We start from the raw sequence: 54143 nt of genomic DNA, 5'->3' as shown, positions 1-54143 counted from the left end.
CGGCAGATCCCCAACAGAGGCTTGCCGTGCTGCATCGCCTCCAGAACGACAGCTATCTGCGTGCTGTCCGCGCGCGACTCATGGTGACCGGAACCCGGATAGTCGGGGTTGTCACCGTACAGTCGCGGATCCACATCCTCGCCACCCATCAGCACGACCATGTCTGCCTCACGAGCAGCAGTCAGACTCTCGATCACGGGGCGTTCCGCGGTGGCGACGACCTGAGCGCTCCAGCCGAGCGATTCGATCGTCGCCACGGCGACGGAGTTCAGCATGTCGAGCTCACGCTGATATCGCGGATTGCTCGGCCGCCGCGTTCGAAGGTGCAGAACGGCGACGCGGCGAGCTGGGAAGGACACCCACCCATCTTGGGCGGTCAGTTTTGCGCAGCGGCGTCGGCGGTGTTTCCGATGTGTTTCCGGGGCGATCCCGCGATGCGACCGGCTCGGCGCAGCGCGTTCGATGTCGCCTCCTGTTCGTCGGCGGATCTTCCGGCGACCCATCGCGTTTCAGTGCCATCGCGGAATTCGACCAGTGTGAGCGCTCCGACGGTGCCGTCTGCGTCGACGCTCGTCCGGTGAATGCTCACGATGTCGAGCGCGGACGTCGGCGGCTCTGCGGTGATCGATGGCATCGGCATCAGATAGGCGTCGTCGAAGATCTCGCGCAGCGTCTCCGCGGACACTTCGTCGCCGTGCGCATCCGCGTGCTGCTGGACGCGGCGAGCGAGGTCGATCTCCAGCCGACGCGGCAACCGCATGCCGAACTCGGTCTCGAGCAGGTACGCGATCCCGCCCTTCCCCGACTGCGAGTTGACGCGGATCACTGCGTCATAGCTCCGCCCGATGTCTGCCGGGTCGATCGGCAGATAAGGCACGCGCCAGGCGATCTCTCGCGCCGAACGGCCCTCGCTCATCGCCCGCTCGCCGTGCTCGGCGAACCCTTTTCGAATCGCATCCTGATGCGTTCCGCTGAATGCCGTGTGCACGAGATCTCCGACGTACGGATGCCGCGGATGCAGTTCGAGTCGGTTGCAGTCCTCGACGATCCTCCTGATCTCGTCGATGTCCGAGAAATCGATCATCGGGTCGATTCCCTGCGCATGCATGTTCAAGGCCAGGGTGACGATGTCGACGTTACCGGTGCGTTCGCCGTTGCCGAACAGGCATCCCTCCACACGCTGTGCTCCGGCCAGCACGGCGAGCTCCGCACAGGCGATCCCGGTGCCGCGGTCGTTGTGCGGGTGCACGGACAGGATCACGCTGTCGCGACGGGACAGATGCCGGTGCATGTACTCGATCTGATCGGCGTACACGTTCGGTGTGGCGATCTCGACGGTGGCCGGCAGGTTGAGGATGACGGGACGGTCAGGTGACGCGTCCCACAACGTGGTCACGGCATCGCAGATCTCGAGCGCGAAGTCGGGCTCAGTGAGGTTGAAGACCTCGGGAGAGAACTCGAAGCGCACGTTGGGAAGACCGTCTGCGCATCGCTGCACATCGTCCGCACCGCGCAGGATCAGGTCTTTCAGCTGATCGCGGTCGCGGCCGAGGACGACGTCGCGCCAGATCGGCGCTGTGGCGGTGTACATGTGGATGACGACCGGATTGCGGATGCCACGGATCGACTCCACGGTCCGCTCGATGAGGTCGCGTCGCGCCGGGGTGAACACGACGATGGTCACATCGCTCGGTGCGAGATCGGTGTCGGCGAGCTGCCTGACGAAGTCGTGGTCGGTCTGGGAGGACGAGGGATACCCCACCTCGATCTCCTTGTAGCCCATTGTGACCATCAACTCGAAGAAGCGGCGCTTCCGCACCGGATCCATCGGCTCCGCCAGGGCCTGGTTCCCGTCGCGGAGATCGACGGGTACCCAGAGCGGGGCTTCAGTGAGTCGTCTCATGGGCCAGGTGCGATCGACGAGGGGGACGTCGACACGGGCGTGCACGTCGGCGTAGCGATGCGACGGCATCTGCGAGTGCTGTTGACGATTCCAGGGCGCGGAGGTCGCGGGGACGCCGCCTGCTGGAGCGCTGATGGTGGGGAACGGTGAGATCGACATGGTGGGTCCGTACTTCTTCTGAGGGGTGACCGGCGCGCCATCGACTCCACGACGGGGGACCGGTCAGGTCACCTCCCGCCGTGGCAGAGAAGAAGCTGAAGTGCGAGCACAGCGCAACGCTAACATAACTCCTCAGACAAGTAGAGCGGTTAGGGTGGAGGGATGCCTCAGCTGCAACGGACACCGCTCGCCGATCAGGCCGCCGACTTCCTCCTCGAACGCATCCGCGCCGGCGAGTGGTCACTCGGACAGAAGCTTCCCGGCGAGACGACGCTTGCGCCGCAACTCGGTGTCGGGCGATCCACCGTCCGCGAGGCGATCCGCGTGCTCGCCGGCCGCGGGGTGCTCACGACGAGGCAGGGCGCCGGCGTGTTCCTCGCCGCACTGGACGTGCCGGAGGACTGGGACGCCGTGCTTCGCCGTGCCGACATCATCTCGGTGATCGAGGCACGCATCGCGATCGAGTCCGAGGCCGCCGGTCTCGCATCCCAGCGGCGCACCGCATCCGATCTGCGCGCTATCCGTCGCGCCCTCCAGGAGCGAGCGGATCACGCGCCGGGTCTGGAAGCGCGCGTGGATGCCGACACTGCATTTCACCGCAGCATCATCGTGGCAGCACATAATCCGGTCCTGCTGGAGCTCTTCGACGGGTTCACGCCGAGGCTGCGGCAGGCGATGATCGAGATGCTGCGCATCCGCGCGGATCATGGCGGCGCTGACGACCATGACCGGCATGTGCGGATGGCGGACGCCGTCGCCGAGCGCGACGCGAGTGCTGCCGCGGCCGAGAGCCGAGGCCACCTGTCGGAGCTGAAGGCGGCTCTGGCGTGAACGACGCGGTGCTGCGCCTCGACAGCGTCGTCTTCCGGCGCAACGGCAGGGGGATCCTGCACGGCGTGGATCTCACCGTCCGCCGCGGGGAGCACTGGGCGCTGCTCGGACCGAACGGCGCGGGCAAGAGCACGATCCTCGGATTCTGCGGCGCGCAGACGCATCCCACGTCAGGCGTCGTCGAGGTGCTCGGGCATCGGCTGGGGCGTGTGGATATGCAGGAGCTGCGCCGTCACATCGGGCACGTGAATCCTCGGCATCCGATCCGCTCGGACCTCACGATCGAAGAGGTCGTGCTCACGGGGTTCACCGGCACCGTCGAACCGATGATGCGCTGGGAGCCGACCGTCGACCAGCGAGTGCGCACCGCTGAACTCGTCGCACTCGTCGGTCTGGAAGGTCGCACAGATGCGCACTGGCCGACCATGTCGCAGGGGGAGCGTGGTCGCGCGCTCATCGCCAGGGGGCTCGCGGCCTCGCCCTCGCTGCTCCTGCTCGACGAGCCGACCACCGGGCTGGATGTGGCGGCGCGCGAACAGTTGCTGGAAACGATCGATGATCTCTCCCGCACCGAGTCGGGTCTCGCCTCGATCCTCGTCACGCACCACCTCGAGGAGCTGCCGGAGAGCACCACGCACGCACTGGTCATCTCCGATGGGCGCGTACTCGTCTCGGGGCGCATCGGCGACGTCGTCACCTCCGAGACGATCAGCGAGGCGTTTCGGCATCCGATCGAAGTCGCGCACGACGAGGGCCGTTGGAGCGCGCGAACCCGTCGCCGTGCGTCCGTCTGATCAGTTCTCGCCGCGCCCCAGCTTCGACGGCCACCAGACCTTGCGGCCGATGTCGTACGCCAACGCCGGTACGAGCAGCGAACGTACGATGAACGTGTCGAGCAGCACTCCGAAGGCGACGATGAATGCCAGCTGCACCAGGAAGAGGATCGGGATCACCGACAGGGCCGCGAACGTCGCAGCGAGCACGAGACCCGCCGACGTGATCACACCGCCGGTGATGGCGAGTCCGCGAAGGACGCCCTGTCGCGTGCCATGTGCGATCGACTCCTCGCGCACGCGCGTCATCAGGAAGATGTTGTAGTCGATGCCGAGCGCGACCAGGAATACGAAGCCGTACAGCGGCACCACTGGATCCGCACCGGGGAAGTCGAAGATCCCGTTGAAGACGAGTGCCGAGACCCCCATCGCGGTGCCGAACGAGAGCACCGTGGTGAGGATCAGCAGCACGGGCGCGAGGATCGAGCGCAGCAGGAGCATCAGGATCAGCATGATGACGAAGAGGATCACCGGGATGATCAGATTGCGGTCGTGGATGGATGCGTCATTCGTGTCGACAGCCGTGGCTGTCACTCCGCCCACCAGGGCATCGAGATCCGCGAGCTCTGTGCGCAGATCTCGTACCGTCTCCGCGGCGGCATCCGAATCAGCCGCGTCCGTGAGAGTGCCCTGCAGCATGACGTCGCCGTCGACCACTGTCGGCTCCGGAACCGGGGTTCCGGGCGGCCCGAACGCAGTGATGCCGTCCGCCGTGACACCGGCGGTGCCGCTCGGGGAGCCGGAAGCGTTCACCGCGACAGAGTCGATCCCGTCGTTCGCGAGAAGCACGTCAGCGGTGTCCTGCAGTGCGGCTTCATCGACGACGACGTAGACCGGGCTGCCGGATCCACCGGGGAAATGCTCGCCGAGGGCCACCTGTCCGTCGCGGGCCTCCGATGTCCCGATGACGAGATCGGACTGCGGGATACCGGAGGCCTTCAGCTGAGTGAAGCCCGCTGCGCCGGCGAGCAGCACCAGAGTCGTGAGGATCCAGATGATGCGCGGGTGGCGCTTGATGAGTTTCGCGAGCCGTGCCCAGAGGCCCTTGGTCGGCATGCCGTTCTCGGCGGCCACGACCTGAGGCTCGAACTTCGGGCGGGTCGGCCAGAACACGGCGCGGCCGAACGTGAACAGCAGCGCGGGAAGCAAGGTGAGGGCAGACAGCATGGCGAACAGAATGCCGATGGCGGCGACCGGGCCCAAAGTGCTGTTGGATTTCAGATCGCTGAGCAGGAGGCAGAGCAGCCCGGCGATCACGGTGCCGCCGGAGGCCAGGATCGGTTCGAAAGATCCCTTCCACGCCTGCATCGTGGCAGCGCCCTTGTCTTTGGTCACACGCAGCTCCTCGCGGAAGCGCGCCACGAACAGCAGCGAATAGTCCGTCGCGGCGCCGATGACGAGGATGAAGAGAATGCCCTGGGTCTGCCCGCTGAGCAGCAGGATCTCCCACTTCGCCATCCACCACACGACCAGGAGGGCCACGCACAGGGCGAACAGGCTGGTGGACAGCACGACGATCGGCAGCAGCAGCGAGCGATACACCAGGATCAGGATGAGGAACACCGCGAGCAGGGCGACGCCGAGCAGGAGGCCGTCGATCCCTGCGAACCCGGCCACGAGGTCGGCGGAGAAACCCGCAGGACCGGTGACATACACCGCGACTCCGTCCGGGACTGCCTCTCTGAGCTCATCGCCCAGGGCCGTCACCGTGTCGCCGAGGTCGGCATCGCTGAGGATCGGCACGAACGCTTGAACGGCCTTGCCGTCGTCGGACGGGATCGCGGGGGAGATCTCGTCCGAAACGCCCTCGATGCTCGGAGCGTTCTCCAGTGCATCCGCGATGCCGGCCAGCTGATCCTCGTCGAGGTCATCGTCACCGACGAACACGATGATCGCCGGGATCGCATCCGAATCGTTGAAGTCGCCCAGCAGCGCCTGCACCTTCGTGGCGTCGGCGGACTCAGGCAGGTAGGTGGTCTGATCGTTCGATGAGACCTCGCTGACCTTGCCGAACAGTGGTCCGCCGAGACCGGCGCCGATCAACCAGGCGAGGATCAGCACCACGGGGATGAGCACGCGCGCCCATGAGCGGCGGCGCACGCGAACACGTTCGGTCTTCTCGATCTCGTTGGCCATCTCGTCCTCAATTTAGCTAGCCTGGCGAGAAGAAACCCTAGCATGAATAAATTCGAGGAGATAGCATCGTCCTCATGCCCGCACCAGACGAAGCCGAACCAGCACCGTTCGCCTTCGGCTCGGCGATATACGACGTCGACGTCAGCGACCCCACCGGCGAACTCGTCGACCGTGCGGGAATGTCGCAGGCCGACATCAGCGACATCAGCGAACTCATGCGGGCGCTCGGTGGACTTCGAGATGCGGAGCAGAAGCTCTCCGAGGCGTCACTTCGCTACATGAAGCTCAACCAGACCGACATGCGCGCCCTGCACTTCCTCATCGCGTGCGAGAACAGCGGTGTCACGGCGACGCCGGGCGCGATCTCGGCGCATCTCGGCATCTCCACGGCTTCCACGACGAAGCTGCTCGATCGGTTAGAACGCGGCGGTCACATCAGGCGCTCGCCGCACCCGTCCGACCGCCGCGCGCTGGCGATCGCGATCACTCCGACGACACGCCGTTCAGCCATCGAGACGGTCGGCCGGCAGCACGCGCGCCGATTCATCGCGGCCGCCCGGCTGTCGACAGAAGAGCGGAACATCGTCAGGCGGTTCCTCGACGACATGACAACGGAGATCGCCCTCGGCGATGAACCGTGGGCGACCTCCGCAGAAGAGTGATCAGCGCCGCGCGCTGCGTGCGATGAGCGACGAGTCAGTGCGCAGCGCGATACGCGTCCACGATGGTCCCAGGAACGCGACCGCGTTCGGAGACCGTGTAGCCGTTGGCGTTGGCCCACTCGCGGATCGCGGCGGTCTCAGGTGAGCCTGCCGACCGCTTGCGCGAGGTTCCGCCTCGAGAAGACGAAGCAGAAGACGAGCGCCGGGCGACGGAGATGTACGGCTCCAGTGCTTCACGGAATGCGTCAGCATTCTCCGAAGTCAGATCGATCTCATATGCCGTGCTGTTGAGAGAGAAATGGACGGTTTCGCCCTCTCCGATTCCCAGCACCGTTCCATCGATGTCGTCTACCAGCTGATGCACAATACGTCGGGCCATTTCGTCAGCTTACGCAGGAAAGAAAGCAGCGACAACGATTCAGACGCTATTCATGACCGGGGTCGATGAGTTTCAGGCCGACGATGCAGCCGACAAGGCCGAGCAGTAGCAGAATTCGCAACCAGGAGATATCGGTGTCGCCGGTGATCATCGCGTACACGACGGTCAGCGAGGCACCTATTCCGACCCATACCGCATATGCGGTACCGGTGGATATGTCCTTCATCGCCCATGCGAGGCCGAACATCGACAGGGCGAGTCCGACGAAGAATATGACACTCGGCCAGAGCTTCGACAATCCGTCGGACTTACCCAATGCGGTCGCCCAGACGGCTTCGAGAACTCCGGAGATGATAAGGATGATCCACGACATGATGTGCTCCTTCGGAGCCAGTCTTGTCGCATTCCGGGTACTGGTCCACCTCGTCCGGGGCCGCAGAAAGCGGCCTCAGTCAGGATATCCGTTGAACCTGGGCAATGTCAGGGCAGCAACCCTGCTCGCCGTGCCCGCGCGACGGCGGCATGCCTGGTGGAGGCATCGAGCTTCGACATCGCCGTGCCGAGATAGGCCTTGACAGTTCCTTCGCGAAGTCTGAGTTGCGATGCGATCTCGGCGTTCGTCGCTCCGAGTGCCGCGCACGCCAGGACGTCCGTCTCGCGGGGAGAGAGATGCACAGTCGGAACGGGAGCGGTCGTGACGGGCGGCTCGTCACCGGCGACGGTGAGCAGCCGACGCTCGAGCAGGGAAAGCCGTTCCCTCATTCCGGCGTCCGTGATGTCAGCGGAGATGCTGCGCAGATCTGCGAAGCTCTCGCGCAATTCCTCGAGCCGTGAGGGGGAGAACGTCTGGGGACGTGGAGAGAACGAACGCATGCGTCGTTCCACTTCGTCGCGGATGCGCAGTTCGGATGCCACGGATTCGGCGACGGTCATCGCGGGTGCAGTGCTCACCCCGCCGACGGGCGTCTCCTCCCACGCACCGGCGTAGAGCACTCCACGGGAGCGCCCTCCTACGACGATCGGGATGGCCAGGAGGGTGCGTAGCCCCTCCCCGAGAATGAAACCGTCGTAGTCGTGAGTGATCTGCTGCGAGGCGCCGTAGTCGCTGGTCATGCGGGGACGCAGTTCAGTCATCGCGCGGCCGCCCAGACCACGCTCCGGGCGCACGCGGAGTCCCTCAAGACTGTGCGTGCGGCTGCCGATGATGCTGGTCACCGAGACGACGCCGTCTTCGATGAGGCCGCCGAATGCGACGGGGAAGCGGGTGCGACGAGACAGCTCGCGCACCGCATGAGCGACGAGATCTGCTTCTGCATCCAATGGGATCGTGCTGCTCACCAAAGTACCTACTTTCGGGGGTGACGACGCCGCTCCCCGTTTCGTAGCGTCGACCCTACCACCCGCACGGCACTACTGTGCGGGCTCCCGACATGTGGCAAGGAGGCCCCATGACCGACCGAATCGACTCTGAACCGGCAGGTGGAATCGACTACATCGCCGTCGAGGAATCACCGCGGTTCCAGAAGCTGAAGAAGACCCAGCGTTCATTCATATTCCCGATGGCCGCGTTCTTCCTCATCTGGTATTTCGCGTATGTGCTGCTGGCGGCATTCGCGACCGATTTCATGGCCCAGCGCGTATGGGGCGATATCACCGTCGGATTGCTGTTGGGATTGGGGCAGTTCGTCTCGACGTTCGTGATCACGATGGCCTATGTCTCGTTCGCGAACCGGAAACTGGATCCGAAAGCGCAGGAGATTCGTGAAGAGCTCGAGAGGACAGAGGCGCAGGCATGAACGCACTCCCCATGACGGCGACACCCGACGCCGACAACAACCCCATTCTCAACATCGCGATCTTCGCGGCATTCGTCGCCGTGACCCTCTTCATCGTCATCCGCGCCAGCCGGAACAACAAGACGGCAGCCGACTACTACGCAGCAGGCAGATCATTCACCGGGCCGCAGAACGGGTTCGCGATCGCCGGCGATTATCTGTCAGCGGCATCCTTTCTCGGCATCTGCGGTGCGATCGCCGTGAACGGATATGACGGTTTTCTCTACTCGATCGGATTCCTGGTCGCCTGGCTCGTCGCGCTGCTCCTCGTCGCAGAGCTCATGCGCAACACCGGCAAATTCACCATGGCGGATGTGCTCTCGTTCCGTCTGAAGCAGCGCCCCATCCGCCTCGCCGCAGCGCTCACGACACTGGCCGTGTGCTTCTTCTATCTGCTCGCGCAGATGGCGGGCGCCGGCGGGCTGGTCTCGCTGCTGCTCGGCATCGATGGACGCCTCGGGCAGTCGATCGTCATCGGCGTGGTCGGTGTGCTGATGATCGTCTACGTGCTCATCGGCGGGATGAAGGGCACCACTTGGGTGCAGATCGTCAAGGCCGTCCTGCTCATCGCCGGCGCCATCGTCATGACCATCTGGGTGCTCGCGCTGAACGGCTTCAACCTGAACACGCTGCTCGAGGCCGCAGTCGCGAAGTCCCCGCAGGGTGAGGCGATACTCGCACCCGGGCTGCAGTACGGCGCGAATCCGCTCGACTTCCTCTCGCTCGGCATGGCCCTGGTGCTCGGCACCGCCGGTCTGCCCCACGTGCTGATGCGGTTCTACACGGTGCCGACGGCGAAGGAGGCGCGACGTTCGGTGGTGTGGGCCATCTGGCTCATCGGCGGGTTCTACCTGTTGACGCTGGTGCTCGGTTACGGCGCAGGAGCCCTGGTCGGGCCAGAGGTCATCACGGCGGCGCCAGGCGGCGTGAACTCGGCCGCTCCTCTGCTCGCGCAGTATCTGGGCGGACCGCTGCTGCTGGGCTTCATCTCGGCCGTCGCCTTTGCGACGATCCTTGCGGTGGTCGCCGGGCTGACCATCACAGCGGCAGCGTCGTTCGCGCACGACATCTATGCGAACGTCATCCAGAAGGGGCGGAAGAAGACCGATGGCACCCCGGTCGACGCCGACCCCAACGCGGAGGTCAGAGTCGCCAGACGAACGGTGATCGTCATCGGCATTCTCGCGATCCTCGGAGGCATCGGCGCGCAGGGGCAGAACATCGCCTTCCTCGTCGCGCTCGCCTTCGCCGTCGCGGCATCGGCGAACCTGCCTACGATCCTGTATTCGCTCTTCTGGCGCCGCTTCAACACCCGCGGGGCCGTGTGGAGCATGTACGGCGGTCTCGCATCGGCGATCATCCTGATCGTCCTGTCGCCGGTGTTCTCCGGTTCGGAGACCGCGATGATCCCTGGCATCGATATCGCCATCTGGCCTCTGAACAACCCCGGAATCGTGTCGATCCCGCTCGGCTTCATCCTGGGGTGGCTCGGCACCATCACGAGCCGTACGGCCGAGTCGCCGCAGCTCGCGGCCGAGATGGACGTGCGCTCGCTCACCGGCTTCGGCGCGGAGAAGGCGACGGAGCACTAGCAGCGGTCATCCACCATCAGCAGGAACCCCCGGGGGCCCACTCCCCGGGGGTTCCTGTCGTCTATCGCTCCAGATCGAGCAGATAGCGCTTGTGCTCCGGATGAGCGCCGTACTGACCGGGACTGCCGTCCGAGCGCACGACGCGGTGCACCGGCACGATGATCGAGAACGGCGTCAGCCGGCACGCCGTGCCGACGGCTCGTGCCGCACCGGGGCTGCCAGCGACCACGGCGACCTCACCGTAGCTCATGGTCTGGCCCCACTCGATGGAAGTGATCGCCTGCAGGGCAGTGCGGTGGAAACCGTCGATCAGACGCCAGTCGAGCCGCACGTGATCGGCGAACCGCACCGCGTCGCCGGCGAAGTAGTCGTCGAGCAGATGCGCGAGCTCATCCGCGGCGCCAGGGTCGGGAACCGGCACCGCGTGAAGGCGGGAGGAGATGTCTTCAAGGAGCCACGGGACAGTGGGATCGACGGATTCGGACAGATCGAAGCGCACGATCCCCTCGTCGGAGAAGACCACGAGCGCATCGCCGAACGGGGTGGGGGCGAAGTCGTAGCGGAACGTCATGACCCATCCTGACGTGCGCGGCCGACGCGCGTGCATTCGGCGCCGCGGGTGGGGGAGAAGCATCGGTGAGAGGCCGAATGTGCAGGAAAAGTGGGCCAATCCGGTGAAACCCGCCCGGGATACAGGGAGTGCGCGGGGTCGGAGCCTAGTCTGTCCTGTGTGTGGCGACGTGAAGAGAAGGCTGCGGATGCCGCGGCAGCGGAAGCCGCGATGACTCTCGGCGACCAGCAGGGCGACCAGACGGCCATCGCGGTCGCACACATCGCCGACGCCGAACGCACCAGACTTCGCGCCGAAGCCGCGGACCTCGGCGGACCATCGCCGCTGGTCACCTATCGCGACACGGTCGAGGGCGGGATCGACATCTCCCGCGCGCACCCGGGGAGCCTGCCGCAATTCATCACCGGCAGATCCACTCTGCTCTCCAACCTGTTCCGTGACGAAGTGGGATTGCGCACCGCTCGCCTGGCCGCAGAGCGCATCACCGCGAAGCACACCGAATTGCGCACCGTGCGGGGCATCGAGGCGGTGCACCTCGCCGTCGGGCTTGCCGGATGGCGCATCGGAGGAGCGGACTTCGCAGCTCCTGTTCTGCTGCGCCCGCTCGCCATCCGCCGGCATCACACCGACTTCGAGTTGAAGCTGCAGGGCGCCTTCATCGTCAACCCCGAGCTCGTGCGCGTCACCCGCGAGCACTTCGGCATCACTATCGATGCCGATGCCCTTGCCTCCCTCGCCTACGACGGCGGCATCTTCAAACCGCAGCCGGTCATCGACAGTCTTCGCGCGGCGACCCAATCCATCGACACCTTCACCGTGCTGCCACGACTGGTCGTCTCGACTTTCGCGGACGTCGGTGCGGCGATGGCTCGCGACAGCAGGTCGCTCGATCACACACTTCTCAATGCGCTCGCAGGCCACGTAGCCGACCGTGAGCAGGTCACCGCGGCTCGGGCGGAACCGCACGTCACGAGTGCGGATGATCGCGCACCAGCCTCGGACACACTGCTGCTCGACGCCGATGCCGAACAGGAGTCTGTGCTCGCTCGCATCTCCGCCGGGCACTCGCTGGTGGTCGCCACGCTTCCAGGAACCGGCGGAACGCAGACGGTGATCAACGCGCTCGGTGAGCTGGTGCGGGCCGGGAAGCGCGTTCTCATCGTCTCCGCCCGACGCTCGACGCTCGACGGCGTGCGTCACAGACTGGCAGGGATCGCCCTGGACAGCCTGGCTGTCTCGCCGGCAGGAATCCGCCGCGATCTCGTCCGTGCGATCGGACGCAATGAGAAGGCGACCTCGCCCAAGGTCAGTGACGTCGACGACGCGCTGGTGCGCCTGCGCACCGTGCTGCGCGACTACCGCAAGGCCCTGACGACCCCGGTGGCAGGGCTCGACGTGTCGGTGCTGGATGCCACCCGCCACCTCGCCAGGCTCGCATCGCTCCCCACGCCGCCATCGACCACGGCACGACTGAGCACCGAGACGCTCCGCCGTCTCGCCGGAGACCGTACCGCCGCCGCTGCCGCGCTGGTGCAGGCGGCTCGGCTCGGAGAGTTCCGCTTCGGTCCGAATGACTCGCCCTGGTACGGAGTGACCTTCAGCAGTACCGAGGCCGCGCGCTCGGCGCATGAGCTCGCCGGCAGACTGCACGCCTCCAGCGTTCCTGCGTTGCTGGAACGGGGTTACGAGCTCATATCCCAGACCCGCATGCGCCCGTTCGCGACGATCGATGAGCTGGGCGAATACCTGCGGCTGATCGAGGGCATCCGCGACTCGCTCGACCGCTTCAGCCCGACCGTCTTCGAGCGCCCGCTGGGTGAGCTCATCCAGGCACACGGCTCACGTCGTGACACGCCAGGCATGTCCGGCGCGAATCGACGTCGTCTGCGCCGCCTCGCCAAGGAGTACGTGCGCCCCGGCGTGCACATCACAGAGATGCACGAGGCGCTGCTGCGAATCCAGCAGCAGCGTACGCAGTGGCAGCGGTTCGTCGACGCGGGTGTGGCCCCGGAGATCCCGCTCGGTCTCTCCGATGTCTATGGATCGTGGCAGCGCGTGAGCGCCGAGCTGGCAGAGCTCGACGTCGCACTCGGGCGGCGTGAGCCGCTGGCCTCGCTGCCCGTCGAGCGACTGGTGCGCACCCTCGCAGGCCTCGCCGCGCGCTCCGACGTGTTCGACAATCTCGTCGAGCGGGCGACGATCCGTGACACGCTGGCGACGCTCGGCCTCGAACCGCTGCTCGCAGAGCTCTCGGTGCGTCACGTCGCCGAGGACCAGGTTGCGGAGGAGCTGGAGTTCGCCTGGTGGCAGTCTCTTCTCGAGCGGGCGCTGCAGGACGACCGCGCCCTGCTCGGCGCGAACACCGCGGTCGTCGATCGGCTGGAGCGCGACTTCCGTCTCGTGGACGAGGCGCACGCATCGATGGCCGGTCCGCTCCTGGCCTGGCAGCTGGCGAATCAGTGGCGCATCGCCATCGTCGATGAGCCCACGGAATCACAGCATCTGCGGCGCGCTCTCACCCAGGGCGTGCCGTCGACCGCCGAGATCATCGGCGCCGCACCGACCCTCATGAACGTGCTCGCCCCGGCATGGATCTCGTCGCCGTACCAGGTGCCTGAGATCCCCGACTCTGTCGAGTTCGACGCCGTGCTGCTGGTGGATGCCGCGGCCATCAACCTCGCCGAGGCTGCGCCGGCGATCCGGAGGGCCCGCCAGGTGGTCGCCTTCGGCGACCCGGTCACGCAGCGCCCCACCCCGTTCGAGGTCGCTGTCGATGCCGACCGGGAATGGGAGGCGGAGGTGCCGTTCGACGACGTCTCGGTGTTCGAGCGCCTCGCTGAACTGCTTCCTGTCATGACGCTCACCCGCAGCTATCGTGCCGGGGGAGAAGACCTCGCGGAACTCATCAACGATGCGTTCTACGGCGGCGAGATCATCTCGCTGCCATGGGCCGGTTCCTATCTCGGGCGCGGCAGTCTCACTGTCGACTACGTCGAGGGCGGGGTCGGCGCACCCGATCCGATCTCGGGTGCGGTCGAAAGCCCTGACGCCGAGGTCGCTCGCGTGGTGACGCTCGTCGTCGAGCATGCGGTGCACCGCCCCTCTGAATCGCTCATGGTCATCACCGCGAGCGCTCGCCACTCCGAGCGTGTGAGGGCTGCCGTGACCAGCGCGTTCGCGGGCAGATCGGATGTCGCCGACTTCGTCGGCCGCGACACGGCTGAGCCGTTCGCTGTTCTCACCCTCGAGGAATCGGTGGCCGAGAGTCGCGACCGCGTCATCTTCTCGCTGGGCTACGGTCTGACGAAGCACGGCCGCGTGCTCAGCGACTTCGGTGACCTGTCCACGCCGGACGGGGAGCGGCTGTTGACGGTCGGGATGACCAGGGCGCGCCGTTCGATGGTGCTGGTCTCGTCGATACGTCCCTCGTCGTTCGACGACGGACGGCTGGAGCACGGCGCATCCACTCTCATGTCGATCCTCGGCGGACTCGCCACCCGCAGCCGCGATTCGCGCCTTGAGGACCTCGCCGACCCGCTCACGCTCGCTCTCGCGCGCGAACTGCGCCGACTCGGCGCATCGGTCGACGTCGACTACCGCGGTCTTCTGCCGCTTGTCGCGCAGCATGGCGGCAAGGCGGTCGTCATCGAGTCCGATCCGGAGTCGCGCGGAGAGTCGCTGCGGGAGACGCTCCGCCTGCGCCCGCACGTGCTGCGCCGCCTGGGATGGCACTACGTGCGCGTGCACGCATTCGACCTCTACAGCGACCCGGTGACAGCGGCATCGCGCATCGCGGCGGTGCTCGGCATCGCTGCGGATGCCGTGAAGTCCGACACCGACACGCAGCCGATCGACCTTCCCGGCGATGTCTGACCAGACATCACCGGAGCCCGAACGACAGCGGATCGTGCGGGTGCCGGGTAGTCGTCGCGCCCGTCTCACCCCGGCCCCTGGCACCGACCCGTCACCGGAGGTGGCGACGAACCCTGCGCGCGAGAAGAAGATCGGCCGTGACGCCGGCCCGAACGATGCTCGCATGCAGGAAGACGTGCCCCCGCACTATTGAAAGGCCCCCACCTCCGCGTGGAGATGAGGGCCTCGAACTGGGAAATCGCGTCAGTTCAGTGCGTCCTTGCGGAGCAGATCGCGGATCTCGATGAGCAGTTCCTGCTCGCTCGGCAGAGTGTCCTCCTCGACGGCGGGGTTGCGTGCCGCCTGGCGCTCCTTGTACGTGTTCATCGGCACGACGAACACGAAGTACACGACGAGCGCGACCGCCAGGAAGCTGATCAGCGCGGTGATCAGGTTGCCCAGAGGAAAGGTGACCGACTGGCCGTAGATGCCGGTGAGCGTCGGTCCGATGTTGCCCGATGCGTCCGGCTGATAGAACAGCGCGACGAGAGGCGTGATGATGCTGTCCACGACAGCGGTCACGATCGCTGTGAACGCACCGCCGATGACGACGGCCACAGCAAGGTCGATGACATTGCCCTTGGTGATGAATTCTTTGAATCCCTGGAACACGGGAACCCCCATTTGTCGAAGCAGACCTCAGGTCGAGGCTGGAGTCGCTGCGGGCGCCGGGGCGGAACTCGTCGACGTCTCCGACTTCGATGATGACGAAGAGTTCGGCTTTTCGCCGCCGCCACTCCGCGAATCGGTGCGATAGAAGCCCGAGCCGTTGAACGTCACGCCGATCGATCCATACTGCTTCCGCAACGCTCCGCCGCACTCCGGGCAGATGGCGAGGGCGTCCTCGGAAAAGCTCTGGACGGCGTCGAACTGGTGGCCGCACGACGTGCAGGCATAGGCATAGGTGGGCATATCGTCTCGGATGGATCAGTGCCGCGCTGGCGACAGGGTGAGGGTGCGAGTGGGGGTCACGACGCCGGTGACCGGCTGGTCGTGCACTTCTCGCGGAAGGGAATCGAGTACTTCGGAATCATAGATCACCGCATACACCGGAGGGCATTTCTCCATGGAACCGATGGTCTTGTCGAAATAGCCACGACCCCACCCGAGGCGCATGCCGGTCAGGTCGACGGCGGCCGCGGGGATGATCATGAGGTCGACGTCGTTCACCGCGATGGGGCCGAGCACTTCGCCGGTCGGCTCCGGAAGCCCGAACAGTCCCTCGGCGACGTCGCCTTCTTCGTCAGCGACCGCCCAGTCCAGCAGCCCGTCGGCTCGCGTGACGGGCAACAGCACGCGGATGCCCCGCTGAACGGCTGCGGTGACGAATGCCCGGGTGCCGGGCTCTGTCGTGGCGGAGAGGAAGCATGAGATCGATGCGGCCGAGTGCGCATCGACGAGAGCATCGAGCTGATCGTGGATGCCGGAGGCTGCAGCCGCGCGCTGAGCGTCGGAGAGCAGCTGTCGACGCTCACGCAGCTCCGCACGCAAGGCGCGCTTCTCCTGCTCGATGTCGGTGGACATGCCTCGAGTCTACGGGTCTATGCCGTGAGGGCCCCCGCTAAGCTGGCCAGATGGGACACCAGAAAATGAAGGCAGTCATTCCGGCAGCCGGCCTCGGCACGCGCTTCCTTCCTGCGACCAAGGCGATGCCGAAGGAGATGCTTCCGGTGGTGGACAAGCCGGCTATCCAGTACGTGGTCGAAGAAGCCGCCGCCGCCGGTATCGATGACATCCTCGTGATCATCGGCCGCAACAAGAACATGATCTCCAATCACTTCGACTCCGTGCCGGAACTCGAAGTGAAGCTCACGGAGAAGGGCGATATGGCCCGCCTCGAGCGCGTCATGAAGTCCAGCGATCTGGCTGACATCCATTACCTTCGCCAGGGTGAGCCCAAGGGCCTGGGGCACGCCGTGCTGCGGGCCAAGGCGCACGTCGGCGACAGCTCGTTCGCGGTGCTTCTCGGCGACGATCTCATCGACGAGCGCGATGAGCTGCTGACCACCATGATCGAGATCAACGAGCGCACCGGGGCGACCGTCGTCGCATTGATGGAGGTCGAGCCCTCAAGCATCCACCTCTACGGTGCTGCCGCCGTCGAGGCGACCGACGATGCCGACATCGTGCGCGTCACTGACCTCGTGGAGAAGCCCGCTCCCGAGGACGCACCCTCCAACCTCGCGATCATCGGCCGTTACATCCTGCCGGCCGCGGTCTTCCCGATCCTGGAGCGCACGGAGCCGGGCAAGGGCGGCGAGATCCAGCTCACCGACGCGTTGCAGGAACTCGCGGCAGACGCAGAGGGCCCTGGCGTGATCGGCGTGATCTTCCGAGGACGGCGCTACGACACAGGCGATCGCGTCGACTACATCAAGGCGATCGTGCAGCTCGCGACCGACCGAGATGACCTCGGCGCAGAGCTGCGGCCGTGGCTGAAGGAATTCAGCGAGCGCCTCTAGGCGTTCCGGAGCGCGAGGTGCGTATGGACTTGCTGCAGGGGCACCGTCACGGTCCGGTCGAGCTTCGGCTCATCCGAACTCGTGATGCCCGCGTGCTGCAGCACGAGCTGCTGAGCAACCGTGCATGGCTGCAGCGCTGGGAGGCGACGATCCCGAACGGATCGGCGTCGTTCGACATGCGCGTCAGCATCCGTCGCCTGCTGCAGCAGTACCGTGACGGCGGGGGATACCCGTTCGTGATGGAACACGAGGGTGAGATCGCCGGGCAGCTGAATGTCTGGGGTGTGGCGCGCGGATCTCTCTGCTCGGCCACCATCGGCTATTGGGTCAGTGAGCGATTCGCCGGTAAGGGCATCACGCCGACGGCCGTGGCGCTCGCGACGGACGCGTCGTTCAGAGAATTCGGACTGCACCGGATGGAGATCTGCATCCGGCCGGAGAATGAGGCGAGCCTGCGCGTCGTCCAGAAGCTCGGCTTCCGATACGAGGGGCTGCGGCGTCGCTACATCCACATCGATGGCGACTGGCGTGATCATTACGCCTTCGCGCTCACTCGTGAGGACGCCCCGGAGGGCGTGCTCGCGCGTTGGGTGAGCGGGCGCGCGCCGCAGGAAGCCGCGATGGTTCCGCCCTCGGACCGTCTCTCGATCTGAGATTCTCTTCGCGCCGTGGCGACACGCGCCCGGGACTGAGGGGCAGGCGGCGCCCGGTCGCATACCGTTGACCCTATGGATGGGCCGGTGCTGAGTGGGGGCGTTATCGTCCTCGTCGCCGTGCTGCTCTGGATGCTGTATCTGCTGCCGTCGTGGCGCGGACGCTACCAGTACAACGCCTCCGAGCGGAACGCAGTGCGGCTGAACCAGGCCCTGCGCGTGCTCGCGGAGACGAGTGAGACGCCGGCAGAGGTGCATCTCGAGCTCAACGCACGCACCGCGCACGCGCAGCAGAAGCTCGCGAAGCGACTGCAGTCGGAGAAGGAAGCGGTCGAACTGGTGCGGCTCCGTGAGGAGTTGGCCGCGACACGCGCCGACCCCGTGGTGCGACAGGCGCGTGCCCGCCGGCGCGTGCGGGTGGTCGGCACCGTGCTGTTGTCGGCCGGCCTCGCCGTGGCGGGGCTGGGTGTGTGGCAGCTGCTGATCGGTGGCACACAACTGCTGATCTGGGTCGGCGGTGCCCTCGCGTTCGTGGCTGCTGCGACCCTGCAGAAGATGGCATCGGTGGCTCGCCGTGCCGCGAACCGGCCTGCGCCCGTCGTCATCGAGGACGCACCGGTGCGGGTCTCTCCTCCGTTGCATGATCAAGGTCGGGCGTCTTGGACGCCGCGGCGGTTGCCCGAGCCGCTGGTGGCTGTCGCCGGGTCAGCCGCCCAGATCGCGAGGGCGGAGATCGAGGCGCAGCAGGAGCTGCGTCGCGCCGCTCGAGTGGCCGCACTTCGGGAGCGCGCGGAGCAGATGGCGGCGCCGGCACCGGTGCCGTTGCCCGCTGCCAAGGAAGCCTCCTCTCCATATGCCCGGATGGGGTTCGTGGATGACGCAGAGATCGAACAGCACGTGCGACAGCTTCTCGAGCGCCGTGCTGCTGGCTGAGCACCGCCTCGGCGCGGCGCACCTTTCGAGCGTGATAATCTAGCTGAGGTTCACGGGCCTATGGCGCAGTTGGTAGCGCGCCTCGTTCGCATCGAGGAGGTCAGGGGTTCGAATCCCCTTAGGTCCACACTGTGTTGAGACAGTGAAGAACAGGCTCCGCTTCGGCGGGGCCTGTTCTGTTTCCGCGGGGCCTGTCGTGTTTCGTGCGGCCCGGCATCGAGGCGGAAGCCCACTGCATACCGCGACCGCGAAGCGCGTGCAGTCGGTGCGCCCAGGCCTCATATCGTTTCCGTATCCGAATCCGGATACGCTGCGGCAACACGCTGATCATTTGACTTGATCCCATGCGATCACCCGCCTCGGAACTCATCGTCCATGACGATGCGATCCGTGAGAACACCAAGCGATTTCACGCATTGACCGGGGGACGGCTCATGGCCGTCCTCAAGGCTGACGCATTCGGGCACGGGGACGTCGCTCGCTCGGTGCTCGAGTCCGGGGCGGGCTCGATCGGCGTGACCTGCATCGACGAGGCGCTCGCGCTGCGTGCAGTGGGCATCGATTCCCCGATCCTGAGCTGGCTCAACACCCTGGACGCGGACTTCGAGACGGCACTGCGCGAGCGCATCGAACTGGCCGTACCGAGTCTCGAACTGCTGTACGCCGTCGCCAGGGCGGCACGGCACGCGGGAACAACGGCACGGGTGCATCTGCACATCGACGTAGGTATCGGCCGGGACGGCTGCGCGGCACGCGACTGGCCGGCGCTGTGCACGCTCGCGCGAGAGTACGAGGCGGCCGGCATCATCCGTGTGGTCGGGGTGATGGGGCACATGTCGTGCGCGGATGACCCGGGCAATCCGCAGAACGCGCGCGAACGCCTGGTCTTCGAGAATGCGGTGCGCACTGCCAGACGCCGCGCTCTGAACCCGCACATGCTCCATCTCGCCGCGACCGCGGCGACGCTGACAGGTGAGGGAAGCGGGTTCGGTATCCATCGGATCGGCGCGGGTCTCTTCGGGGTCGATCCGTCCCGCACGACCGACTTCCTGCAGCCCGCGCTGACCCTGACCTCGACGGTCGTGTCCTCCCGCGAGGTGGCGGCGGGCACCGGTGTGGGCTACGGGCATGACTTCACCACACCGGCCCGCACCCATCTGGTGCTCCTGCCTATCGGGTACGGCGATGGTCTTCCCCGCGCCGCGTCCGGGCGGGCGCAGGTGTTCGCACGAGGCAGGCGGCGCTCGTTGGTGGGCAGGATCTCGATGGACATGGTCGTCGTCGACACCGGCGACGAACTGCTGCAGCCCGGCGAGACGGTGACGATCTTCGGCCCCGGACGGGACGGCGAGCCCACCGTCGCGGAGTGGGCCGAATGGTCGCACACGATCGAACACGAGATGCTCACCCGCGTCGGCACCCGCGCCCATCGCATTCACCGCACCCTCGACGCGACACAGCGCGAATCGCACCAGCTGCAAGGAGACACCTCATGTCACAGTCCACGCCCATTCGGATCGCCGTCGTCGGTGGTGGCTCGAATGACGAGCACGCCGTCTCCCGCGCATCCGCTGCCTCCGTCGTTCGCGCGATCCGCGAGCTGAACCACACGGCTGTCCCGCTGAGCATCGGCGAAGACGGATCCTGGCAGGACGAGCACGGCACCGTTCTGCCCGCGTATCGCGCCGTCGAGACGCTCACCGGCTGTGACATCGCGTTTCCCGTGCTGCACGGAGTCGGTGGTGAGGACGGTGCGATCGCGGGCCTGCTCGAACTGTGCGGCGTCCCCTACGCGGGCTCTCCAGTGCGCGCCGGGGCGCTCGGGATGGATAAGCACGCCACGAAACTGATCGCCGAATCGCTCGGCATCGCGACGGCGAAGGCGCGGGTCGCCAGGCCAGGAATCGATGCCGCTGTGATGGGCCTGCAACCTCCGTTCGTCGTCAAGCCCGCAGCCGGCGGTTCCAGCAACGGCGTCTTCGTCGTCGCCGATCCGAACGGCGTCGCCCAGGCGGTGAGCCGGGCACGGGTGTTCGGCGACACCGTGCTGATCGAGGAGTACGTGGCCGGGAGGGAAGTGGACATCGCGGTCTTCCGCGATCGTCACGGCGTACTGCGCTTCGGGGCCGCACTCGAGATCGGCGTCACCCCTGGCAGCGTGTTCGGCGCAGCGGAGAAGTACGACGGCAGTGCGAAGTTCACTGTGCCCGCGCCGATCAGCGACGCCGACGAGACGGCGATCCGTCACGCGGCCGTGCTGATGTACGAGGGGCTCGGGTGCGCCGGTGTGGCACGCTTCGATTTCTTCCTCACCGACCGAGGCCCTGTGCTCAACGAGGTGAACACCGCACCCGGGATGACCGAACGGTCCCAGGTGCCTTTGATGTATGCGGCGACCGGCCTCGACTACGCCGGATTCATCGCCGAGCTCCTTCACGCCGTCGGGCATCGGCCGCAGCAGGGTGCGGTACTCGCGCCGATCGGGCAGCCTGAGTGATCGGCCCTGCGGCGGGCCCTGGTGCCCGACTGGCCTGGGCGGACACAGCTAAAGGCCTGCTGATCATCCTCGTCGTCTTCTGGCATGTCGTATTGAAGACCTACCTGCAGATCGACTGGCGCATCGGTGTCCCCATCCCCGGGGTCTGGGGCGTGATCGCCGACGTCACCTACCCGGTGCGGATGCCGCTCTTCTTCCTCATCTCCGGCTGCTTCGCCGCGAGTGCGGTCGAGCGGTCCTGGGCCGCGTGCTTCCGGGGGCGCGTCGTGCGCTACCTGTATCTGTACGTGCTGTGGACACTCATCCATACGGCGGCGCTCTGGGCGTTTCCCGATTTCCCCACCCTTGTCCCACGCAGCGTGGCCGAGTTCATAGAAGCCGTGACGATCAGCCCGCCGAATGTCTGGTACCTCTACGCGCTCGCCCTGTACTTCATCGTGGCCAAGGGGCTGCGGCGACTGCCGTCATGGCTTCTGCTCACCGGTGCTGCGGCGCTGTCCGTCGCGGTCGCAGCGGGTCTCATCGACATCGTGAGCAACCGAGGCTCACTGATCGCCAACCTGCTCTTCTTCCTGATCGGCACCCGCTTCTCGACACAGATCCGCCGATTCGCCTCTCGCGTCCGTCCGCGCTTCGCGGCGGCGTCCCTCATGGTCTACCTGGCAGCCTTCGCAGTCGTACGGGTCGTGGGACTGGAGACGGTACCCGGCGTCTGGCTCGCCGTCTCGCTGCTCGGCGTCGCCGCAGGGGTCGCGATCGCACCCCTGCTGGCTGAGGTCGCGCAGCTCGGGCGGGGCCTGGCCTGGCTTGGCAGGCGGACGCTTCCGATCTACGTCATCCACATGCCCGTCCTCGCTCTTGCGGATGCCGTGCTGGTGGGTTGGATCTCGGATGCCAGGATGGCCGTGCAACTGATCGCTGCCGTCCTGCTTCCCGTCGTGCTCACCACGGTCGTCATCGCCGTCAGCGCGGCGATCGGCGACTTCATCTCCCGTGATCGGCTGTCCTGGCTGCTCGACCTGCCCGCTCGCCGGCTGACGCGGCCACCTGCCAGGGCGGGTGACGTGCACCGCCCTGCGCATCGTCTCCCGTGGCGCACCCCGGCGATGATCCTCATCCTCGCGGCGATCGGCATCTCGGCAACCAGTGCCGCAGCGGTGCCGCCCCACACCTCCGAGATCACGACCCAGCCCGCTTCGCGCGCCGGGGAGGTCAGCATCGGGGCCGTGGGCGACATCCTGCTCTACGACGTCGGACACGCAGTCCCGGCCGACCACGGCGCCAGCCACTTCGAGAGCGTGCGCCCATGGTTCACACAGGACATCGTCACCGGAAATCTGGAGCAGGCGATCTCCCCGGACACGGGATACGACAAATGCGGACAGAGTTCAGATTGCTTCGCCTTCCGCAGCGACCCCGTCGCAGCCGAAGGTCTGGTCGGGTTCGACATCCTGAACCTTGCGAACAACCACAGTCGCGACTTCGGGCAGGCGGGGTACGAGAAGACGCGAGCCGCACTCGACGCCGTCGGCATCCGCACCGTGGGCGACCGCGATGAGATCGAATACACTCAGGTGGGCGACGTCACCGTTGCGATGATCGGGTTCGCGCCGTATGCGGACTTCAACCGGGTCACCGACTTGCGCCACGTGCGCTCGATCGTGCGCACCGCCACCGAACATGCGGACATCGTGGTCGTGCAGGCGCACATGGGCGCCGAAGGCGCTGCCGCGGATGTCGTGACGCCCGGCACCGAATACATGTACGGCGAAAACCGCGGCGATCCGGTCGCGTTCGCCCACGCAGCCATCGACACGGGCGCGGACCTTGTCATCGGTCATGGACCGCACGTGCTGCGCGGCATGGAGTGGTACCGCGGCCGACTCATCGCCTACAGTCTTGGCAATTTCGGCGGCGGCGGAGTCTTCGGAGTCGACGCCTCGACGCGTTACGGCGCCTACTTGTCCGTGCGGCTCCGCGCCGACGGGACGATGATCGACGGACAACTCCACTCCGTCCGGTTCGGCTACGACGACGGCGTGCCCATGCCCGACCCCGACACTCGGGCGGCCGAACTCATGAACGAGCGAGGTCGCCGTGACTTCGCCGAGAATGCCGTGACCGTCGGCCCGGGCAACACGATCACAGTGCCGTAGTGAGATCCACCAGGCTGCGTCAACTTGCGCGTCCCGCCTCCTGGATGATCTGCGCGACGACATCGGCGTCGTAATGGAAGACGACGTCGTCGGGCGTCAGACGTTCGAGGAACGGTACGACGCGCACGCTGTCGTGCTCGACGGTCACGACGGCGCCTCCGAAGCCGTCGATCGCGGACTCCTCAGCCGGATCTGCGAATGCGCGTGAGATGTTCGTCACGCCGGGTGCCACGGTCACGGGCACGCCGGCGACGATCTCGGTGATCGGGAGGTGATAGTGGCCGCTGAGGATGACACGCACGTCCGTGCCCCGGACGACGTCGAGGAGCGCTCGCCCGTCGTGCTCGTCCAGCGCAAGCGCCTGCAGCAGCTCGGTCTGCGCGCGCAGCGGCGGGTGGTGCACGACCACCACTGTGCCGTGAACGGCGGGTGCGGCGACGGCCTCCTTCAGGAAGGCGAGCTGCTCGGGTTCCAGGCTGCCGTACCCGGCGCCCGGAACCGAGCTGTCAAGGACCACGATTCGCCAGCCGTCGTGGTCGACGACCGATGCCACCGGGCGGTCGAGGTCGATTCCGGGCAACTGCCGCTCATCGGCATCCGGTTGTCCGTCGCCCAGCACCGCGCGGAAGGCGTCGCGCCGATCGTGATTGCCCATCGCGAAGACGGCGCGAGCTCCTCGGGCGAGGGCCCACGGTGTGACAGCATCCCGAATCTGAATGTATGACTCCTCCGAACCGTCCTGGCTGATGTCGCCGGAGACGACGACCAGATCGAACGTGAGGTGCCCGACGTGGGAGAGAGCACGCCGAAGGTGCTCGCCGGTGTCGACCACGCCGTAGTGGCGGCCGCCGTCACCGGAGAAGTGCGTATCGCTGAGGTGCAGGATGCGGAGTGCGCTCATGCTCACACTCTTGCAGGCCCGCCCGCTCAACCCAAGAGCACTAACCCAGCAGCAGCGTCGCGGCCAGCAGCACCGGAACGCAACCTACCGTCGTGATGAACACCGTGTCTCGCGAGATCGATTCGCCGATGTCGTAGCGCTGCGAGTAGTTGAAGACGTTCTGCGCGGTGGGCAGAGCCGCGAGCACCACGACGATCAGTACCTCGTGTGCGGACAGACCGAAGACGAACTGGGCGACGACCCAGGCGATGACCGGCATGACGATCAGCTTCAACGAGCTGGCCAGAAGCACATCGCGGCGGTGGTGGGAGGAGCTGAGAACTCGCTGCCCGTGCAGGGAGATCCCGTAGCTGATCAGCAGCACCGGGACGCAGGCGTTCGCCAGCAGGACGGCCGGCTCCATCACTATCGCGGGCAGATCGATGCCGAGCACCGACACGAGCGTGCCGAGAGCGGAGCCCAGGATGATCGGGTTGGTAGCCGTGCGCACGAAGGTGCGCCACGCCGACGTCTTCCCGCTCGTGACGGCGTCGAGGATCGTCAATGAGATCGGTGTGAACACGAGGAGTTGCAGCAGGATCACCGGTGCCGGATACGCGGCACTGCCGAGCAGGTACAGCGACAGCGGGATGCCGATGTTGTTCGAGTTGACCTGCCCGGCGGAAAGCGCGCCGATCACGGTCTCGCCGACGTTGCGCTTCCAGATCAGTCTGGCTATCAGCGTGTACGCCGCGATCACGACCACCGCGGCGATGGCAGACACCGGCAGCAATGACGAGAACAGCACCCTGGCATCGGCCTGGGCGAGCACCGTGAACAGCAGGAACGGCGAGAGCACGAAGAATGTCAGGCGTCCGAGGACGTAGCGGGCGTGCTCGCCGAGCAGGTCGATGCGACCGACGATGTACCCGACGGCGATGGCGAGTCCCACGACGACGAATCCGGTGAGAGTATCGAGCACCCTTCGAGCGTAACGCTCGCCGGATCAGCCGACGGAACACGCGGCAATTTTTTCGCCTCTCACCGGGTGATTTGACTTCGGGTGGGTACCGGCTATGGTCGGAGGTCACGCACGCCAGCCAACCGGAGGGGAAGCGAGTCAGATGTCAGGCAAAGCACCATCAGCAAAGGGAAGCAAGAAGGTCGCTCAGACCTCACTGAAGGAGAAGCGCGCGGCCAAGCGTGCGAAGCAGGAGCCCGAATCGTTCATCAAGCCTCGCAAGGGTGCGAACGGCTGACCAGCGCGATCGGGTTCCCTCGGGCCGGTCACTGCAGGCATCGACATTCGTCGATTTCCTGCGTGGCCGGCCCCTCTTGTCAGAGTCTTGTCAGAGCGGGGCGAACGAGGAGGCGGCGAGGATCTAGCCGGGCCAGGAGCGCATCGCCGCGTCTGCTGCGGCTACGAGCTGGACGTGATCTGCACCGTAGCGAGCCTGAGCGGACAGACCGCTGAGGACGACTGTGATGTAGTCCGCGAGCGCGTTGATATCGACTTCCGCGTCGAGGTCGCCGTCGGTGCGTCCTTGCTCGAGGCGCTCGGTCAGCGCTCGGCGAGATTGTTCCCTGTGGCGCCCGAGCAGAGGTTCCGACAGGATCAGGCATCCTCTCGGCTGGCCGGTCTTCGTGTACTCCAAGGCGGCATCGTGCAGAAGCCGGGCGATCGCCGCTCGTGCGGTCGGCTCGAGCAGCGCTCGTGTCGCGAACGAGGCCGGATGGCTCTGGTACAGATCTGCGGCCTCGTCGAACAGCTGCCGCTTGTCACCGAACGCTGCATACAGACTCGGCGGCGCGATGCCCATCGTGGTCGTGAGATCGCTGATCGAGGTGCCCTGGTAGCCGTTGCGCCAGAACAGCTGCATCGCGGACGCGAGTGCGGTGTCACGGTCGAACGTACGTGGGCGGCCCATAGTTGAACTGTAGCGGTCGATACATTAATGCGCTATGTTTCATTTTGTAGTGATCAATACACAAAAGGAGATGTGCAATGGGTGGACTCGACGGTAAGACGGCCCTGGTGACAGGTGGGTCCCGGGGGATCGGGCGTGCGATCAGCGAACGACTGGCCGCGGATGGTGCGCTGGTCGCCGTGCATGGAAGGGATGCGGACTCCGGGCGCGACGTCGTCGCTGCGATCACGTCAGCGGGCGGGCGCGCGTTCACCGTGGGAGCGGACCTCAGCGCCCCGAGCGGCACGGACGTCCTGTTCGCTCAGCTCGACGCCGAACTTCGCGAGCGAACCGGATCGACAGGCTTGGACATTCTCGTCGCGAACGCCGGCGTCGCCGGAGCCGGGTCGCTGGCGTCCACGAGTGCCGAGTGGTTCGACGAGCTCTTCGCGGTGAACACGCGATCCGTCTTCTTCCTGCTGCAGCAGGCGCAGAACAGACTGGCGGACGGCGGTCGCGTCGTGACCATGTCCACAGGGCTGACCAAGCGCGCCGATCCGGATCTCCTGGCGTACTCGATGTCGAAGGCAGCGCTGGACACCATGATCCTCGGTGCCGCGAAGGATCTGGGCTCGCGGGGCATCACCGTGAACGCGGTGGCCCCCGGAGTGATCGACACCGACATGAACGCGGGGTGGCTGCGCACGAGCACCGACGCGCGGGATGCGGTCTCGGCCATGTCTCCTTTCAATCGCATCGGCACGCCACCCGACGTCGCCGATGTCGTGGCCTTCCTGGTCTCGAACGACGCGCGCTGGGTCACTGGTCAGTATCTGGATGCGACAGGCGGCGCGTTGCTCTGACGCGGAAGTCAGGTTCCGGTTCGGCCTTGAAGTCGCCTGGCGAGTTCGCGCGCGGTGTCGTCGACCACCGCGGCGAGCTCGTCGACGTCGCGTCGGGCCGTCTGATCCTCCGGCCACGTGACGGCCACGGCGGCAACCGGCCAGCCGGAGCGGTCGATGACAGCGACGCCGACGGAGGAGAGACCGGCGCTCACCTGGCCGTCTTCGGTGGCAAAACCGGTGGCGCGGATGCTGCGCAGCAGTTCACGCAGTTCGCTCGGACGAGTGGGGCCGAGTCCCGTTCGCGAGGGGAAGGCGGAGGCATCCGGATAAAGCGCTCGCACCTGCTCGCGGGGGAGGGCGGCGAGCATCGCACGACCCGTCGCTGTGAGGTGCGCCGGCAGCCGCACACCGACCTCCGTCACCAGCGCCGGACGTCGCGGGGCGCGTTCCTCGACGATGTAGAGCACATCGCTTCCGCTCATCACGGCGAGGTGCGCGCTCTCACCGATCCGATCGGCGAGTGACGCGATGAGCGGTCGCCCGAGCCGGGCGAGGGGCTGCTGGCGTGCGTAGCCACCGGCCAGTTCGAAGGCCGACGTGCCCAGACCCCAGCGCTGCTCTTCGCGAAGATGGAGCACGAACCCGTACGCTGCGAGCGTCGTGAGCAGGTGATATACGGTGGATCGGGGCAGGCCGAGGTCCCGTGCGATCGCGGATGCCGCTACGGGAGCGGTGCGCGCGGCGAGATGACGCAGAATGCGCAGCGTGTGCTCGGCGGCCGGCACCTGCGGATGCTCGCTGTCTGGGATCACAGACAAAGGATGTCACCAACCCCTGTCCGGCGCCAGCGCGTCGGTGTGGAATCAGAGCATGACTGATTCCGTTCTCGTCGGCGCTGCGCCGCTGTCACCTGCAGATGTCGTCGCCGTCGCCCGTCACGGGGAGCGCGTCGCACTCGATCCCGCAGCGCTGGAACGTGTGACGCAGACCAGGGGAGTCGTCGACGCGCTCGCCGCGGATCCGCACCCGCATTACGGCGTCTCGACCGGATTCGGCGCACTCGCCACCACGTTCATCGTCCCCGAGCGCCGTCATCAGCTGCAGGCGAGCCTCATCCGATCGCATGCGGCAGGCACTGGCGCCGAGGTCGAGACCGAGGTCGTGCGGGCGTTGCAGCTGCTGAGATTGCAGACTCTTGCATCCGGCCGCACTGGCGTGCGCCGTCTCGTCGTGGAGACGTACGCCGCAATGCTGAACGCCGGCATCACGCCGGTGGTGCGCGAATACGGCTCGCTGGGCTGCTCGGGAGACCTCGCCCCGCTCGCGCATATCGCGCTCGCTGCACTCGGAGAAGGGGATGTGCGCGATGCATCCGGAGCCCTCGTGCGAGCATCCGAAGCACTCGCCGCCGCGGGCATCGAACCGCTCGTGCTGGTCGAGAAGGAGGGCCTCGCTCTCATCAACGGCACCGACGGGATGCTGGGCATGCTCGTGCTCGCGCTGCATGATCTCGAGATGCTGCTCGCCACCGCAGACCTCGCCGCGGCGATGTCCATCGAGAGCCAGTTCGGCACGGACGCCGTGTTCGCCGCCGATCTCATGGCGCTGCGTCCGCAGAGCGGTCAGGCGCTCTCGGCCGCGAACCTTCGGGCGTTCCTCGCCGACTCCCCGATCGTGTCCAGCCACGCGGGCCCCGAGGACGGTCGTGTGCAGGACGCCTACTCGCTGCGTTGTTCACCGCAAGTGCACGGCACCGCTCGCGACACGATGGAACACGCCGCGACCATCGCATCGCGCGAACTCGCCAGCGTCATCGACAACCCGGTCATCACCGTCGACGGGCGCATCGAGTCGAACGGCAACTTCCATGGCGCGCCCGTCGCCGCCGTGCTGGACTTCCTCGCGATCAGCGTCGCCGATGTCGCAAGCATTTCCGAGCGCCGCACCGACCGCGCCCTCGACCCGGCGCGCAGCCGCGGCCTGCCGCCGTTCCTCGCCCACGAGGTGGGCGTCGATTCCGGACTGATGATCGCGCAGTACGCCGCGGCGGGGATCGTCTCCGAGCTCAAGCGCCTCGCCGTGCCGGCATCCGTCGACTCCATCCCGTCATCGGCGATGCAGGAGGACCACGTGTCGATGGGCTGGTCAGCCGCCCGCAAGCTGCGCCGCGCGATCGACGGTCTCACTCGTGTGCTCGCCATCGAAGTGCTCACCGGCGCTCGCGCTCTCGACCTGCGGGCGCCACTGCAGGCCGGGCCGGCCACCGCGGCGGTGCGCGACCTCGTGCGAACCGTCGCCGAAGGACCAGGGCCCGATCGCTTCCTCTCGCCGGAGATGGAAGCCGTCACCGAACTCGTCCGATCGGGCGCCGTCGCCCGGACTGCGAAGGAGAACGCACATGTCTGAGTCCCGCATCGTCCGCGCCGCCCGCGGCCCCGAGCGCACCGCGAAGAGCTGGGGTGCAGAGGCCGCCAAGCGGATGCTGATGAACAACCTCGACCCAGAGGTCGCGGAGCACCCGGAAGATCTCGTCGTGTACGGCGGCACCGGGAAGGCTGCGCGCTCGTGGGAGGCCTATGAAGCGATCGTGCGCACGCTCGACGAGCTCGAGCCGGACGAGACGCTGCTGGTGCAATCGGGGAAGCCGGTCGGCGTGTTCCGCACCCACGCGTGGGCACCGCGCGTGCTGATCGCGAACTCGAACCTCGTGGGTGACTGGGCGACCTGGCCGGAGTTCCGGCGGCTGGAAGCGCTGGGCCTGACCATGTACGGGCAGATGACCGCCGGGTCATGGATCTATATCGGCACGCAGGGCATCCTTCAGGGAACGTACGAGACCTTCGCCGCCGTGGCACGCTCACTCGGACGCGAATCTCTCACCGGCACGCTCACCCTCACCGGTGGCGCCGGGGGCATGGGCGGGGCACAACCATTGGCCGTCACCATGAACGACGGCGTCGTGCTCATCGTCGACGTCGATGAGACGCGCCTGGCACGCCGTGTGGAGCACGGATACCTTGACGAATACACCTCCGACCTCGATGTCGCGGTGACACGGGTTGTCGCAGCGAAGGAGGCCGGCGAGGCGCTTTCTGTCGGAGTCGTCGGCAACGCGGCCGAGGTCTTCCCCGAGCTGCTGCGCCGCGGAGTACCGATCGACATCGTGACCGACCAGACCAGCGCGCACGACCCACTGGCATATCTGCCGGCCGGCATGTCGGTGGCGGAGTGGAAGAGCGCGGCGGAGCGGGATCCGGAGGAGTTCACTCGTCGCTCACGCGAGTCGATGGCTCAGCACGTGGCTGCGATGGTGGGATTCCAGGATGCCGGCGCCGCCGTCTTCGACTATGGGAACTCGATTCGCCGGGAGGCCGAGCTCGGCGGCTTCGAGCGCGCCTTCGAGTTCCCCGGCTTCGTCCCGGCATACATCCGGCCGCAGTTCGAAGAGGGACGCGGTCCGTTCCGCTGGGTGGCGCTCTCAGGCGACCCGGAGGACATCTTCAAGACCGACCGTGCGATCGCAGAGCTTTTCCCCGAAGACGCCGCCCTCCACCGCTGGTTGCAGCGGGCGGGAGAGAAGGTGCACTTCGAGGGGCTGCCGGCTCGTATCTGCTGGCTCGGTTACAAGGAGAGGCACCTTGCAGGACTGAAGTTCAATGAGATGGTCGCGTCGGGCGAGCTGAAAGCGCCGATCGTGATCGGCCGTGACCACCTCGACTCGGGCTCCGTCGCCTCGCCGTATCGCGAGACCGAGGCCATGAAGGACGGTTCGGATGCCATCGCCGACTGGCCGATGCTGAACGCGCTGCTCAACACGGCATCCGGTGCGTCCTGGGTGTCGTTGCACCACGGCGGAGGCGTCGGCATCGGGCGCAGCATCCATGCCGGCCAGGTGTGCGTCGCCGACGGCACCGCGCTCGCCGCCGAGAAGCTCGAGCGCGTGCTCACCAACGACCCTGGCACCGGCGTCATGCGCCACGTCGATGCCGGCTACGAGCATGCACGTGACGTCGCCCGTGAACGCGGGCTGAAGATCCCGATGCTATGAGCACCCTCATCACGAACATCGGAGAACTGACGACCTGCACCGACGTCGGAACGCTGCACGACGCCGCAGTGATGATCGAGAACGAGCGGATCTCGTGGATGGGGGCGGCTGAGGACGCTCTTTCGGCGGGCGGGGCCGAGGTGGTCGATGCGGCCGGTCGCGCCGTCATCCCCGGTTTCGTGGACAGCCACAGCCACCTCGTGTTCGCCGGCGATCGAGCCGCAGAGTTCGAAGCCCGCATGGCGGGGCAGAAGTATGCTGCAGGCGGCATCCGATCCACGGTCGCGGCGACGCGCGCGGCGCCAGACGAGGAGTTGCGCTCTCGCCTGCACGGATTCGTCGATGAGATGCACGCGCAGGGCACGACGACGGTGGAGATCAAGAGCGGCTACGGGCTCACCGTCGCCGATGAGCAGCGTCTCGTGCGCCTCGCCGCAGAGGTCACCCCAGAGGTCACATTCCTCGGCGCGCATGTGGTCCCGGCGGAGTACGCGGACCGCTCTGACGAGTACGTCGATCTGGTGACGGGGCCGATGCTGGATGCCTGCGCACCGTACGCGCGATGGATCGATGTCTTCTGCGAAACGGGCGCCTTCACTGTCGATCAGTCCCGCAGGGTGCTGGAAGCCGGAATCGCGCGTGGGCTGTCCCCGCGGGTGCACGCCAGCCAACTCGGCCCTGGGGGCGGCGTGAGGCTCGCGGTCGAACTCGGCGCTGCATCCGTCGATCACGGCACCTACCTGACCGATGACGACGTCGCGGCGCTCGCAGGCTCACACACCGTGCTCACGCTGCTGCCCGGCGTAGAGTTCTCCACCCGCCAGCCCTATCCCGATGCACGGCGGCTGATCGACGCCGGCATCACTGTCGCGCTCGCGTGCGACACCAACCCCGGCTCGAGCTTCACCTCGTCCATGCCGTTCTGCATCGCGATCGCCGTGCGCGACATGGGCATGACTCCGACCGAGGCGCTGTGGGCGGCGACCGCCGGAGGAGCGCGTGCGCTGCGCCGCGACGACATCGGTGTGATCGCGCCAGGCGCACGCGCCGACCTCGTACTGCTCGAGGCGCCGACCCAAGTGCACCTCGCCTATCGACCAGGGGTGCCGCTCATCACTCGGGTATGGAAGGACGGCGAGGTCAGGTCCGGCGGGTGAAGAGGATGCCGTGCTGCGTCGCCGCGGCCGCCAGGAGTTGCAGCACGTGGTGCACCTCATCGGCACTTCGGCCGTGCAAGCCCACGTGCACAGTCGCGGCGCCTCCGAGCATCGGTTCGAAAAGGACCATTCGGCGGGGTTTGGTGGTCGCGCGGGCCTTGACGGAAGGGTAGTCGCGCAGCGAGATCGTCAGCGCCTTCATGGAACGATCCACACCGGCTTCGTCGAGCATCCGTCCCGAGGCGTTCGCAGCCGCAGCCGCGAGTCCGCCCGTGTAGGTGACCGGCGCATTCCAGGTGTAGGCGATCTCTGAGATCTCGTTCCAGAGCACCGGTAGGCCGCCCTGAACCAGCACGCCCTCGTCCGCGACGACGATCTCGATCAGATCCTCGCCCGTCATCGAACTCGCAGCCCGTGCGTTCGCTGAGACGATGATCCATGCGACGGCGCCGATCGCACCGAGAACCAGCAGGATGATGCCCGCCATCGGCTGCCCCAGCACGAGCAGGAGAGCACCGAGAGCCAGGCCGACCACACAGACCGCCACGAGTATGACGCCCTTCATCCCGAGCGCTTTCTGCGCTGTGGGGTCGGTCGCGAGTCGCAGGCGCTCGGTCCAATGGGCAGGGTCGAACGCCGGCGGCAGTGTCATGGAGACATACTATGGTCGACCGCCGAAGCGTGCGCCCGTGAGACGGCTCAGCGTCGCGCGGAGAGCCCAGAGAGCAGTTCCATGACGCACAGGGCCGCGAGGCGTACCGTGCGAGCATCGTCGGCGTCCGACGTCGAATCGACCTCGGCGAGATCGGCGCTGACGACGCTGGCGTCGGATGCCACGCCACGGGTGAGTGCGCGAAGCTCCCACGCCTGCAGGCCGCCAGGGATGCTGGCCGGGCATCCTGGTGCGACCGAGCGATCGCAGACATCGACGTCGATGTCGAGGTGGATGCGAGCCCCCGACCCGGCGCCTGCGACTTCGAGAGCCTCGGCCACCACGTCGTCGATGCCGCGGCGGCGGAGTTCGTCGAGCGTGATCACCCGGATGCCCCAGTCGGCCGCGCGCTGCGCGTAGGCGGCGGAGTTCGCGAAGTCGGCGATACCGATCTGCGCGATCCGGGTGGGATCGATCCGCGAGGTTCTCAATTCCGAGGCCGCAGGGACGTCTTCGATGAGGCGACGCACCGGGGTGCCATTGGACACGCCGTCGCGGAGATCGAAGTGCGCATCGAAAGTGATGAGCCCGGTGGCCTCGGCGCCGAGCGCGACGGGATATGTCAGGGAGTTGTCGCCACCGAGGGCGATGATCAGGTCGCTGCCGTCGGCGATCTCGCGGACGCGCGCGATCACGTCGGCTTCGCCGGAATCGCCATCCGGATCCGCGACGTCTCCGGCATCAGCGATGCTGAGCACTTCGTTCAGATCCGTGATCGGCGGGCCCATGAGCGCGGTGCTGTACCGCTGGAGTGCGTCTCGAACCGCAGCTGGCGTCGCGTGGGCACCGGTGGGGGAGAGCGATGTCCGCCACGTGGGGACGCCGAGGAGCACAGCATCCGCCGAACTCTCGAACGCGGGCCAGGCTCCGGCGCGTGGCCATAGGGGATCGTGGGACAGTGCCATGTCAGACTCCGGGAATCACGGCGTGAGCGATGCTGAAGATCACGAGCCCTGCGAGTGCGCCGACCACGGTGCCGTTTAGTCGGATGTACTGCAGATCGCGGCCGACCATGAGCTCGATCTTCTCGGTGGTCTCCGCCGGATCCCAGCGCTCGACCGTGTCGGTGATGATCGACGCGATGTCGTGGCGGTAGCGGTCGACGAGGAACACTGCGGCCTCAGACACCCAGGTGTCCACGCGGTTCTGCAGAGCGGCATCCGTCGTCAGCCGCTCGCCGACCTCCTGCACGGCGCGCGCGGCGCGCACGCGCAGCCCGCTCTCCGGATCTGCCAGGGATCTCAGCAGACCCGCCTTCGCGGTGTTCCACGCCTCAGCGGCCAGCGCACCGACCCGGGGGCTGTCGAAGAGTGAGGCTTTCGCATTCTCGAGCTTCGCGCGCGTCGCCGGGTCGTTCTGCAGGTTGTCGGCGAGGCGAGCGAGATATCCGTCGATCGCGAGACGGGCCGGATGCCGCGGATCCGCCTGCACCGCATGCACGAACTTGACCGCCTCGTGGTAGACGGTGTCGTCGACGAATCGGTGTGCCAGGCGCGGCACCCATGACGGGAGGCGCCGGGAGACCAGACCGGTGAAGGACTCGGCGTTCGCGTCCAGCCACGTCGCGATGCTGTCGGCGGCGAGATCGACCGCGCCGTGGTGAGCGTCGGCATCGACGATCTTCTCCAGCCAGACGCCCGCGGGAGGCCCCCACTCCGGTTGCACGAGATGCTCACGGGCGAGATCTGTGATGAGATCACGCACGTCGTCGTCGCTGAGAGCGTTCAGCACGGCGGTCGCGATCGTCGCGCCCTCCGCGGAGACCCGTTCGGCGTGCGGCATCTGCTGCAGCCACTCGCCGGCGCGCTGGGCGATCGCGGTCGCCTGGAGCTTGGTGCGCACGACGTCAGCGGCGAGGAAGTTCGTCTCCACGAACTCGCCGAGCGTGCGTCCGATCTCGTCCTTGCGGTTGGGGATGATCGCAGTGTGCGGGATCGGAAGGCCGAGCGGGTGGCGGAACAGTGCGGTGACCGCGAACCAGTCGGCGAGCGCGCCGACCATGCCGCCCTCGGCGGCCGCACGGACATAGGAGAGCCAGGGCTGCCGGCTCTCCAGCCAGAACGCGATGACGAACAGTACCGCCATGAAAACCAATGCGCCGATCGCGATCGCCTTCATGCGTCGCAGGGCGCGCAGGCGCTCCTGATCAGCGGGCGAGAGGAGGGCCATCGGGGTGCGCGGCATGTGTGTCATCCTCGCATGGTCATCGCTGCGCTCTCACGCCAGAGCGCAGCGGCCAGTCGATCGTCTGTGCTCTGCGGGTTGACTCGCCGAGCGATGGATCGTTTCTCGTAGTAGCTACCGGACTTCCACGCCGAGCCGGGGAGCGATTCGGCCAGCCAGACGAGTTGATCGGCGCCGGCATCGGAACTGCGGAGAAATCTCTTCGCCACGGGGTTCGTGTAGAGGAACTTCATCGCGGAGTTGGTCGAGCCGGCCGCGAAGCCCGTGGCGATGACGCCGGGGTGGAAAGCGGCGGTGCTCACACCGCGGGCGTGGAATCGGGTATGCAGCTCACGGGTGAAGAGGATGTTCGCGAGCTTGGCGTCACCGTATGCCTTGAGAGGGCTGTACGCCCGCTCGTTGTTGAGGTCGGCCATGTCGATGTGGCCGAACAGCCGAGCGGCCACACTCGCCGTCTGTATGACGGTCGCGCCGCTGGCGATCAGGGTGTCCTGCAGGAGATTCGTGAGAAGGAACGGAGCAAGATGATTGACCTGAAATGTCTGCTCGAACCCATCCACGGTTTCGACTCGTGCGCCGAGCATTCCACCGGCATTGTTGGCGAGGACGTCGATTCTCGGATGCTTCGCGGTGAGCGCCGCGGCGAGGTCCCTGACGTCGTCCAGACGTGCGAAGTCGGACAGGAAGTATTCCGCTCCGACCTCATGGGCGACGGCACGGGTCTTGTCCGGGGAGCGCCCGACGAGGACGACCTGGTGGCCGTCGGCGTGCAGCCGGCGCGCACCGGCAGCACCGATCCCGTCACTTCCGCCAGTGATGACGATGACCTTCTTGTCGCTCATATCGTCCTCCTGAACGTTCAGCGTCCAAAGCATCTAGTCTCGTTATGTGATCGAAGACATCAAGAAGCGTGCTCTGCACCGCACCAGCATCCTTGAAGGTCAGCTGCGCGGGGTCGCCAGGATGATCGACAACGAGGAATACTGCATGGACATCATCACGCAGTCCCGCGCGATCCAGAAATCCCTGGAGTCCCTCAACCGCCTGCTGCTCGAGAACCACCTGCGCACGCACGTGACGCACATGTTCGAGCAAGGCGGCGACGAACGCGAGCAGGCTGTCGGAGAACTGCTGAAGGCGTTCGAGTTCGACCGGAAGTAGTCAGCCCTCCAGCGGCCCGAGCAGCGCGTTCGCTGCCGTGGCGTGCGCCGACTCCGGATCGGACGGGTGGAACATGCCCGCCAGCACATCGCGGTACAGCCGGGAGAGCTCGTTGGTGGAGAAGTACGATCCGCCGCCGGCCGTGAGGATCGCCTCGTCGACGACCTGCTTCGCCATGACCACGGCGCGGTGCTTGACCCCGGACAGCAGCGTGAACCAGCGCGCGCCGTGGTCGGCCCGCTCGTCGACGTCGCGTGCAAGAGCGGTGATCTGCGGGGGAAGAGCGTAGTAGAGGAGACTCATGCCGGCGATGCGCCAACGTATGTCGGGATCCTGACTGTATGTCAGGCCCGTCTTCTTCGACGTGCGCTTCTGCACTGTCTCGACGGCGAGATCCAGCGCACGGCGGGCGACTCCCGTGTAGACCGAGGCGAGGAGCAGCTCGAAGACGCTGAAGATGCCGAAGACGATCGGATCAGGGCTCGGGCCGGGGTCGATGCGGCGCACCACGTGCTCGGCCGCAGCGGCGGCGCCGTCGAGACGGGTGGTGCGGCTCTGCGTCGCGCGCATTCCGAGGGTGTCCCAGTCATCGCTCGTCGTGACGGCATCCGTGCGGTCGATGAAGGCGAAAACGAGCTTCGGGGCGTCCGGAGAAGTCGTGTCGAGGCCGTGCAGACCGAGCTTCGTCCACACCGGTGCGAGAGAAGTGAAGATCTTCGTGCCGGTGAACGCGTACCCGCCGTCGTCCAGCGGGACGGCCACGGTGTTGCTGCCGAAGAGGACGAGGTCGTTGCCGCCCTCGCTGATCCCGAACGCGAAGACCTCCCCGCGTGCGGCGCCGTCCTGCACGAACTCCAGACCGGGCACGCTGCGGTCGCTGAAGACCTTCGCGACTCCCGTCCACACCAGGTGCATGTTGATCGCGAGAGCGGTGGCGGGCGCCGCGGTGGCGAGGCGCTGCTGCAGGACAGCCGCCTGTTCCAGGCCGAGACCTGCGCCGCCGCGTGCGACCGGTACGAGGATCTTCAGGTATCCGGCATCCCGAAGCTCTTCCAGATCCTGTTCGGGGAACGTGTTCTCCCGGTCGTGGATCGGTGCCCGTTCGCGGATGCGAGCGAGCAGGTCGTCTGGCAGGAACGCCGCGGGGTCGAAGGTCATGAGAGTGCCTCCAGCAGTTGGCGGATGGTCTCATCCGGCTTGTCACGGAAAGGGGAGTGCCCGGCTCCGGGGACGATCGACATCGAGATGTGCTCATTCGATGCGAGCACCGCGTCTGCGGTCCTGCCGGTGAACAGGCTGTACACGGCGGGGTCGGCGCCGAGGATGTGCGTGGGCACGGTCAAGCGCGCAGCATCCGCTCGCACGTCCCAGGGCTGATTCTGCGTGCTGGTCTGCTCGACCGCCCATTTGCTCGCCCGCAGGACGGCATCGACTTTCAGCTCGAGATCCTGCGGATGCCAATGCGGATGCTCTGCCTGCACGACCTCGACGCGATTGTCGGCGAACGCGCGTTCCTGGCTGCGACGTACGATCGACGCGTCTCTGGATTCGACGAGGATGGCAGGGTCGATCAGGATGAGCCTGCTCGACCAGCGGGGATCGGATGCTGCGGCCACTGTGCTCGCCGCGCCGCCGAGCGAGTGGCCGATGACCGCATCCCAGGCGCCGCCGCGGGTAGGGGATGTCGTGGCGAGGTCTGCGGCGTAGGCGCCCACCGTGTAGTCGAGAGCGCGGGGTGCATCGCCGTGGCCGCGGAGGTCGATCGCTACGGCGTGCCAGCCCGCGTTCGCGAGCGCGTCGCCCAACCGCCACATGAGAGCGCCGGAGGATCCGAGACCGTGGACGAGCAGCGCGGTGTTCCGAGCGTCGGGATCACCCCAAGCGAGGTGCGGCAACTGAACCGGAACGGGCATGCCCTCAGCCTACGAGTGCAATCGACGACCGAGTTCGGAAAACCCAGACCGTCTAGTGTGTCGGCGGCGTGTCAGCCGGAGACACACCGGGTTCGAGCCGTGTTGCTCTCCGTTTTCCGCCGGACCGTCAGTTGATCGGAGGCATGTCCGCGGCGATCGTGAGCACGCGCTCTGCCGCTGTGTGCCCCGCCGACAGGCGCTCGGCGAGCGGCCTGCCCTCCAGGGTCGCCGAGAGGAAACCGCTCGCGAAGGCATCACCGGCGCCGACCGGCTCGACGACGTCGACCACAGGTGCAGGCACGAACACGGGCTCGGCGTCACCGTCGAAGGCCGTCGCTCCCACGTCCCCGTCCTTCACGACGAGCATGCGGCAGTCCGGCAGGAACGCCCTGATCTCGTCGGCCGTCGCCGTGCCCCAGATGCGCTCGGCCTCGTCGCGGCCGACCAGGGCGATGTCGGCGGCGTTCGCCAGCCGCGCGAGTGTGGCCGCGGCATCCTCCATCGGCCACAGCGCGCGACGGTCGTTGACGTCGAACGACACCAGTGCACCGGCGGCGCGGGCATCTTCGAACAGGCGATCGACCATGTCACGGGTGGAGGGGGAGAGGGCGGGGGTGATGCCGGTCGTGTGGACGATCTTCACACCGGCGAGCCGTTCGACGGACAGCTGTCCCGGCCCCATCCGCGAAGCGGCCGAACCGCGGCGGTAGTAGTAGACGGATGAGCCTTCGGCACCTGGATCCTTGAACATGACTCCGGTGGGGGCGTCCTGATCGAGCTCGACCCACAGTTCGATCCCGCGTCTGGTGAGCTCCGATGAGATGCGCGCGCCGAGCGGATCATCGCCGAGCCGTGAGGCCCAGACGGCCCGGTGCCCGGCGGCGGCCAGCCCTGCAGCGACGTTCGACTCTGCGCCGGCGAGGCCGAGTGAGGCCACCTGTGCGTGGGAGAGCGCGCCGTCGGTGGGTGTGACCAGCGCCATCGTCTCGCCGATGCAGACGACCTCCGGGGCGGAATCGGGCGTGCGCGTGCCTGAAAGGGAAGAAGTGCTCATGAAGGGGTGACCGCCACTGGTTCGGTATCAGGGAAAGGACTGGGATCGCGATCGCGGAGATCGGGCAGCGCCCGGACGAAGATCACGGAGACCATCACACCGACGATAGCGAACAGGACCGCGGCCAAGTACGCGCCCTGCGGGCCGCCCGTGCCATCGACGAGGAAACCGGCGATGGCGGAGCCGGCCGCCGCACCGATCAACTGTCCCGTGCCCGCCCAGCCGAACGCTTCGGCGGTCTCGCTGAACTTCACGCTCGCCGTCGTGATGGCGAAGAGCACGGCGAGAGCGGGAGCGATGCCGAGCCCGGCGAGAAAGAGCGCCCCGCCCAGCCAGTAGGCGTTGAGCATGACCATGGTGAGGGTGAGGCCGACGGTGACGATGACCAGGCGCCGTGCCATCGCCCACGGGCCGATCGGTATGTGGCCGAAGGACAACCCGCCCACGAGGCTGCCGCAGGCGAAGACGCCGAGCACGACACCCGCTTCGAGACTGCCGTGCTCGAAAGTCGCGACGACGCCGACCTCCACTGCCGAACACGCGCCGATCACGAGAAAGCCGATCGCGGTGGCGAGCGCAACCGGGGGCTTGAGAAGCACGCGTCCCAGTGCCCGCCGGCTGCGAGGGATGCGCACTCGACCCACTTCAGGGCTGAGGATGAACCATCCGCAGCCGAGTACCAGAATGATCGCCACCAGGACGAGGCCCTCGGTCGTGCCGACCTGCGTCGAGACCAGAGTGATGACCACAGGGGCGAGGATCCAGATGATCTCCTGCAGTGATGCGTCCAGAGAGAACAGCGGCGTCAGTTGAGAGGAGTTCACCAGCTTCGGATAGATCGTGCGCACGGCTGACTGGATCGGCGGTGTCGACAGCCCCGCTATGAGGCCGAACGCCATGTAGCCGGCGAGATTCAGAGGCAGCAGGCCGAGACAGAGCACGGCGAGTGTGCAGACGGCAGCGGTCAGGGTGAGGACCCTGCGCATGCCCCACGCGCCCATCCACCGGCTCGTGACAGGTCCGGAGACTGCTTGGCCGACGGAGGTCGCGGCGAGGACGAGTCCCGCGGAGCCGTATGAGCCGGTCTGCTGTTCGACATGCAGCAGGATCGCCAGCGATGCCATGCCACTGGGGAAGCGTGCCGTCAGCTGAGCGGCGATCATGCGCCCGACCCCTGGGGTGCGAAGAAGGTCCCGATATCCCGCCACGAGACAACGATACCGGCACCGCTCGGTCGCGGCGAAGGAGCGGAGCCGGGCGATGGCACCATGGTTGCGGCTACTAGTAGTGCCATATACTGTTTATGACGGTACTAGTAATTTATTCGTCTCAGGAGGACGCAGATGACTCACACCAACTCGCACGGCTTCGATGGGCGAACGGCCATCGTCACGGGTTCCGGCTCCGGAATCGGGTGGGCCTCGACGCAGATCCTCGCCCGTGCGGGGGCGACGGTGATCGCCACCGACATCGCAGAAGACCGACTGCAGGCACTCACCACTGACCTCGCCGGGTTCGATGTGAAGGCGATCGCCGGCGACATCACCAGTGAGGAGACGGTGCAGCAGATAGTCAGCGCCGCAGGCGGGAAGGTCGACATCCTCGCGAATGTCGCGGGCATCATGGACGGCGTGCTCCCGGCGGACGAGGTCGACGACGCGACGTGGCAGCGGGTCTTCGACATCAACGTCACCGCCGTACTGCGAACGACGCGCGCCGTCCTCCCGCTGATGCGCGAACACGGATCGGGATCGATCGTCAACATCGCGTCGGAAGCGGCATTCCGCGGATCAGTGGGTGGCGCCGCGTACACGGCGTCCAAGCACGCTGTGGTCGGTCTCACGAAGAGCAGCGCGTTCATGTACGGACCGCAGGGAATCCGTACGAACGCCGTCGCCCCCGGCGCGGTGCTGACGGGCCTGGACATGTCGTGGAAATCCGAATACGGCGTGAGCCGTACGGGTCCCGTTCTCCAGGCGACGATGTCGCCCCCGGCGGAGGCTGAGCAGATCGCGAGCACGGTCGTCTGGCTGGCGAGCGACGCGGCAGCCAACATCAACGGCGTGATCCTGGCGTCCGATGGTGGTTGGTCAACGGTCTGACCGCGCTTGGAAGGTCTCGGCTTCGGCGGCGTTCTCGACTGAGGCCGAGACCTATGCTGGAACGCGCAGAAGGGAGGCGACGTGGTTCACGACGAGGCGAAGCCCGAATGGTCGCGAGGAATTGCCCTCGCATGGGGCGTCGCGCCTCCCGCCCAGCGGGGGCCGAAACGCGAGTTCACGCTCGACCAGGTGATCGACGCGGCGCTCGCCATCGCCGACGCTGATGACATCGATGCGGTGACGATGCCTTCCGTCGCTGCGTCTCTCGGACTCACAGCGATGTCGCTCTATCGATACGTGGGCTCCAAGGAGATCCTCCTGCTTCTTCTGCAGGAGCGTGGGATGGGCACGCCTCCGAGCTCGATCGCCGATGCTGACGGGTGGCGCGCCGGACTCGAGGCTCACGCCGCGGCGGCGGCGGAGGTCTACCGCCTTCACCCGTGGATGCTGGACATCACGATCAGGGGCATCGCGACGACACCGAACAATCTTGCGTGGCTGGAGGCCGGGCTCGCCGCACTCGAATCGACATCGCTGACTCGCAAGGAACGCGTCGCGGTCGTGCTGCAGGTCTCGGGGCATGCGCGATTCCGTGCGCTCGTGGAGCGCGGCTATGGCGAACGCGTCACCGAGGCTGAGGCGGCGCTGAGCGCGGTCGTTCGTGACGAAGCGGAGTTGATCCGCGGCCTCATCACCGATGAGCGATTCCCGGAGCTGCACGCGACGCTGGCGACGGGGGCGCTCGTCGATGAGGACTTCGACAACTTCGACTTCGGCCTCGCGAGGATCCTCGACGGAGTCGCGCAGTATCTCGCTCGTTGATCCGGTCGGGGATCGCGGGTCTCGACTGGCCGCGAGCGACCTCTTCCAGAGGGGCTGTGAGGGCTTCGATCGCGACACGCCGCGACACGCCGAAGAGCGCTCTCCACAGGAAATCGGATGTCCGAACCCCGGCGTAGCGTGCGACCTGTGGATGGATTGCTGAAGACCACCTGAGAACCGCGAGATCATGCGCTTCGCGACCCTCGAAACAAGGTCGCGATCTGTGGATGAAATGGTGGACAACCTGTGTTGTATCAGTGGAGAGCGGTGGAAAACTACACGGATGTAACTACTAGCCCTTGTGGTCGCCCTCAATGTCCGTACCTATATGTAGTATTGAACTCCCGGCGGGGGGCCTGCCGGAAAACCAAGATCTGAGGGGAAAGAAATGTCGATCACGGTCTACACCAAGCCTTCGTGCGTTCAGTGCAACGCGACGTATCGCGCTCTGGATGCGAAGGGCATCGAATACGAGATTCACGACCTCTCTGAAGACGCTTCGGCGCTTGAGCAGGTCAAGGCGCTGGGCTACATGCAGGCGCCCGTCGTCGTCACCGACGAGGACCACTGGTCGGGCTTCCGTCCCGACAAGATCGACGCTCTCGCCTCTCGTCTGGCATAGAGCCTTCGGACAGCTCAGGAAGCGGGGTGGGTCATGACAGCAGTCGCGACGGACACGCCGCTCCTGGTCTTCTTCTCCAGCACCTCGGGCAACACGGCCCGGTTCATCGAGAAGCTCGGCATGCCGGCGCAGCGAATCCCGCTGCATCGGGGTGACGGCGACCTCAAGGTCGACGAACCCTTCGTGCTCGTCACACCCACTTATGGCGGAGGCCAGGGGCGTGGCGAGGAGAAGGGCGCTGTGCCCAAGCAGGTCATCCGGTTCCTCAACGACGAGGACAACCGGCGCAACATCCGCGGAGTGATATCCGCAGGCAACACCAACTTCGGCGACTCCTTCGGCGTCGCCGGTGACATCATCAGCCGCAAGTGTCATGTGCCGCACTTGTACCGGTTCGAAGTATTCGGCACGCAGGACGACGTAGATCGCGTGAGCGACGGATTGGAACGATGGTGGGTATCGCAGTCGACGAGCACGAGTCAGTGACAGAGCAGGCAGCATTCAAGGCGAACGCTGCGTATGAGGGCCTCGATTATCACGCCCTCAACGCGATGCTGAACCTCTACGACGCGGACGGGAAGATCCAGTTCGACGCCGACAAGCGCGCAGCGCGGGAGTACTTCCTGCAGCACGTCAACCAGAACACGGTGTTCTTCCACTCCCTCAAGGAGCGTCTCGACTATCTGGTCGAGAAGGAGTATTACGACGGTGCCCTCCTCGAGAAGTACTCGCACGAGTTCGTCCAGAAGCTCAACGACCTCGCCTACGGCAAGAAGTTCCGTTTCGAGACGTTCCTCGGCGCGTTCAAGTACTACACCAGCTACACGCTGAAGACGTTCGACGGCAAGCGCTACCTCGAGCGTTTCGAGGACCGCGTCGTGATGACAGCCCTCGGCCTCGCCGACGGCGACGAGCAGGTGGCGATCAACCTCGTCGAGGAGATCATCTCCGGGCGCTTCCAGCCGGCGACGCCGACCTTCCTCAACGCCGGCAAGGCGCAGCGCGGAGAACTCGTCAGCTGCTTCCTGCTGCGCATCGAAGACAACATGGAGTCGATCTCGCGCGGCATCAACTCGTCGCTGCAGTTGAGCAAGCGCGGTGGTGGCGTGGCGCTGCTGCTGTCGAACATCCGTGAGTCGGGTGCACCGATCAAGCAGATCGAGAACCAGTCCAGCGGCATCATCCCCGTCATGAAGCTCCTCGAAGACAGCTTCAGCTACGCGAACCAGCTGGGTGCCCGTCAGGGCGCAGGTGCCGTCTACCTCAACGCGCACCACCCGGACATCATGCGCTTCCTCGACACGAAGCGCGAGAACGCCGACGAGAAGATCCGCATCAAGACGCTGTCGCTGGGCGTCGTCGTGCCCGACATCACCTTCGAACTCGCCAAGAACGGCGAAGACATGTACCTGTTCTCGCCGTACGACGTCGAGAAGGTCTACGGCGTGCCGTTCGGTGACATCTCCGTCACCGAGAAGTACCGCGAGATGGTCGACAACCCGCGCATCAAGAAGACCAAGATCAACGCGCGCGAGTTCTTCCAGACCATCGCCGAGATCCAGTTCGAGTCGGGCTACCCGTACATCATGTTCGAGGACACGGTGAACAAGGCGAACCCGATCAAGGGCCGCATCAACATGTCCAACCTCTGCAGCGAGATCCTGCAGGTGAACACGCCGACCACGTACAACGAAGACCTCTCGTACGACCAGATCGGCAAGGACATCTCGTGCAACCTCGGCTCGATGAACATCGCGCTGGCGATGGATGCCGATGACCTGGGCATCACGGTGGAGACGGCGATCCGCGGTCTGACTGCTGTCAGCAACCAGAGCCACATCTCCTCGGTGCGCTCCATCGAAGACGGCAACGACCGTTCGCACGCCATCGGCCTCGGCCAGATGAACCTGCACGGCTACCTCGCTCGCGAGCACGTGCACTACGGCTCGGAAGAGGGCCTCGACTTCACGAACATCTACTTCTACACGGTGCTGTTCCACGCGCTGCGGGCATCGAACCTGCTGTCCATCGAGCGTGGCGTCGCCTTCGACGGCTTCGAGGACTCGACGTACGCGTCGGGGGAGTTCTTCGACAAGTACATCGAGCGCGCTTGGGTGCCCGAGACCGAGAAGGTCAAGGAGCTCTTCGCGGGCAAGCACATCCCGACGCAGGCCGACTGGGCAGAGCTTCGGGATTCCATCCAGAAGCACGGCATCTACAACCAGAACCTGCAGGCGGTGCCGCCGACCGGCTCGATCTCCTACATCAACAACTCGACGAGCTCGATCCACCCGATCGCGTCGAAGATCGAGATCCGCAAGGAAGGCAAGCTCGGCCGTGTCTACTACCCGGCGCCGTTCATGACGAACGACAACCTGGAGTACTACCAGGACGCGTACGAGATCGGCTACGAGAAGGTCATCGACACGTACGCCGCTGCCACGCAGCACGTCGACCAGGGTCTGTCGCTGACGCTGTTCTTCAAGGACACCGCGTCGACGCGCGACATCAACAAGGCGCAGATCTACGCATGGCGCAAGGGCATCAAGACGATCTACTACATCCGCCTTCGTCAGATGGCGCTCGAGGGCACTGACATGTCCGAGTGCGTCAGCTGCATGTTGTGATCGCCTCCTGATCAAGGATTTGTGAAAAAGGAAGAATGATGACCCCTCCCACGAAGCTGCCGTTGGTCGACCACGTGCAGGCGATCAACTGGAACCGCATCCAGGACGACAAGGACCTCGAGGTCTGGAACCGTCTGGTGAACAACTTCTGGCTGCCCGAGAAGGTGCCGCTGTCGAACGACGTGCAGTCGTGGAACACGTTGACCCCCGACGAGCAGTTGCTCACGATGCGGGTGTTCACTGGTCTCACGCTGCTGGACACCATCCAGGGCACGGTCGGCGCCGTATCACTGATCCCGGATGCGATCACTCCGCACGAGGAGGCGGTGTACACCAACATCGCGTTCATGGAGTCGGTCCACGCGAAGAGCTACTCCTCTATCTTCTCGACGCTCGCGTCGACGAAGGAGATCGATGAGGCGTTCCGGTGGTCCACGGAGAATGTGAACCTTCAGAAGAAGGCGCAGATCATCATGGATTACTACACCGGTGACGACCCGCTCAAGCGCAAGATCGCCTCGACGCTGCTGGAGTCGTTCCTGTTCTACTCGGGCTTCTACCTGCCGATCTACTGGTCCTCCAAGGCGAAGCTGACGAACACGGCCGACCTCATCCGCCTCATCATCCGTGATGAGGCGGTGCACGGGTACTACATCGGCTACAAGTTCCAGAAGGGGCTCGAGAAGGAGACCCAGGAACGCCGCGACGAGCTGAAGGACTACACCTTCAACCTGCTCTTCGAGCTCTACGACAACGAGGTGCAGTACACGCAGGACCTCTACGACGGTGTCGGCCTGACCGAGGACGTCAAGAAGTTCCTGCACTACAACGCCAACAAGGCGCTGATGAACCTCGGCTATGAGCCGATGTTCCCGTCCACCGTGACGAACGTGAACCCGGCGATCCTGTCTGCGCTCTCGCCGAACGCCGACGAGAACCACGACTTCTTCTCGGGCTCTGGTTCGTCGTACGTCATCGGCAAAGCCGAGGCCACCGAGGACGAGGACTGGGACTTCTGAGCCACTGACTCAGTCCAGGCCCCGCAGGGGCTGACGGGAGGCCCGGAACTGTAGATTTCTGCCGTTCCGGGCCTCTTTCTGTGTCCTACCGATGAGCAGTGCCTACAGCATCAACTGGCTGAGCGGGTGGATGAAGTACCGCAGCGAGTACGCCTCCCAGACTGCGCCGACGACGAGCAGCGCGAATGCAGGCAACGCCAGAAGACCGATGCGCTGCAGGCCTCGGAGATAGCCCTGGCGTCGGTTCTTCGCGCCGACGGTACGGGGGAACAGCCAGTACTTGCCGAGCAGGTATGCGCCGAGCAGGAGGAGTATGTAGGCCTGGAGTTCGATGACGAAAGTCAGCGAGTGGGGGATGAGCGCCACCCACCCCTCGGCGGAGGCGGGGAAGAGGGTGATGCCGGTCTCGACAGCCCAGTAGCTGAAGAACGCCAGTCCCGCGAACGGCACGATGAGGGACGGAAGGACGATGGTCAGCAGGCTGAGACGGAAGAGATTGACTCCGAGGATCGTGAGCGCGAACAGCGGCGGGATGTTCACCAGCCAGCGCACCAGTTCGCCGGTGCCGTCCTCTTCCAGCGACGCGGCCTGTGCCGCGTTGAGGTCAGGGAAGATGAGTCCGATCACGAACCCGATGATGGCGAGACCATACGCGGCCGCGCTGATGATGAGATAAGCGCGCCTGTTCTCGCGGATGATCCGGAAGGGGCGCCGCCAGAACGGCACGTGCGCGGGGCGCGCGATGCGAGCGGGTTCAGTTGTCATGCTCCCATCGCACTCTGTCTGCCGCCATTCGTGAAGTGACGAGGGGTCACCAGAAGTAGTGACGAGGTGTCACCAGAAGTAGTGACACCACGTCACGGGGATCCTCACCCGCAATGACCGAAGCTGGCGGTGAGGGTGAAGGCGCTGCCCGCCACGGCGGGCGCCGGACACCTGAGCTGGGGTCGCCGCGGCTTCCGCATCACCGTGCCGGATTGGGCGACACGCGTACTGCGCACCGACAAGGATGCGATCGTCGTCGCATCGGGCGTCGTGGAACTACTGCTCGCCGGCGCCCTCCTGGCGCTTCCGAAAGAGCGCACGCGCGTCGGCTGGGCCGTCGCGGCGTTCTTCGTCGCAGTCTTCCCCGGCAACGTGCACCAGTGGCGCACCGGGCGATCGGCACCGCTGCTCGACACCGATCGCCGGCGGCTCCTCCGGTTGTTCCTGCAGCTGCTCCTCGTCGTCTGGGCACTGTGGAGTACCCGCATGCCGTGCCGTCGCTGAACCGCCCGAGTACCGCGGTACGGTGGCGGCATGAAGACAGTGCCGTTCGGAACCTCATCATCCCTGCCGTCGTCGCAGGGATGATGCGCATCAAGGACAAAGATGATGCGCAGATCCGCGAACTCTACGGGGCGGCCCGTGAGTCTGGGATCGACTTCTTCGATCATGCAGACATCTACGGCGGGCGGATGCACGCCTGCGAGGAGCGCTTCGCGGAAGCGCTGAATCTGTCGCCCGCGGAGCGCGATGAGATCACGATCCAGACCAAGTGCGGGATCGTTCCGCAGGACGGCACGTTCGACTTCTCCTACGAGCACATCCTCCGCCAAGTCGACGGATCGCTGCGTGCCCTCGCCACCGACCGCATCGATGTGCTCCTGCTGCATCGCCCCGACGCTCTCGTCGAACCGGCAGAAGTCGCCCGTGCGTTCTGCGAGCTCGAAGCATCCGGGAAGGTCCGCGCCTTCGGAGTCTCCAATCACACCCCTCGTCAGATCGACCTGCTTCGCACAGCGGTGCGGCAGCCACTGGTCGCCAATCAACTTCAGTTCTCCCTCACGCAGGCGCCGATCGTCGCACAGGGCATCGCCGCGAACATGAGCGGTGCCGACCAGGCGATCACCCGCGACGGCGGAGGCATCCTGGAGTACTGCCGCATCAACGGCATCACAGTCCAGGCATGGTCACCGATGCAGGCGGCTGCAGGCGCGGGCACATTCGTCGGGAACCCCGACTACGCCGAACTGAACGACGTGCTCGACCGGCTCGCCGACCTCCACGGCGTCACCCCCACCGGCATCGCCGTCGCATGGATCACCAGGCATCCGGCTGACATGCAGGTGGTGATGGGCACGACGACGCCGGAACGGCTCGTGGCCGCAGCGGCCGGCTCCGATGTCACCCTCACGCGTCCCGAATGGTACGAGCTGTTCCGGGCCGCGGGCCACATCGCGTTCCCTAGGGGCCGCAGCACCCGATGCCATCTCCGCGCGGACCGGAGCGGTAGGCTGGGACACGGCATTCACAACAGGAGGCAGCCGTGATTCTCAGCTTCATCGTCTACTTGGTCCTCTTCGTGGGCGGCATCGTGCTGATGGGCATCTCACACGGCCTCCCGGATTTCCAGGCACTGGTCTTCTGCGCCGGTCTCGCAGCTTTCTGCCTGTCGATGGCATGGATCATGCGCGCGGGCCGCAGCGGCGCCACCCGTCGTTCGGACAACTGGGATGGCGGTCCCGCAGCCAACTGAAGCGTGACCGGCTGAGGTCGGTTCAGACGCGCTTCGCGAGACGCGCTTCGAGGTTCGCCTTCACGGCCGGCCACTCCGGCTCGATGATGGAGAACTCGACAGAATCGCGCAGCGCACCGTTGCGGTAGCGCGAGAGCGCCCGCATCACGCCGTCCTGCTTGGCGCCCAGCCGCTCGATCGCTGCGCGCGATTGGAAATTCACCCACTGCGTCGTGAGTCCCACCCGGAACACCCCCAGCGTCTCGAACGCGTGCGTGAGCAGCAGCAGCTTCGACTCCGCGTTCGTTCCGGTGCCATGCGCGGACGGACGGTTCCAGGTGTACCCGATATGCAGTCTCGGAACCTCGGCAACCATGTCGTAGTAGGTCGTCATCCCGATCACGCGCCCTGACGCGTCGACGGCCGTGAACGGCACCATCTCGCCCTTCTCTGCGAGCGCGAGCCGACGATCGATCTCGGCGGCGATGCCATCCGGGGCGGGCACAGACGTGTACCAGGCCGTCTGCCACAGGTCGTTCTCCCGGACGGCCTCGACGAGACCATCGTGGTGCGAGTGATCCAGCGGCTGCAATTCGACCAGTCGCCCTGTCAGCGTCACGAGTCCTGGTGGGGTGCGGAAATCCATGGCGCCATTCTATGAGCGACGGCTAGTCTGAAAGCATGCCGTTCGTCTCGCTTCTCATCATCGCGCTGATGATCATTGCGCTGATCGACATCATCAAGCGCGACGATTCGCAGGTGAAGTACTTGCCGAAGATGGTCTGGATCATCATCGTCATCCTGCTTCCGCTGATCGGCAGCGCGCTCTGGTTCGCTCTTGGACGCGAGTACGGCGAGGGCGGCATATCGATGCCGCGGATGCCGAGGCGCGCTGCGCCGCCGAGGTCACAGGCGGCGTCGGCAGCCCAGACATGGTCGCCGCCCGCCGAAGCCCGCACCACCGAGCAGCAGATCGCCGACCTCGACCGCGAGATCGAGGAGTGGGAACTGCGTCAGCAGATCGAGGCGCGTAAGCGCGAGCGCGGCGAACCGGACACGGCGTGAGCGGTTCCCGTTCGAATCAGAGCGGACGACGCGCAGTTCTGGGCGGAGGAACCGGCGCTCTCGGCGGCGCTCTCGCTCGCGCGCTCACCGAAGACGGCTACGACGTCCGGGTGATCGGTCGTCACGGCCCTGACGCGCGATGGGACGACCCTGACAGCATCCTGCGTCTCATCGACGGTGCGGAGCTCGTCATCGGACTCGCCGGGAAGTCGGTGAACGCCCGCTACACGGATGCGAATCGCGACGAGATCCTGCGCTCGAGAGTTGATACCACCCGCGCGCTGAATGAGGCCATCAGCCGCGCGGAACGCCCGCCCCTCGTCTGGATGAACGCGAGCACCGCGACCCTCTATCGATACGCGCTCGATCGCGCGCAGACCGAGCAGGACACCGAGTTCGACACCGGATTCTCTCCCGACGTCGGCCGGGCCTGGGAGGCAGAGCTCTTCCGGGGCGAGCTGCCTGGCACGCGCCGCATAGCGCTGCGAACCACCATCGTTCTCGGCGAAGGGCCGGTCGGCGATCTGCTCTTCCGCCTCGCTCGGCTGGGCGTCGGCGGCCCGCAGCACGACGGATGGTGGTTCCCGCATCGCCGCTACCGGGGGATCGGTCCGCACCCCACTCAGCCCCGCCAGTCGGGCGTTCGCTCTCATGGGCGACAGCGCTTCAGCTGGATCCACGTCGATGACTTCGTCGGCGCCGTTCGATTCCTCCGCGACCATCCGGAGATCGATGGTCCGGTCAACCTGGCAGCTCCAGGGGCGGTGGAGAACCGGCAGCTGATGGCGGCGCTGCGGCGAACTGTCGGCATGCCGTTCGGACTGCCGTCCTGGCGCTTCATGCTGGAACCGGCCATGTGGGTGCTGCGCACCGAATCGGAACTCATCCTCAAGAGCCGGTGGGTCGCACCCGGAGTTCTGACGGACGCCGGGTACGCCTTCGCTCACCCCGAACTGGAGGAAGCGCTCCGCGACATCCGTGAGGCCGATCAGTCGTAGGACGCCCGGATCGCCGGCTCGAGCGTCGGATAAGTGAACTCGAATCCAGCTTCCGCGAGCTTCTCGGGAATCACCCACCGGCTCTTCAGAACGAGTTCGGTCTCGGTGCGGATGCCGATGGCACCGATCTCCAGCATCCACCTCGGCATCGGTGGACCGAACCGTACTCCGAGCACTCGACGCACAGTGGCCATGAATGTGATGTTGTCCACCGGGTGCGGAGCGGCCGCGTTGACAGGCCCTTCCAGTTCCGGATGCTCCTCGATGAAGTCGATGATCCGCGAGACGTCATCGAGATGCACCCAGCTGAATCGCTGAGACCCACGTTTCGCTCCAGGGAGATGCGCGGTTCCCGCGGCCCGACGCGCCCCGCTGATCGGCCACCAGCCGTCATACTGTGCGCCACCCAGACCGATCCTGGCGAGGTTCTTCAACGGCCTGAGAACGCCTCCGTCGCCCAGCACGATGGTGCTGCGCAGCGCCACTCGCCGGGTGAGCGGAAGCGTGTCGGCGAACAGTGCCTTCTCCCACGCCTTCGCCACTTCCACCGAGAATCCGGTGCCGATCTCACCGCCGCTCTCCGTCATCGGGCGGTCCTCAGCATGCCGATAGATCGTCGCGGTGGACGAATTCACCCATATCGGCGGCGGGTTCGCGGCTGACTTGATCGCCGCGCTGAGGGATGCCGTGGTGTCGAGGCGTGAGCGGAAGATCTCCGCCCGGTTCTCAGGGGAATAGCGGCAGTTCACGCTCTTCCCGGCGAGACCGATCACGAGGGATGCGCCGTCGATCGCCTGGCCGATGCCGATCTGGTCGCCCCAGCGGAGGTCAGCACCGGAGCGGGAGATCGTGGTCACCTCTCGGCCCTCGTCCCGGTACTTCTGCTGCAGATGCCGCCCCATGAAGCCGGACGAGCCGCCGATCACCACTCTGCCGGTGCTCATCTGATCATTTCCGCTCAGAGCTCGCGCAGACGCACCAGTCGCTCGTGCCCTGTCTCCTCGAGTTCGGTGATCTGGTCGCGCGACTTCAGGAAGTCGGAGAACGACCGGTAGCCGAGCGCCTTCTCACTGAAGGACGGATCCATGCGTCGCATGTGCGTCTTCACGGCCGAACTGTGCAGCCACTCGTCGGCATCGGCCTTGTCGTGCCCGAGGCGCAGCGCGCGTTCCAGCAGCAGGGTCGCCTCGTCCTGCTCGGTGAGCGTCGTCGGCTCGTGCTCGGCGGTCGCCTCCGGCTCTGCCGGCTTGGTCGTCTTCTTCGCACGCGTCCGAGGAGTCTTCGCCTTCGCGGGGGCTTCTGCCTCAGCGTCCACGTCGGCATCGGCCTTCGGGGCCTCGGCAACGGGCTCTGCCCGCGTCACGACCTTCTTCGCCGCCGGGCGCACCACACCGGGCAACGAGTCGTAGGACTCGAACTCATCGCATGCCGCGGCCAGTGACTTCGCGGTGGACCCGGCCACCCCGACGCCGATCACGTAGCGTCCCAGGCGCTTGCAGCGCTGCGCAAGTGGCACATAGTCGCTGTCCCCGGCGACGAGCACCACGTGGGTGAGGTCGGAGAGGCGGAACATGTCTTCCACGGCATCCACGGCGAGACGGATGTCGGCGCCGTTCTTCGCGTACGCCGCAGCGGGGAACAGCTGCACGAGGTCCACCGCGCGCGCGACGAGCTGTGAGCGGTACTCGGCGTTCACGGGCGACGACCAGTCGGCGTAGGCGCGCGTGAGCACCAATGTGCCGAATGAGGCGGCGTAGTCGATGATCGCGCCGACCTCGATCATCGCGGCTTTCAGCCGTTCGACGACCTCGGGATCGTGGGGGTTCTCGGCGATGCGCTGGCGATCCTTGCCGTAGGCGTTCCTGCCGTGGACGCGGTCATACCAGGAGATGACGATGTTGTCGAAGTCCAGATAGACCGCGACGCGGGGGTCTTGGGTATCAGCCATCGTTGCGCTCCTCCGTGGGGTAGCGGACGCCGATCTGGGCGCGGATCTCGTCGAGCGCGCCCATGATGGCGACGCTCTCCGCAATCGGCAGGATGTCTCCGGCGAAGTTGCCCTCGCTCACCAGTCGTTCGGCGGCGAACGCCTGGTACTGCATGCCGCGGCCTTCGACGTCCGAGGTGTATTCCTCGCGCACCGTGCCGTCCGGGCCGATCACGCGGAAGGTCGTCGGCGTGTACCAGACGCGGTCGATGTCGATCCGCGCCTCGGTGCCGATGACCGACGCGGCATTCGGGCCGGCAGCCCTGGAGGACGAGAGGCTGGTCGAGACCGCACCGCCCTCATGCGTCATGATCGTGGCGACCTCGGAGTCGGCACCGGTCTGCATGAGTCGCGCTGTCGCCTGGATGCTGGACGGGGCGCCGAGAACGTCCCAGATGAACGAGATCGGGTAGATGCCGAGGTCGAGAAGCGCGCCTCCGCCGAGCTCCAGGGCGTTCAGCCTGTGGGTGGGGTCATCGGTGATGCGCTGCGTGTGATCCGCCGACACTGCCCGGACCTCGCCGAGGGACCCTTCCGCCAGAATCTCGCGGATGCGCACCATATGCGGCAGATAGCGCGTCCACATCGCCTCCATCGCCAGCAGGCCGCGCTCGACCGCGATGCGCTGCAGATCCTCCGCCTCGGCGCGGTTGACCGTGAAGGACTTCTCCACCAGCACGTGCTTGCCGTTCTCGAGGGCGAGCTTCGCGCCGGCATGGTGCATCGGATGCGGCGTGGAGACGTAGATGATGTCGACGTCCGGATCCGCGACGAGGGCCTCGTACGACGCGTGAGCGTGCGGGATGTCGAACTTCGCGGCGAAAGCGTCGGCCGACGACTGCGAGCGCGACCCGACGGCGACGAGATCGAGCCCCGCAGTGCGCAGATCGGAGGCGAATGCGGACGCGATGCCGCCGGTTGCGAGGATTCCCCAGCGAAGACCAGTCATGCTCTCAGCGTAGAGCAGTTGCGAGTGCCTCCTGCGGTACGAGCGGGAAGACCTGCTCGGCGATGCGCTCGAGCTCCTCG

The 54143-nt window shown here is 66.2% G+C and carries 58 protein-coding genes, 1 tRNA gene and 1 riboswitch (2 of these 60 running past the window's edge); of the genes, 31 read left to right on the top strand and 28 right to left on the bottom strand.

The genetic code is table 11. The features are described from left to right. A protein-coding gene (locus QFZ46_RS02530) for a gamma-glutamyl-gamma-aminobutyrate hydrolase family protein (RefSeq protein ID WP_307357964.1) crosses the window boundary here: on the bottom strand, positions 1-359 show its beginning. 379 nt of this gene lie to the left of the window's left edge; the window shows 359 of its 738 coding nt (coding positions 1-359); it begins with the start codon at positions 357-359; the stop codon falls past the left edge of the window. Between the two features lie 17 nt (positions 360-376). Continuing rightward, positions 377-2062 (bottom strand): 2-isopropylmalate synthase, encoded by a 1686-nt coding sequence (locus QFZ46_RS02525; RefSeq protein WP_444913418.1) that lies wholly within the window; start codon positions 2060-2062, stop codon positions 377-379. Between the two features lie 162 nt (positions 2063-2224). Here QFZ46_RS02525 and QFZ46_RS02520 point away from each other — a divergent pair, with 162 nt between their 5' ends. After that, on the top strand, positions 2225-2893 hold the full coding sequence (locus QFZ46_RS02520) for a FadR/GntR family transcriptional regulator (protein ID WP_307357962.1): 669 nt from the start codon (positions 2225-2227) through the stop codon (positions 2891-2893). Further along, positions 2890-3687: an ABC transporter ATP-binding protein gene (locus QFZ46_RS02515; RefSeq protein ID WP_307357961.1), complete on the top strand. Its 798-nt coding sequence runs from the start codon at positions 2890-2892 to the stop codon at positions 3685-3687. Before QFZ46_RS02520 ends, QFZ46_RS02515 begins: the two co-directional genes overlap by 4 nt. Here the strand turns inward: QFZ46_RS02515 and QFZ46_RS02510 are convergent, their stop codons facing one another. Beyond that, entirely contained in the window at positions 3688-5862 is a 2175-nt protein-coding gene (locus tag QFZ46_RS02510) for an MMPL family transporter (RefSeq protein WP_307357959.1), read from the bottom strand. A gap of 74 nt (positions 5863-5936) precedes the next feature. Here QFZ46_RS02510 and QFZ46_RS02505 point away from each other — a divergent pair, with 74 nt between their 5' ends. Further along, positions 5937-6524, top strand: coding sequence for a MarR family winged helix-turn-helix transcriptional regulator (locus QFZ46_RS02505; RefSeq protein WP_307357957.1), 588 nt, complete (start codon positions 5937-5939; stop codon positions 6522-6524). Positions 6525-6558: 34 nt separating this feature from the next. Here QFZ46_RS02505 and QFZ46_RS02500 read toward each other — a convergent pair whose 3' ends face one another. The 3 genes from QFZ46_RS02500 to QFZ46_RS02490 all read right to left on the bottom strand — a co-directional run bounded on the left by QFZ46_RS02500 (position 6559) and on the right by QFZ46_RS02490 (position 8241). Further along, complete coding sequence (locus tag QFZ46_RS02500) at positions 6559-6903, bottom strand: histone-like nucleoid-structuring protein Lsr2 (RefSeq protein WP_307357956.1); 345 nt, start codon at positions 6901-6903, stop codon at positions 6559-6561. A gap of 46 nt (positions 6904-6949) precedes the next feature. Next, complete coding sequence (locus tag QFZ46_RS02495; RefSeq protein WP_307357954.1) at positions 6950-7276, bottom strand: DMT family transporter; 327 nt, start codon at positions 7274-7276, stop codon at positions 6950-6952. A gap of 11 nt (positions 7277-7287) precedes the next feature. Next, a riboswitch (guanidine-III (ykkC-III) riboswitch) is annotated at positions 7288-7355 on the bottom strand. Between the two features lie 28 nt (positions 7356-7383). Beyond that, the gene (locus QFZ46_RS02490) at positions 7384-8241 is read right to left on the bottom strand and encodes a LuxR C-terminal-related transcriptional regulator (RefSeq protein WP_307357952.1); all 858 of its coding nucleotides are present in this window, start codon (positions 8239-8241) and stop codon (positions 7384-7386) included. 110 nt (positions 8242-8351) lie between these two features. Between QFZ46_RS02490 and QFZ46_RS02485 the strand changes: the two genes are divergently transcribed. Together QFZ46_RS02485 and QFZ46_RS02480 are read left to right on the top strand one after the other, a co-directional pair. Continuing rightward, on the top strand, positions 8352-8699 hold the full coding sequence (locus tag QFZ46_RS02485; RefSeq protein ID WP_307357949.1) for a DUF485 domain-containing protein: 348 nt from the start codon (positions 8352-8354) through the stop codon (positions 8697-8699). After that, the gene (locus QFZ46_RS02480) at positions 8696-10330 is read left to right on the top strand and encodes a solute symporter family protein (RefSeq protein ID WP_307357948.1); all 1635 of its coding nucleotides are present in this window, start codon (positions 8696-8698) and stop codon (positions 10328-10330) included. The genes QFZ46_RS02485 and QFZ46_RS02480 overlap by 4 nt, the downstream gene beginning before the upstream one ends. A gap of 61 nt (positions 10331-10391) precedes the next feature. On the opposite strand, the gene QFZ46_RS02475 is transcribed toward QFZ46_RS02480, so the two are convergent. After that, positions 10392-10901 (bottom strand): methylated-DNA--[protein]-cysteine S-methyltransferase, encoded by a 510-nt coding sequence (locus tag QFZ46_RS02475; protein ID WP_307357947.1) that lies wholly within the window; start codon positions 10899-10901, stop codon positions 10392-10394. Positions 10902-11111: 210 nt separating this feature from the next. Between QFZ46_RS02475 and QFZ46_RS02470 the strand changes: the two genes are divergently transcribed. Both QFZ46_RS02470 and QFZ46_RS02465 read left to right on the top strand, forming a co-directional pair. Beyond that, positions 11112-14774 (top strand): AAA family ATPase, encoded by a 3663-nt coding sequence (locus QFZ46_RS02470; protein ID WP_307364480.1) that lies wholly within the window; start codon positions 11112-11114, stop codon positions 14772-14774. Next, positions 14767-14967, top strand: a complete 201-nt coding sequence (locus tag QFZ46_RS02465; protein ID WP_307357945.1) for a hypothetical protein — start codon at positions 14767-14769, stop codon at positions 14965-14967. Before QFZ46_RS02470 ends, QFZ46_RS02465 begins: the two co-directional genes overlap by 8 nt. Before the next feature lie 50 nt (positions 14968-15017). On the opposite strand, the gene mscL is transcribed toward QFZ46_RS02465, so the two are convergent. Genes mscL through QFZ46_RS02450 form a run of 3 tightly spaced genes read right to left on the bottom strand, consistent with a single transcriptional unit; the run spans position 15018 to position 16337 of the window. Beyond that, the gene (gene mscL / locus QFZ46_RS02460) at positions 15018-15425 is read right to left on the bottom strand and encodes a large conductance mechanosensitive channel protein MscL (RefSeq protein WP_307364477.1); all 408 of its coding nucleotides are present in this window, start codon (positions 15423-15425) and stop codon (positions 15018-15020) included. Positions 15426-15452: 27 nt separating this feature from the next. After that, the gene (locus tag QFZ46_RS02455) at positions 15453-15725 is read right to left on the bottom strand and encodes an FmdB family zinc ribbon protein (protein ID WP_307357943.1); all 273 of its coding nucleotides are present in this window, start codon (positions 15723-15725) and stop codon (positions 15453-15455) included. 15 nt (positions 15726-15740) lie between these two features. Next, complete coding sequence (locus QFZ46_RS02450) at positions 15741-16337, bottom strand: 5-formyltetrahydrofolate cyclo-ligase (RefSeq protein WP_307357940.1); 597 nt, start codon at positions 16335-16337, stop codon at positions 15741-15743. Between the two features lie 50 nt (positions 16338-16387). Here QFZ46_RS02450 and galU point away from each other — a divergent pair, with 50 nt between their 5' ends. The 7 genes from galU to QFZ46_RS02415 all read left to right on the top strand — a co-directional run bounded on the left by galU (position 16388) and on the right by QFZ46_RS02415 (position 23514). Then, complete coding sequence (gene galU, locus QFZ46_RS02445; RefSeq protein WP_307357938.1) at positions 16388-17275, top strand: UTP--glucose-1-phosphate uridylyltransferase GalU; 888 nt, start codon at positions 16388-16390, stop codon at positions 17273-17275. A 23-nt stretch (positions 17276-17298) separates the two neighbouring features. Beyond that, complete coding sequence (locus QFZ46_RS02440; RefSeq protein ID WP_307364475.1) at positions 17299-17928, top strand: GNAT family N-acetyltransferase; 630 nt, start codon at positions 17299-17301, stop codon at positions 17926-17928. Between the two features lie 75 nt (positions 17929-18003). Then, the gene (locus QFZ46_RS02435; protein ID WP_307357937.1) at positions 18004-18861 is read left to right on the top strand and encodes a hypothetical protein; all 858 of its coding nucleotides are present in this window, start codon (positions 18004-18006) and stop codon (positions 18859-18861) included. 54 nt (positions 18862-18915) lie between these two features. Further along, positions 18916-18988 (top strand) — tRNA-Ala (locus QFZ46_RS02430). 217 nt (positions 18989-19205) lie between these two features. Then, the gene (gene alr / locus QFZ46_RS02425; protein WP_307357936.1) at positions 19206-20465 is read left to right on the top strand and encodes an alanine racemase; all 1260 of its coding nucleotides are present in this window, start codon (positions 19206-19208) and stop codon (positions 20463-20465) included. Further along, positions 20354-21358, top strand: a complete 1005-nt coding sequence (locus tag QFZ46_RS02420) for a D-alanine--D-alanine ligase family protein (protein ID WP_307357934.1) — start codon at positions 20354-20356, stop codon at positions 21356-21358. Before alr ends, QFZ46_RS02420 begins: the two co-directional genes overlap by 112 nt. Then, entirely contained in the window at positions 21355-23514 is a 2160-nt protein-coding gene (locus QFZ46_RS02415) for a CapA family protein (RefSeq protein ID WP_307357932.1), read from the top strand. Before QFZ46_RS02420 ends, QFZ46_RS02415 begins: the two co-directional genes overlap by 4 nt. Positions 23515-23533: 19 nt before the next feature. Here the strand turns inward: QFZ46_RS02415 and QFZ46_RS02410 are convergent, their stop codons facing one another. Both QFZ46_RS02410 and QFZ46_RS02405 read right to left on the bottom strand, forming a co-directional pair. Then, complete coding sequence (locus QFZ46_RS02410) at positions 23534-24415, bottom strand: metallophosphoesterase (RefSeq protein ID WP_307357931.1); 882 nt, start codon at positions 24413-24415, stop codon at positions 23534-23536. 40 nt (positions 24416-24455) lie between these two features. Continuing rightward, positions 24456-25376 carry an AEC family transporter gene (locus tag QFZ46_RS02405; protein ID WP_307357930.1) on the bottom strand — a complete coding sequence of 307 codons (921 nt, stop codon included), beginning with the start codon at positions 25374-25376 and terminating at the stop codon, positions 24456-24458. Between the two features lie 142 nt (positions 25377-25518). Here QFZ46_RS02405 and QFZ46_RS02400 point away from each other — a divergent pair, with 142 nt between their 5' ends. Continuing rightward, positions 25519-25653 (top strand): hypothetical protein, encoded by a 135-nt coding sequence (locus tag QFZ46_RS02400; RefSeq protein ID WP_307357927.1) that lies wholly within the window; start codon positions 25519-25521, stop codon positions 25651-25653. 123 nt (positions 25654-25776) lie between these two features. Here QFZ46_RS02400 and QFZ46_RS02395 read toward each other — a convergent pair whose 3' ends face one another. Next, entirely contained in the window at positions 25777-26322 is a 546-nt protein-coding gene (locus QFZ46_RS02395; protein WP_307357926.1) for a TetR/AcrR family transcriptional regulator, read from the bottom strand. 77 nt (positions 26323-26399) lie between these two features. Here QFZ46_RS02395 and QFZ46_RS02390 point away from each other — a divergent pair, with 77 nt between their 5' ends. After that, a complete protein-coding gene (locus QFZ46_RS02390) occupies positions 26400-27164 on the top strand; it encodes an SDR family oxidoreductase (RefSeq protein ID WP_307357924.1) in 765 nt (254 codons plus the stop codon). 8 nt (positions 27165-27172) lie between these two features. On the opposite strand, the gene QFZ46_RS02385 is transcribed toward QFZ46_RS02390, so the two are convergent. After that, positions 27173-27964 (bottom strand): IclR family transcriptional regulator, encoded by a 792-nt coding sequence (locus QFZ46_RS02385; RefSeq protein WP_373457633.1) that lies wholly within the window; start codon positions 27962-27964, stop codon positions 27173-27175. Between the two features lie 52 nt (positions 27965-28016). On the opposite strand from QFZ46_RS02385, the gene hutH reads away from it, so the two are divergent. Genes hutH through hutI form a run of 3 tightly spaced genes read left to right on the top strand, consistent with a single transcriptional unit; the run spans position 28017 to position 32351 of the window. Next, entirely contained in the window at positions 28017-29552 is a 1536-nt protein-coding gene (hutH, locus tag QFZ46_RS02380; protein ID WP_307357923.1) for a histidine ammonia-lyase, read from the top strand. Beyond that, the gene (gene hutU / locus QFZ46_RS02375; protein ID WP_307357920.1) at positions 29545-31194 is read left to right on the top strand and encodes a urocanate hydratase; all 1650 of its coding nucleotides are present in this window, start codon (positions 29545-29547) and stop codon (positions 31192-31194) included. Before hutH ends, hutU begins: the two co-directional genes overlap by 8 nt. Beyond that, the gene (gene hutI, locus QFZ46_RS02370; RefSeq protein WP_307357918.1) at positions 31191-32351 is read left to right on the top strand and encodes an imidazolonepropionase; all 1161 of its coding nucleotides are present in this window, start codon (positions 31191-31193) and stop codon (positions 32349-32351) included. The genes hutU and hutI overlap by 4 nt, the downstream gene beginning before the upstream one ends. On the opposite strand, the gene QFZ46_RS02365 is transcribed toward hutI, so the two are convergent. From QFZ46_RS02365 to QFZ46_RS02350, 4 genes are read right to left on the bottom strand one after another with little or no spacing between them, the layout of a single operon-like run. Continuing rightward, the gene (locus QFZ46_RS02365) at positions 32335-33003 is read right to left on the bottom strand and encodes a hypothetical protein (protein WP_307357917.1); all 669 of its coding nucleotides are present in this window, start codon (positions 33001-33003) and stop codon (positions 32335-32337) included. The two genes, hutI and QFZ46_RS02365, sit on opposite strands and share 17 nt — an antisense overlap. Before the next feature lie 47 nt (positions 33004-33050). Continuing rightward, positions 33051-33968 carry an arginase family protein gene (locus QFZ46_RS02360; protein ID WP_307357915.1) on the bottom strand — a complete coding sequence of 306 codons (918 nt, stop codon included), beginning with the start codon at positions 33966-33968 and terminating at the stop codon, positions 33051-33053. A gap of 1 nt (position 33969) precedes the next feature. Beyond that, positions 33970-35247 carry a DUF445 domain-containing protein gene (locus QFZ46_RS02355; protein WP_307364471.1) on the bottom strand — a complete coding sequence of 426 codons (1278 nt, stop codon included), beginning with the start codon at positions 35245-35247 and terminating at the stop codon, positions 33970-33972. A 5-nt stretch (positions 35248-35252) separates the two neighbouring features. Next, entirely contained in the window at positions 35253-36122 is an 870-nt protein-coding gene (locus QFZ46_RS02350; RefSeq protein ID WP_307357914.1) for an SDR family NAD(P)-dependent oxidoreductase, read from the bottom strand. 13 nt (positions 36123-36135) lie between these two features. Between QFZ46_RS02350 and QFZ46_RS02345 the strand changes: the two genes are divergently transcribed. Next, complete coding sequence (locus QFZ46_RS02345) at positions 36136-36408, top strand: metal-sensitive transcriptional regulator (RefSeq protein ID WP_307357913.1); 273 nt, start codon at positions 36136-36138, stop codon at positions 36406-36408. On the opposite strand, the gene QFZ46_RS02340 is transcribed toward QFZ46_RS02345, so the two are convergent. From QFZ46_RS02340 to QFZ46_RS02325, 4 genes are all read right to left on the bottom strand, one after another. After that, positions 36409-37566 carry an acyl-CoA dehydrogenase family protein gene (locus tag QFZ46_RS02340; protein ID WP_307357912.1) on the bottom strand — a complete coding sequence of 386 codons (1158 nt, stop codon included), beginning with the start codon at positions 37564-37566 and terminating at the stop codon, positions 36409-36411. After that, on the bottom strand, positions 37563-38321 hold the full coding sequence (locus tag QFZ46_RS02335; RefSeq protein WP_307357910.1) for an alpha/beta fold hydrolase: 759 nt from the start codon (positions 38319-38321) through the stop codon (positions 37563-37565). The genes QFZ46_RS02340 and QFZ46_RS02335 overlap by 4 nt, the downstream gene beginning before the upstream one ends. 127 nt (positions 38322-38448) lie before the next feature. Then, on the bottom strand, positions 38449-39375 hold the full coding sequence (locus QFZ46_RS02330) for a sugar kinase (RefSeq protein ID WP_307357908.1): 927 nt from the start codon (positions 39373-39375) through the stop codon (positions 38449-38451). Beyond that, a complete protein-coding gene (locus QFZ46_RS02325; protein WP_373457632.1) occupies positions 39372-40538 on the bottom strand; it encodes an MFS transporter in 1167 nt (388 codons plus the stop codon). The genes QFZ46_RS02330 and QFZ46_RS02325 overlap by 4 nt, the downstream gene beginning before the upstream one ends. A gap of 180 nt (positions 40539-40718) precedes the next feature. Between QFZ46_RS02325 and QFZ46_RS02320 the strand changes: the two genes are divergently transcribed. The 6 genes from QFZ46_RS02320 (at position 40719) to nrdF (ending at position 46567) form a co-directional block, all read left to right on the top strand. Further along, on the top strand, positions 40719-41477 hold the full coding sequence (locus QFZ46_RS02320) for an SDR family NAD(P)-dependent oxidoreductase (RefSeq protein ID WP_307357904.1): 759 nt from the start codon (positions 40719-40721) through the stop codon (positions 41475-41477). An 81-nt stretch (positions 41478-41558) separates the two neighbouring features. Continuing rightward, positions 41559-42299, top strand: coding sequence for a TetR/AcrR family transcriptional regulator C-terminal domain-containing protein (locus QFZ46_RS02315; RefSeq protein ID WP_307357903.1), 741 nt, complete (start codon positions 41559-41561; stop codon positions 42297-42299). Between the two features lie 388 nt (positions 42300-42687). Continuing rightward, positions 42688-42921, top strand: coding sequence for a glutaredoxin-like protein NrdH (gene nrdH / locus QFZ46_RS02310; protein WP_033106720.1), 234 nt, complete (start codon positions 42688-42690; stop codon positions 42919-42921). Positions 42922-42954: 33 nt separating this feature from the next. Beyond that, on the top strand, positions 42955-43407 hold the full coding sequence (gene nrdI, locus QFZ46_RS02305; RefSeq protein ID WP_307357899.1) for a class Ib ribonucleoside-diphosphate reductase assembly flavoprotein NrdI: 453 nt from the start codon (positions 42955-42957) through the stop codon (positions 43405-43407). Further along, positions 43371-45548 carry a class 1b ribonucleoside-diphosphate reductase subunit alpha gene (gene nrdE / locus QFZ46_RS02300; protein WP_307357897.1) on the top strand — a complete coding sequence of 726 codons (2178 nt, stop codon included), beginning with the start codon at positions 43371-43373 and terminating at the stop codon, positions 45546-45548. Before nrdI ends, nrdE begins: the two co-directional genes overlap by 37 nt. A gap of 38 nt (positions 45549-45586) precedes the next feature. Further along, a complete protein-coding gene (gene nrdF, locus QFZ46_RS02295; RefSeq protein WP_307357894.1) occupies positions 45587-46567 on the top strand; it encodes a class 1b ribonucleoside-diphosphate reductase subunit beta in 981 nt (326 codons plus the stop codon). 102 nt (positions 46568-46669) lie between these two features. Here the strand turns inward: nrdF and QFZ46_RS02290 are convergent, their stop codons facing one another. Then, on the bottom strand, positions 46670-47332 hold the full coding sequence (locus QFZ46_RS02290) for a hypothetical protein (protein WP_307357892.1): 663 nt from the start codon (positions 47330-47332) through the stop codon (positions 46670-46672). 135 nt (positions 47333-47467) lie between these two features. Between QFZ46_RS02290 and QFZ46_RS02285 the strand changes: the two genes are divergently transcribed. The 3 genes from QFZ46_RS02285 (at position 47468) to QFZ46_RS02275 (ending at position 49085) form a co-directional block, all read left to right on the top strand. Beyond that, positions 47468-47836, top strand: coding sequence for a hypothetical protein (locus tag QFZ46_RS02285; protein ID WP_307357889.1), 369 nt, complete (start codon positions 47468-47470; stop codon positions 47834-47836). An 80-nt stretch (positions 47837-47916) separates the two neighbouring features. Next, entirely contained in the window at positions 47917-48879 is a 963-nt protein-coding gene (locus QFZ46_RS02280; protein WP_307364468.1) for an aldo/keto reductase, read from the top strand. Next, positions 48876-49085: a hypothetical protein gene (locus tag QFZ46_RS02275; protein WP_307357887.1), complete on the top strand. Its 210-nt coding sequence runs from the start codon at positions 48876-48878 to the stop codon at positions 49083-49085. The genes QFZ46_RS02280 and QFZ46_RS02275 overlap by 4 nt, the downstream gene beginning before the upstream one ends. Positions 49086-49107: 22 nt before the next feature. Here QFZ46_RS02275 and QFZ46_RS02270 read toward each other — a convergent pair whose 3' ends face one another. Next, the gene (locus QFZ46_RS02270) at positions 49108-49710 is read right to left on the bottom strand and encodes a GNAT family N-acetyltransferase (RefSeq protein WP_307357885.1); all 603 of its coding nucleotides are present in this window, start codon (positions 49708-49710) and stop codon (positions 49108-49110) included. A 35-nt stretch (positions 49711-49745) separates the two neighbouring features. Between QFZ46_RS02270 and QFZ46_RS02265 the strand changes: the two genes are divergently transcribed. Together QFZ46_RS02265 and QFZ46_RS02260 are read left to right on the top strand one after the other, a co-directional pair. After that, on the top strand, positions 49746-50129 hold the full coding sequence (locus QFZ46_RS02265; RefSeq protein ID WP_307357883.1) for a PLDc N-terminal domain-containing protein: 384 nt from the start codon (positions 49746-49748) through the stop codon (positions 50127-50129). Then, the gene (locus QFZ46_RS02260; protein ID WP_307357881.1) at positions 50126-51127 is read left to right on the top strand and encodes an epimerase; all 1002 of its coding nucleotides are present in this window, start codon (positions 50126-50128) and stop codon (positions 51125-51127) included. The genes QFZ46_RS02265 and QFZ46_RS02260 overlap by 4 nt, the downstream gene beginning before the upstream one ends. On the opposite strand, the gene QFZ46_RS02255 is transcribed toward QFZ46_RS02260, so the two are convergent. The 4 genes in view from QFZ46_RS02255 to QFZ46_RS02240 are tightly spaced (at most 14 nt apart) and all read right to left on the bottom strand, a layout consistent with a single transcriptional unit that may run on beyond the window. Beyond that, a complete protein-coding gene (locus QFZ46_RS02255) occupies positions 51118-52071 on the bottom strand; it encodes an epimerase (RefSeq protein WP_307357879.1) in 954 nt (317 codons plus the stop codon). The genes QFZ46_RS02260 and QFZ46_RS02255 overlap by 10 nt on opposite strands. A 14-nt stretch (positions 52072-52085) precedes the next feature. After that, positions 52086-53075, bottom strand: a complete 990-nt coding sequence (locus tag QFZ46_RS02250) for an NYN domain-containing protein (protein WP_307357877.1) — start codon at positions 53073-53075, stop codon at positions 52086-52088. Beyond that, positions 53068-54063, bottom strand: coding sequence for a Gfo/Idh/MocA family protein (locus QFZ46_RS02245; protein ID WP_307357874.1), 996 nt, complete (start codon positions 54061-54063; stop codon positions 53068-53070). Before QFZ46_RS02245 ends, QFZ46_RS02250 begins: the two co-directional genes overlap by 8 nt. Before the next feature lie 4 nt (positions 54064-54067). Beyond that, positions 54068-54143 carry the 3' portion of an LLM class flavin-dependent oxidoreductase gene (locus tag QFZ46_RS02240; RefSeq protein ID WP_307357872.1) on the bottom strand. Its footprint extends 983 nt past the window's final position, so 76 of the gene's 1059 nt are visible here — the last part of the coding sequence; its start codon lies beyond the right edge, outside the window — the gene reads right to left on this strand; its stop codon occupies positions 54068-54070.

This window comes from Microbacterium murale (assembly GCF_030815955.1).
Taxonomy (GTDB): Bacteria; Actinomycetota; Actinomycetes; order Actinomycetales; family Microbacteriaceae; genus Microbacterium; species Microbacterium murale_A.
This window is presented reverse-complemented; position numbering and strand designations above follow the sequence as displayed.

What these genes read in the sequence shown, in the direction of transcription:
- QFZ46_RS02525 (WP_444913418.1), bottom strand. Translation starts at nt 2,062, where the DNA reads ATGTCGATCTCACCGTTCCCCACCATCAGCGCTCCAGCAGGCGGCGTC.
- QFZ46_RS02520 (WP_307357962.1), top strand. Translation starts at nt 2,225, where the DNA reads ATGCCTCAGCTGCAACGGACACCGCTCGCCGATCAGGCCGCCGACTTC.
- QFZ46_RS02510 (WP_307357959.1), bottom strand. Translation starts at nt 5,862, where the DNA reads ATGGCCAACGAGATCGAGAAGACCGAACGTGTTCGCGTGCGCCGCCGC.
- QFZ46_RS02505 (WP_307357957.1), top strand. Translation starts at nt 5,937, where the DNA reads ATGCCCGCACCAGACGAAGCCGAACCAGCACCGTTCGCCTTCGGCTCG.
- QFZ46_RS02500 (WP_307357956.1), bottom strand. Translation starts at nt 6,903, where the DNA reads ATGGCCCGACGTATTGTGCATCAGCTGGTAGACGACATCGATGGAACG.
- QFZ46_RS02495 (WP_307357954.1), bottom strand. Translation starts at nt 7,276, where the DNA reads ATGTCGTGGATCATCCTTATCATCTCCGGAGTTCTCGAAGCCGTCTGG.
- QFZ46_RS02485 (WP_307357949.1), top strand. Translation starts at nt 8,352, where the DNA reads ATGACCGACCGAATCGACTCTGAACCGGCAGGTGGAATCGACTACATC.
- QFZ46_RS02480 (WP_307357948.1), top strand. Translation starts at nt 8,696, where the DNA reads ATGAACGCACTCCCCATGACGGCGACACCCGACGCCGACAACAACCCC.
- QFZ46_RS02475 (WP_307357947.1), bottom strand. Translation starts at nt 10,901, where the DNA reads ATGACGTTCCGCTACGACTTCGCCCCCACCCCGTTCGGCGATGCGCTC.
- QFZ46_RS02470 (WP_307364480.1), top strand. Translation starts at nt 11,112, where the DNA reads ATGACTCTCGGCGACCAGCAGGGCGACCAGACGGCCATCGCGGTCGCA.
- QFZ46_RS02465 (WP_307357945.1), top strand. Translation starts at nt 14,767, where the DNA reads ATGTCTGACCAGACATCACCGGAGCCCGAACGACAGCGGATCGTGCGG.
- QFZ46_RS02455 (WP_307357943.1), bottom strand. Translation starts at nt 15,725, where the DNA reads ATGCCCACCTATGCCTATGCCTGCACGTCGTGCGGCCACCAGTTCGAC.
- QFZ46_RS02450 (WP_307357940.1), bottom strand. Translation starts at nt 16,337, where the DNA reads ATGTCCACCGACATCGAGCAGGAGAAGCGCGCCTTGCGTGCGGAGCTG.
- galU (WP_307357938.1), top strand. Translation starts at nt 16,388, where the DNA reads ATGGGACACCAGAAAATGAAGGCAGTCATTCCGGCAGCCGGCCTCGGC.
- QFZ46_RS02440 (WP_307364475.1), top strand. Translation starts at nt 17,299, where the DNA reads ATGGACTTGCTGCAGGGGCACCGTCACGGTCCGGTCGAGCTTCGGCTC.
- QFZ46_RS02435 (WP_307357937.1), top strand. Translation starts at nt 18,004, where the DNA reads ATGGATGGGCCGGTGCTGAGTGGGGGCGTTATCGTCCTCGTCGCCGTG.
- alr (WP_307357936.1), top strand. Translation starts at nt 19,206, where the DNA reads ATGCGATCACCCGCCTCGGAACTCATCGTCCATGACGATGCGATCCGT.
- QFZ46_RS02420 (WP_307357934.1), top strand. Translation starts at nt 20,354, where the DNA reads ATGTCACAGTCCACGCCCATTCGGATCGCCGTCGTCGGTGGTGGCTCG.
- QFZ46_RS02410 (WP_307357931.1), bottom strand. Translation starts at nt 24,415, where the DNA reads ATGAGCGCACTCCGCATCCTGCACCTCAGCGATACGCACTTCTCCGGT.
- QFZ46_RS02400 (WP_307357927.1), top strand. Translation starts at nt 25,519, where the DNA reads ATGTCAGGCAAAGCACCATCAGCAAAGGGAAGCAAGAAGGTCGCTCAG.
- QFZ46_RS02395 (WP_307357926.1), bottom strand. Translation starts at nt 26,322, where the DNA reads ATGGGCCGCCCACGTACGTTCGACCGTGACACCGCACTCGCGTCCGCG.
- QFZ46_RS02390 (WP_307357924.1), top strand. Translation starts at nt 26,400, where the DNA reads ATGGGTGGACTCGACGGTAAGACGGCCCTGGTGACAGGTGGGTCCCGG.
- hutH (WP_307357923.1), top strand. Translation starts at nt 28,017, where the DNA reads ATGACTGATTCCGTTCTCGTCGGCGCTGCGCCGCTGTCACCTGCAGAT.
- hutU (WP_307357920.1), top strand. Translation starts at nt 29,545, where the DNA reads ATGTCTGAGTCCCGCATCGTCCGCGCCGCCCGCGGCCCCGAGCGCACC.
- hutI (WP_307357918.1), top strand. Translation starts at nt 31,191, where the DNA reads ATGAGCACCCTCATCACGAACATCGGAGAACTGACGACCTGCACCGAC.
- QFZ46_RS02365 (WP_307357917.1), bottom strand. Translation starts at nt 33,003, where the DNA reads ATGACACTGCCGCCGGCGTTCGACCCTGCCCATTGGACCGAGCGCCTG.
- QFZ46_RS02360 (WP_307357915.1), bottom strand. Translation starts at nt 33,968, where the DNA reads ATGGCACTGTCCCACGATCCCCTATGGCCACGCGCCGGAGCCTGGCCC.
- QFZ46_RS02355 (WP_307364471.1), bottom strand. Translation starts at nt 35,247, where the DNA reads ATGCCGCGCACCCCGATGGCCCTCCTCTCGCCCGCTGATCAGGAGCGC.
- QFZ46_RS02350 (WP_307357914.1), bottom strand. Translation starts at nt 36,122, where the DNA reads ATGCTTTGGACGCTGAACGTTCAGGAGGACGATATGAGCGACAAGAAG.
- QFZ46_RS02340 (WP_307357912.1), bottom strand. Translation starts at nt 37,566, where the DNA reads ATGACCTTCGACCCCGCGGCGTTCCTGCCAGACGACCTGCTCGCTCGC.
- QFZ46_RS02335 (WP_307357910.1), bottom strand. Translation starts at nt 38,321, where the DNA reads ATGCCCGTTCCGGTTCAGTTGCCGCACCTCGCTTGGGGTGATCCCGAC.
- QFZ46_RS02330 (WP_307357908.1), bottom strand. Translation starts at nt 39,375, where the DNA reads ATGAGCACTTCTTCCCTTTCAGGCACGCGCACGCCCGATTCCGCCCCG.
- QFZ46_RS02325 (WP_373457632.1), bottom strand. Translation starts at nt 40,538, where the DNA reads ATGATCGCCGCTCAGCTGACGGCACGCTTCCCCAGTGGCATGGCATCG.
- QFZ46_RS02320 (WP_307357904.1), top strand. Translation starts at nt 40,719, where the DNA reads ATGACTCACACCAACTCGCACGGCTTCGATGGGCGAACGGCCATCGTC.
- nrdH (WP_033106720.1), top strand. Translation starts at nt 42,688, where the DNA reads ATGTCGATCACGGTCTACACCAAGCCTTCGTGCGTTCAGTGCAACGCG.
- nrdI (WP_307357899.1), top strand. Translation starts at nt 42,955, where the DNA reads ATGACAGCAGTCGCGACGGACACGCCGCTCCTGGTCTTCTTCTCCAGC.
- nrdE (WP_307357897.1), top strand. Translation starts at nt 43,371, where the DNA reads ATGGTGGGTATCGCAGTCGACGAGCACGAGTCAGTGACAGAGCAGGCA.
- nrdF (WP_307357894.1), top strand. Translation starts at nt 45,587, where the DNA reads ATGACCCCTCCCACGAAGCTGCCGTTGGTCGACCACGTGCAGGCGATC.
- QFZ46_RS02290 (WP_307357892.1), bottom strand. Translation starts at nt 47,332, where the DNA reads ATGACAACTGAACCCGCTCGCATCGCGCGCCCCGCGCACGTGCCGTTC.
- QFZ46_RS02280 (WP_307364468.1), top strand. Translation starts at nt 47,917, where the DNA reads ATGATGCGCATCAAGGACAAAGATGATGCGCAGATCCGCGAACTCTAC.
- QFZ46_RS02270 (WP_307357885.1), bottom strand. Translation starts at nt 49,710, where the DNA reads ATGGATTTCCGCACCCCACCAGGACTCGTGACGCTGACAGGGCGACTG.
- QFZ46_RS02265 (WP_307357883.1), top strand. Translation starts at nt 49,746, where the DNA reads ATGCCGTTCGTCTCGCTTCTCATCATCGCGCTGATGATCATTGCGCTG.
- QFZ46_RS02255 (WP_307357879.1), bottom strand. Translation starts at nt 52,071, where the DNA reads ATGAGCACCGGCAGAGTGGTGATCGGCGGCTCGTCCGGCTTCATGGGG.
- QFZ46_RS02250 (WP_307357877.1), bottom strand. Translation starts at nt 53,075, where the DNA reads ATGGCTGATACCCAAGACCCCCGCGTCGCGGTCTATCTGGACTTCGAC.
- QFZ46_RS02245 (WP_307357874.1), bottom strand. Translation starts at nt 54,063, where the DNA reads ATGACTGGTCTTCGCTGGGGAATCCTCGCAACCGGCGGCATCGCGTCC.